This window comes from Jiella pacifica (assembly GCF_010500815.1).
Taxonomy (GTDB): domain Bacteria; phylum Pseudomonadota; class Alphaproteobacteria; order Rhizobiales; family Rhizobiaceae; genus Jiella; species Jiella pacifica.
On the sequence record NZ_JAAAMG010000018.1, the window covers coordinates 1 to 57,116 of the forward strand.

At 65.5% G+C, this 57,116-nt stretch carries 51 protein-coding genes, 1 tRNA gene and 1 pseudogene (1 of these 53 running past the window's edge); 10 read left to right on the plus strand and 43 right to left on the minus strand.

The window, feature by feature from the left end:
- Positions 1-490: 490 nt before the first annotated feature.
- Positions 491-3,085: a KAP family P-loop NTPase fold protein gene (locus GTK09_RS28045; RefSeq protein ID WP_163465021.1), complete on the minus strand. Its 2,595-nt coding sequence runs from the start codon at positions 3,083-3,085 to the stop codon at positions 491-493.
- A 723-nt stretch (positions 3,086-3,808) separates the two neighbouring features.
- Here GTK09_RS28045 and GTK09_RS19015 point away from each other — a divergent pair.
- Positions 3,809-4,321 (plus strand): hypothetical protein, encoded by a 513-nt coding sequence (locus GTK09_RS19015; RefSeq protein ID WP_163465022.1) that lies wholly within the window; start codon positions 3,809-3,811, stop codon positions 4,319-4,321.
- Positions 4,322-4,643: 322 nt separating this feature from the next.
- On the opposite strand, the gene GTK09_RS19020 is transcribed toward GTK09_RS19015, so the two are convergent.
- Together GTK09_RS19020 and GTK09_RS19025 are read right to left on the minus strand one after the other, a co-directional pair.
- A complete protein-coding gene (locus tag GTK09_RS19020; protein ID WP_163465023.1) occupies positions 4,644-6,005 on the minus strand; it encodes a PleD family two-component system response regulator in 1,362 nt (453 codons plus the stop codon).
- An 8-nt stretch (positions 6,006-6,013) separates the two neighbouring features.
- Positions 6,014-6,385 (minus strand): response regulator, encoded by a 372-nt coding sequence (locus tag GTK09_RS19025; protein ID WP_163465024.1) that lies wholly within the window; start codon positions 6,383-6,385, stop codon positions 6,014-6,016.
- Between the two features lie 89 nt (positions 6,386-6,474).
- Here GTK09_RS19025 and GTK09_RS19030 point away from each other — a divergent pair, with 89 nt between their 5' ends.
- From GTK09_RS19030 to GTK09_RS19040, 3 genes are all read left to right on the plus strand, one after another.
- Positions 6,475-6,807 (plus strand): DUF3572 domain-containing protein, encoded by a 333-nt coding sequence (locus tag GTK09_RS19030; RefSeq protein ID WP_376768015.1) that lies wholly within the window; start codon positions 6,475-6,477, stop codon positions 6,805-6,807.
- Between the two features lie 303 nt (positions 6,808-7,110).
- On the plus strand, positions 7,111-7,590 hold the full coding sequence (locus tag GTK09_RS19035) for a hypothetical protein (RefSeq protein WP_246218003.1): 480 nt from the start codon (positions 7,111-7,113) through the stop codon (positions 7,588-7,590).
- A gap of 99 nt (positions 7,591-7,689) precedes the next feature.
- Complete coding sequence (locus tag GTK09_RS19040; protein ID WP_163465026.1) at positions 7,690-9,036, plus strand: DNA polymerase IV; 1,347 nt, start codon at positions 7,690-7,692, stop codon at positions 9,034-9,036.
- Between the two features lie 183 nt (positions 9,037-9,219).
- Here the strand turns inward: GTK09_RS19040 and dnaE are convergent, their stop codons facing one another.
- The 26 genes from dnaE to GTK09_RS19170 all read right to left on the minus strand — a co-directional run bounded on the left by dnaE (position 9,220) and on the right by GTK09_RS19170 (position 37,730).
- The gene (gene dnaE, locus GTK09_RS19045) at positions 9,220-12,711 is read right to left on the minus strand and encodes a DNA polymerase III subunit alpha (RefSeq protein ID WP_163465027.1); all 3,492 of its coding nucleotides are present in this window, start codon (positions 12,709-12,711) and stop codon (positions 9,220-9,222) included.
- Between the two features lie 570 nt (positions 12,712-13,281).
- On the minus strand, positions 13,282-13,974 hold the full coding sequence (locus tag GTK09_RS19050) for an ABC transporter ATP-binding protein (protein WP_163465113.1): 693 nt from the start codon (positions 13,972-13,974) through the stop codon (positions 13,282-13,284).
- A complete protein-coding gene (locus tag GTK09_RS19055) occupies positions 13,974-15,266 on the minus strand; it encodes a lipoprotein-releasing ABC transporter permease subunit (RefSeq protein ID WP_376768018.1) in 1,293 nt (430 codons plus the stop codon). Before GTK09_RS19055 ends, GTK09_RS19050 begins: the two co-directional genes overlap by 1 nt.
- A 2-nt stretch (positions 15,267-15,268) precedes the next feature.
- Entirely contained in the window at positions 15,269-16,591 is a 1,323-nt protein-coding gene (gene proS, locus GTK09_RS19060; RefSeq protein ID WP_163465028.1) for a proline--tRNA ligase, read from the minus strand.
- A 692-nt stretch (positions 16,592-17,283) separates the two neighbouring features.
- Positions 17,284-17,550, minus strand: coding sequence for a DUF1467 family protein (locus GTK09_RS19065; protein ID WP_163465029.1), 267 nt, complete (start codon positions 17,548-17,550; stop codon positions 17,284-17,286).
- A gap of 182 nt (positions 17,551-17,732) precedes the next feature.
- Positions 17,733-18,137 carry a methylmalonyl-CoA epimerase gene (gene mce, locus GTK09_RS19070; protein WP_163465030.1) on the minus strand — a complete coding sequence of 135 codons (405 nt, stop codon included), beginning with the start codon at positions 18,135-18,137 and terminating at the stop codon, positions 17,733-17,735.
- 90 nt (positions 18,138-18,227) lie between these two features.
- The gene (locus tag GTK09_RS19075; protein WP_163465031.1) at positions 18,228-19,901 is read right to left on the minus strand and encodes a ribonuclease J; all 1,674 of its coding nucleotides are present in this window, start codon (positions 19,899-19,901) and stop codon (positions 18,228-18,230) included.
- The gene (locus GTK09_RS19080) at positions 19,901-20,746 is read right to left on the minus strand and encodes a biotin--[acetyl-CoA-carboxylase] ligase (RefSeq protein WP_163465032.1); all 846 of its coding nucleotides are present in this window, start codon (positions 20,744-20,746) and stop codon (positions 19,901-19,903) included. Before GTK09_RS19080 ends, GTK09_RS19075 begins: the two co-directional genes overlap by 1 nt.
- Positions 20,747-20,748: 2 nt before the next feature.
- Positions 20,749-22,191: an NADH-quinone oxidoreductase subunit NuoN gene (gene nuoN / locus GTK09_RS19085; protein WP_163465033.1), complete on the minus strand. Its 1,443-nt coding sequence runs from the start codon at positions 22,189-22,191 to the stop codon at positions 20,749-20,751.
- Between the two features lie 112 nt (positions 22,192-22,303).
- Positions 22,304-23,818 carry an NADH-quinone oxidoreductase subunit M gene (locus GTK09_RS19090; protein WP_163465034.1) on the minus strand — a complete coding sequence of 505 codons (1,515 nt, stop codon included), beginning with the start codon at positions 23,816-23,818 and terminating at the stop codon, positions 22,304-22,306.
- On the minus strand, positions 23,818-25,842 hold the full coding sequence (gene nuoL, locus GTK09_RS19095; protein WP_163465035.1) for an NADH-quinone oxidoreductase subunit L: 2,025 nt from the start codon (positions 25,840-25,842) through the stop codon (positions 23,818-23,820). The genes GTK09_RS19090 and nuoL overlap by 1 nt, the downstream gene beginning before the upstream one ends.
- A gap of 5 nt (positions 25,843-25,847) precedes the next feature.
- Positions 25,848-26,156 (minus strand): NADH-quinone oxidoreductase subunit NuoK, encoded by a 309-nt coding sequence (gene nuoK / locus GTK09_RS19100; RefSeq protein WP_134760481.1) that lies wholly within the window; start codon positions 26,154-26,156, stop codon positions 25,848-25,850.
- Positions 26,157-26,177: 21 nt separating this feature from the next.
- On the minus strand, positions 26,178-26,795 hold the full coding sequence (locus tag GTK09_RS19105; RefSeq protein ID WP_163465036.1) for an NADH-quinone oxidoreductase subunit J: 618 nt from the start codon (positions 26,793-26,795) through the stop codon (positions 26,178-26,180).
- Between the two features lie 98 nt (positions 26,796-26,893).
- Positions 26,894-27,385: an NADH-quinone oxidoreductase subunit NuoI gene (gene nuoI, locus GTK09_RS19110; RefSeq protein WP_163465037.1), complete on the minus strand. Its 492-nt coding sequence runs from the start codon at positions 27,383-27,385 to the stop codon at positions 26,894-26,896.
- A gap of 24 nt (positions 27,386-27,409) precedes the next feature.
- Positions 27,410-27,622 (minus strand): hypothetical protein, encoded by a 213-nt coding sequence (locus GTK09_RS19115; protein ID WP_163465038.1) that lies wholly within the window; start codon positions 27,620-27,622, stop codon positions 27,410-27,412.
- Positions 27,619-28,674, minus strand: a complete 1,056-nt coding sequence (nuoH, locus tag GTK09_RS19120; protein WP_163465039.1) for an NADH-quinone oxidoreductase subunit NuoH — start codon at positions 28,672-28,674, stop codon at positions 27,619-27,621. The genes GTK09_RS19115 and nuoH overlap by 4 nt, the downstream gene beginning before the upstream one ends.
- Positions 28,675-28,686: 12 nt before the next feature.
- The gene (gene nuoG, locus GTK09_RS19125; RefSeq protein ID WP_163465040.1) at positions 28,687-30,762 is read right to left on the minus strand and encodes an NADH-quinone oxidoreductase subunit NuoG; all 2,076 of its coding nucleotides are present in this window, start codon (positions 30,760-30,762) and stop codon (positions 28,687-28,689) included.
- 2 nt (positions 30,763-30,764) lie between these two features.
- Positions 30,765-31,016, minus strand: a complete 252-nt coding sequence (locus tag GTK09_RS19130; RefSeq protein WP_163465041.1) for a hypothetical protein — start codon at positions 31,014-31,016, stop codon at positions 30,765-30,767.
- Positions 31,017-31,028: 12 nt separating this feature from the next.
- Positions 31,029-32,333, minus strand: coding sequence for an NADH-quinone oxidoreductase subunit NuoF (gene nuoF / locus GTK09_RS19135; protein WP_163465042.1), 1,305 nt, complete (start codon positions 32,331-32,333; stop codon positions 31,029-31,031).
- Positions 32,333-33,802, minus strand: coding sequence for an NADH-quinone oxidoreductase subunit NuoE (nuoE, locus tag GTK09_RS19140; RefSeq protein ID WP_163465043.1), 1,470 nt, complete (start codon positions 33,800-33,802; stop codon positions 32,333-32,335). The genes nuoF and nuoE overlap by 1 nt, the downstream gene beginning before the upstream one ends.
- Positions 33,803-33,925: 123 nt before the next feature.
- Positions 33,926-34,486 carry a Uma2 family endonuclease gene (locus GTK09_RS19145; protein WP_163465044.1) on the minus strand — a complete coding sequence of 187 codons (561 nt, stop codon included), beginning with the start codon at positions 34,484-34,486 and terminating at the stop codon, positions 33,926-33,928.
- A gap of 37 nt (positions 34,487-34,523) precedes the next feature.
- Positions 34,524-35,714, minus strand: a complete 1,191-nt coding sequence (locus tag GTK09_RS19150) for an NADH-quinone oxidoreductase subunit D (protein ID WP_163465045.1) — start codon at positions 35,712-35,714, stop codon at positions 34,524-34,526.
- Entirely contained in the window at positions 35,707-36,144 is a 438-nt protein-coding gene (locus GTK09_RS19155) for a GFA family protein (protein WP_163465046.1), read from the minus strand. The genes GTK09_RS19150 and GTK09_RS19155 overlap by 8 nt, the downstream gene beginning before the upstream one ends.
- A 15-nt stretch (positions 36,145-36,159) precedes the next feature.
- Positions 36,160-36,744 carry an NADH-quinone oxidoreductase subunit C gene (locus GTK09_RS19160; RefSeq protein WP_376768019.1) on the minus strand — a complete coding sequence of 195 codons (585 nt, stop codon included), beginning with the start codon at positions 36,742-36,744 and terminating at the stop codon, positions 36,160-36,162.
- A 36-nt stretch (positions 36,745-36,780) separates the two neighbouring features.
- Entirely contained in the window at positions 36,781-37,374 is a 594-nt protein-coding gene (locus GTK09_RS19165; protein WP_163465048.1) for a NuoB/complex I 20 kDa subunit family protein, read from the minus strand.
- Positions 37,365-37,730: an NADH-quinone oxidoreductase subunit A gene (locus GTK09_RS19170; protein ID WP_163465049.1), complete on the minus strand. Its 366-nt coding sequence runs from the start codon at positions 37,728-37,730 to the stop codon at positions 37,365-37,367. Before GTK09_RS19170 ends, GTK09_RS19165 begins: the two co-directional genes overlap by 10 nt.
- A 309-nt stretch (positions 37,731-38,039) precedes the next feature.
- Between GTK09_RS19170 and GTK09_RS19175 the strand changes: the two genes are divergently transcribed.
- The gene (locus GTK09_RS19175; RefSeq protein ID WP_163465050.1) at positions 38,040-38,354 is read left to right on the plus strand and encodes a hypothetical protein; all 315 of its coding nucleotides are present in this window, start codon (positions 38,040-38,042) and stop codon (positions 38,352-38,354) included.
- Positions 38,355-38,518: 164 nt separating this feature from the next.
- Here GTK09_RS19175 and GTK09_RS19180 read toward each other — a convergent pair.
- Positions 38,519-38,595: transfer RNA gene (locus GTK09_RS19180), tRNA-Asp, on the minus strand.
- A gap of 537 nt (positions 38,596-39,132) precedes the next feature.
- Between GTK09_RS19180 and GTK09_RS19185 the strand changes: the two genes are divergently transcribed.
- Both GTK09_RS19185 and speB read left to right on the plus strand, forming a co-directional pair.
- Complete coding sequence (locus GTK09_RS19185) at positions 39,133-40,359, plus strand: aminotransferase (RefSeq protein ID WP_163465051.1); 1,227 nt, start codon at positions 39,133-39,135, stop codon at positions 40,357-40,359.
- Positions 40,352-41,405, plus strand: a pseudogene (gene speB, locus GTK09_RS19190) (agmatinase). The gene GTK09_RS19185 and the pseudogene speB overlap by 8 nt, the downstream one beginning before the upstream one ends.
- A 285-nt stretch (positions 41,406-41,690) precedes the next feature.
- On the opposite strand, the gene GTK09_RS19195 reads toward speB, so the two are convergent.
- The 10 genes from GTK09_RS19195 to GTK09_RS19240 form a co-directional block, all read right to left on the minus strand.
- Entirely contained in the window at positions 41,691-42,992 is a 1,302-nt protein-coding gene (locus tag GTK09_RS19195) for a M23 family metallopeptidase (RefSeq protein WP_163465052.1), read from the minus strand.
- A gap of 160 nt (positions 42,993-43,152) precedes the next feature.
- The gene (locus GTK09_RS19200; protein WP_163465053.1) at positions 43,153-43,806 is read right to left on the minus strand and encodes an rRNA adenine N-6-methyltransferase family protein; all 654 of its coding nucleotides are present in this window, start codon (positions 43,804-43,806) and stop codon (positions 43,153-43,155) included.
- Positions 43,803-44,558 carry a 5'/3'-nucleotidase SurE gene (gene surE, locus GTK09_RS19205; protein ID WP_163465054.1) on the minus strand — a complete coding sequence of 252 codons (756 nt, stop codon included), beginning with the start codon at positions 44,556-44,558 and terminating at the stop codon, positions 43,803-43,805. The genes GTK09_RS19200 and surE overlap by 4 nt, the downstream gene beginning before the upstream one ends.
- A 3-nt stretch (positions 44,559-44,561) precedes the next feature.
- Positions 44,562-45,842, minus strand: coding sequence for a serine--tRNA ligase (serS, locus tag GTK09_RS19210; protein WP_163465055.1), 1,281 nt, complete (start codon positions 45,840-45,842; stop codon positions 44,562-44,564).
- 47 nt (positions 45,843-45,889) lie between these two features.
- Complete coding sequence (gene tatC, locus GTK09_RS19215) at positions 45,890-46,708, minus strand: twin-arginine translocase subunit TatC (protein WP_163465056.1); 819 nt, start codon at positions 46,706-46,708, stop codon at positions 45,890-45,892.
- Positions 46,705-47,241, minus strand: coding sequence for a Sec-independent protein translocase protein TatB (tatB, locus tag GTK09_RS19220; protein WP_376768016.1), 537 nt, complete (start codon positions 47,239-47,241; stop codon positions 46,705-46,707). Before tatB ends, tatC begins: the two co-directional genes overlap by 4 nt.
- A gap of 100 nt (positions 47,242-47,341) precedes the next feature.
- Positions 47,342-47,575 (minus strand): twin-arginine translocase TatA/TatE family subunit, encoded by a 234-nt coding sequence (locus tag GTK09_RS19225; RefSeq protein ID WP_163465057.1) that lies wholly within the window; start codon positions 47,573-47,575, stop codon positions 47,342-47,344.
- Between the two features lie 42 nt (positions 47,576-47,617).
- Complete coding sequence (locus GTK09_RS19230) at positions 47,618-48,742, minus strand: ABC transporter ATP-binding protein (protein WP_163465058.1); 1,125 nt, start codon at positions 48,740-48,742, stop codon at positions 47,618-47,620.
- A 176-nt stretch (positions 48,743-48,918) separates the two neighbouring features.
- On the minus strand, positions 48,919-49,941 hold the full coding sequence (gene nagZ, locus GTK09_RS19235; protein ID WP_246218004.1) for a beta-N-acetylhexosaminidase: 1,023 nt from the start codon (positions 49,939-49,941) through the stop codon (positions 48,919-48,921).
- Positions 49,942-50,081: 140 nt separating this feature from the next.
- The gene (locus GTK09_RS19240; protein ID WP_163465060.1) at positions 50,082-51,311 is read right to left on the minus strand and encodes an SPOR domain-containing protein; all 1,230 of its coding nucleotides are present in this window, start codon (positions 51,309-51,311) and stop codon (positions 50,082-50,084) included.
- Positions 51,312-51,359: 48 nt separating this feature from the next.
- Here GTK09_RS19240 and GTK09_RS19245 point away from each other — a divergent pair, with 48 nt between their 5' ends.
- A complete protein-coding gene (locus GTK09_RS19245; RefSeq protein ID WP_163465061.1) occupies positions 51,360-51,650 on the plus strand; it encodes a hypothetical protein in 291 nt (96 codons plus the stop codon).
- Positions 51,651-52,593: 943 nt separating this feature from the next.
- Here the strand turns inward: GTK09_RS19245 and argS are convergent.
- Positions 52,594-54,339: an arginine--tRNA ligase gene (gene argS / locus GTK09_RS19250; protein ID WP_163465062.1), complete on the minus strand. Its 1,746-nt coding sequence runs from the start codon at positions 54,337-54,339 to the stop codon at positions 52,594-52,596.
- Between the two features lie 181 nt (positions 54,340-54,520).
- The gene (locus GTK09_RS19255) at positions 54,521-55,732 is read right to left on the minus strand and encodes a deoxyguanosinetriphosphate triphosphohydrolase (protein ID WP_163465063.1); all 1,212 of its coding nucleotides are present in this window, start codon (positions 55,730-55,732) and stop codon (positions 54,521-54,523) included.
- Between the two features lie 120 nt (positions 55,733-55,852).
- On the opposite strand from GTK09_RS19255, the gene erpA reads away from it, so the two are divergent.
- Positions 55,853-56,194, plus strand: coding sequence for an iron-sulfur cluster insertion protein ErpA (gene erpA / locus GTK09_RS19260; RefSeq protein ID WP_163465064.1), 342 nt, complete (start codon positions 55,853-55,855; stop codon positions 56,192-56,194).
- Between the two features lie 9 nt (positions 56,195-56,203).
- On the plus strand, positions 56,204-56,986 hold the full coding sequence (gene xth, locus GTK09_RS19265) for an exodeoxyribonuclease III (RefSeq protein WP_163465065.1): 783 nt from the start codon (positions 56,204-56,206) through the stop codon (positions 56,984-56,986).
- 6 nt (positions 56,987-56,992) lie between these two features.
- On the opposite strand, the gene GTK09_RS19270 is transcribed toward xth, so the two are convergent.
- A protein-coding gene (locus tag GTK09_RS19270) for a tetratricopeptide repeat protein (RefSeq protein WP_163465066.1) crosses the window boundary here: on the minus strand, positions 56,993-57,116 show its end. The gene runs 716 nt beyond the window's last position; only the last 124 of its 840 coding nucleotides appear in the window; the start codon falls outside the window, past its right edge; the stop codon is at positions 56,993-56,995.

Sequence of the window (57,116 nt, forward strand, 5' to 3'; positions counted from 1 at the left end):
TACAACTTCCGCCGCATCCTCGCTTGGCTGGAGCTTTTTGTCGCCTTCATCCAGATCGCGATCATCAGCCTATTCGGCACCCGTCAAACCGCCGACGCCGCTTGACGAGCTTTCTTCACGGACGACCAGCGAGGTCCAAACCTTGAGAATGACAAGAGAGGGGTTTCACCGCGTCGATCGCCGCGAGCATCGACCAGTGACACCGCAATGAGGTCGGCGACGTCGGCAAAACCGCACCCGGTGAAACCCCTCTCTTGCGATTTCTATCACTTGGCTTCGCCAAGACGATGAAATCGCTTTCTCTCCCACAAGGGGGAGAGAGGCGCCCACGCCCGGGGCTGCGTGCAGTCCCTCCCAGGTCGGGCACGCCCCCCTCCGCTTCGTCATCCTCGACCGGCAAGGTCGGGATCCATGCCGGAGCCGCACGACCCCCGCTCCACTTGAGTACGGCGGCACCAAGCCCTCCACCTTTCATCCTCAAGACCGCGATTCAGGTTTCGCCATGCCGTGCAATGCGCCTAATGTTCTCCGCAGTAAGACCATCTTCCTCGCCGAACCCAATGACCCGCCTCGCCGACCCGAGCGGCACAAACGGCTTCAGCTGTTCCGGCAGCTCCACGGTCTCGACCGCCTCTTCTCCGCTTGTGGCGACGGCGAAATGCCTGACCCATTCCGGCTCCTTGCGCAACAGCTCCGCCAGAACCGGATAGCGAATGTCGAGGATTGTCCAGCGCGCCAATGCCTTCCGAAATACGAAAGTGATGTCTTCGCCTTCCAGCACGGCGGTGGTCCGCCGCATATCGTAGGCGTTGATGATCCTTTTCATCAGCCGCGGGTTCGGATCGATGACATCGCTGAAGTCCGACAGCATGTGGATCGTTTCCCGTTCGACCGCCGCCGACGAGCTGAGCTCAACGGCGATGGCCGCGCGTCTGACGTCCGATGTCTCCTCGCCCAGCATAGCCTCGGCCGCTTCTGACGTCAGTTCTCCCCCGGCCTCCGCTCGAACCTCGGCTCGGAAAGCTGGCAATTGCCCCTCCAGGGTGGCTGCGACAGTCTCAGCCTCGTCGTCGCCCCGTTTCAGCAGATGCGCCCAATAGCGGCGTCGGATCTCCGGCGACATCGTCGGCACTTCCGTCGAAAGCTGGAATATCTTGTCCATGAAGAGATAGCCGAGCGGCTGGCCGGCATCGCCGATCGTCGGCTGGAAGGTCTCGTATTTCTTCTCGAAACAGGCCCGCAGCCAGTCGCGATCGGCCGCGACGACATAGGCGACATTCGGCGCCCGGAACGATGTCTGGATGCCCTCGAACAGCGTCACCACGGTATCAGGCTGACAGCGGTCGAGGTCGTCGATGAAAATGCAGACTGGCCGCCGGACCCTTCGAACCATCCGCTGAAACTCTTTTGAAACGATCTCTACCGGATCGCGCGAGAGCGCGTCGTAGTACTGATCCCCCTTGCTTGACCCGAATACGAAGCGGCGGGTTAGCGTTTGAATTGCAAAAACTGGGGTGAGGAGTCCGACAACCAAAGCAAGAAGGCCAGTCAGGCTTTTACCTAAAGTGCTCAACAAGTCAGTCGGTGGTGCGGGTGTTCGAGGTTGCGAGAGATTCAGAAGCGTCTGCCAGGGACCGAGTGTTCGATTTTGTGGGGCCTCTGAAACGGAGATTGAGAGCGAGTCCCAGGCAAACAGTGCCATAAGAAAAACTACCGCTGCAGCGAAAAGCCATAGGGCGGAGTCCACTTTCAGGCGCCATACGATCCACTGAAGCCGATGGCGCGAGGCTGGAAAAGCAGTTCGGAACCTTCGACGGAAGTCGCCTGATAGTCGTTTCTTGACCAGCAATTTGGGCGAGGCGAGAAGTTTTAGCCAACGCAAATGCAAGCGACGCTCGAGGCCACCCCGATCGAGCGAGCCGTAACGCATACGACAGCCCTGGCGGACAGCCTGCATCAACGGCCACCATGGCGGATTGCGCCGCTCATGCTGCCACGCATTAAACTCGACAACAGCCCAGCGCTGTCCTGGTCTACGGGTGTGCTCCCGCATGATCTCTGCCATCATCTTCATGACGGAAGATTTTCCCGCCCCCCAAGGCGCATAAAGGTGAACCGCAAAACCGTCGGGCGTGCCGAGCATCTGATCCATCCGCTCAACCAAAGCCCGAGCGAACGGACGGCGCTGGAGTCGATCTTCGACCGTCGGCGCATCGGCCGCCATGGAAACGCTATCGACAACATGCGGTCCCGGTTCAGCTTGAGACCGATCAGTTTTGGAAGCCGGTATGGTAGCGCCGGTTCGATGCCGCTCCACGATCTCCGCGATCGCCTGCATCACCTCGTCAGGATCGCCTTCCCAGAATTCGTTGGGCTGTGTGGCGATTTCGAAATCTGCCGCTTCTCCGAAGGCGCTACGAGAGGGAACGGCGTCAGCCAGCAGCCGCCGATACCAGCGCGCCCACAAGCCCCAGGGCGTCTGCTGAACCGAGCGTTGAGGAGCATAAGCATCGAGCGGCTCTCGAACCCAATCCGGAATGTTAATCCGGAAACGGGACTGCCCACGGACTTCGTTGAGCCAGAGGGGCTGCGATATCAGACCGGAGCTGCTCGATCCGGGAAACAATGACGCACAATCCGCGTCGATGCTTTCCCACATCGCGGCGGCGGCGTAGGCGGCAGCGTTGGCGGCGGCGGCGGCGGCGTTGGCGGCGGCGTTGGCGGCGTAGGCGGCGGCGTTGGCGGCGTAGGCGGCGGCGTTGGCGGCGGCGGCGGCGGCGTAGGCGGCGTCGGCGGAGACGTTGGCGGCGGCGGCGGCGGCGGCGGCGCCCTTGATTTCGTGGGCTGGATATTTGCGCGCAGCCCAAGAAATGAACAGACATCGACATGTTATCAGTATTAATCTCGATGCAAGAATCGGTCGTTTTTCGTCGCTGCTCCTTCTTTTGTGCAAACCTAAGACGACCGGCATGACACGCAAGGCAATGCGCACGGCCATAACCTGCGCAACCTCGTGCGGCTGCCCCTCCAGCCAGAGCTCGAAGCTTTTGCGATCGGTGATCTTTTCGCGCTCGCTCGCTGCCACGCCGTCGCTCCCTACACTTACGGAGTGTGCAACGCCTCCCAGTTGCAGAGCAAGAGTGCCAATGCTGCCAGCTTGTCGCCGCAGAACAGCACATCTCGACAGACGTCGATTTAACACCATTCCGGAAACAGGCCGCCCTCTCTCCAACAAGAGGGAGAGAGGGCGGCTCCTCCTGCCCCCGCAGATATCTCTCCCCCCATCTCCCCCCAACCCCTTGATTCCCCTCACTCCGCAAAAATTCCCATCCCCGCCCCCTCCCCACGCCCCCATACTCCCCCCATCGCCGGTCCACCCGACACCAGTCGACGGGAACCGGGCACGGGCGCTCGCCGGGAGCGTCTGCGGGCCGGCGATGCGGTCTCCGCGCCGTCCGCCCTTCCGGAGGGCGGGCGTCCCGGACGGCCTCCCGGCGCCGCTGGCCCCTCGCGTAATACGGCGCGGGTGCGGATCGGTCCGCTTGAGGTCGCCGCGCTGAAAAGGCGCGGCGGGTGAAGCGCCAGCCGCCACCGGAACCCGTCGATCTGGCGGGCGACGGTCCCTGGGAGGTCGCACAAAGCCGCGCGGTGCGCCGGAGGCGAGCCGGATTGTTGCATAAACGGAGGGCTTGCCTCCGGTGCACCGCCGCCCGAGTGCCAGTGGCACGATGGGCGGCAGAGGAGAATCGGCTTCACCCGCCCGCAAAAAAAGCGGCGCGGGAACGGGAAGCCGTCCGCGGAGGAAACCATGGCCAAGGCGAAGGACGAGGACCCGGCGGCACGGCCCGTAACGGCCGAGGAACGGGCCGAAAGCCGCGCCATTGCGCGGGCCCATATCAGCGCCTGCCGCGCCGCGCTGATTGCCGCCGGCATCCGCCGCGCGCCGCCGCGGCGAAAGCACGGCAAGGCGGAACGGGCCGAGGGCACCGGCGACGAAGCACGGGGCCCGGCCGACGGCGAAAAGGCGCTGGCGGCGATCGCGCAAGGGCTGACCCGGCATTGCCGGCGCGGCGACTGTCGGCGGGCCTTCACCTGCCGCTTCGGCACGCGGCGGGGCGAATCGGAGACCATCGCGCCGCCCTGCCTCGAACGGCTGCCGCAGGAGGCGGTGCTGGCGCTGCGGCTCGGCGCGATGCGTCTCAGAACGCCGGAGGCGTTTCGCGAGGCACGGCTTGTGAAGTTCGAAGCGGGGGTGATCCGCCAGCGCGCGGCCGAGGCGGCGGCGTTGACCGGGGCGAAGGACGGCGGTGGAATGGCATGACGGCCGGCCGGGGATCAGTGGCCGGCCGGCCTCCGCGCGGCGGTACGAGGAAACCACCCTTGCGCGGTGCCGGCCGGCCCCCCACGGGACCCAGGAGATGCGGCGGACCTGAGCATTCCATGGGGTTTTCGAAGGACCCGAAATCGTCGGTGGGCCCTGCAATTCCCTGGCCGAACACTTGCCCAGAACAGACTCGAATGCAACTTCGCCGCAGCCGGGAAGGGGAAAGTTTTAGCAACAGGGTTAAGACGGCGCCAACCGCGCCGGCCGATCGGGCGGGCTTGTCCACAAGTCCTTGCGGTCGCGGCGACGGCTCGAGGCGTCAGGCGGCCTCGGCCATGCCGATGCGGTTGCGCCCGCCGCGCTTGGCCTCGTACAGCGCCGCGTCGGCGCGCTTCAAGAGCGCCTGGCGCGGCTCGGCGACGCCCGCCGCGACCGCGACGCCGGCGCTCACCGTCACCGCCAGATGGTCGCCGGAGATCGGAAACGGCGCTTCGCAGACCGCCTGGCGGATCCGCTCGGCCACCGAAGCGGCGGTCTCGGCGTCGGCGCCGGGCATCAACACGGCGAATTCCTCGCCGCCGAACCGGCAGGCGAGATCGCTCGCCCGGATCGCCGTCTTCAGGCGCCGGCCGAATTCCTTCAGCACGGCATCGCCGGCATCGTGGCCGAAGCCGTCGTTGATCCGCTTGAAGTGGTCGATGTCGAACAGCGCCAGGGCGAAGCCGCTGGTTCCATCGGCGCCGCCGGCGGTCCGCGCCAGATGGATGTCGAGAAAGCGGCGGTTGTGCAGGCCCGTCAGCGGGTCGGTGACGGCAAGCTCGATGGTCTGCTGCAGCGACCGGCGCAGGCCCTCGTCGTAGCGCTTGCGGCGCAGCTGGGTTCGGAGCCGCGCGGCGAGCTCGTTGCGGTCGATCGGCCGGGAGACGTAGTCGTTGGCGCCGAGCTCCAGCGCCCGCGCCGCCCGCGCCTCGTCGCCGGCTTCGGCCAGCGCCAGGATCGGCAGCAGCCGCGTCGCCTCGGCCGAGCGCAGCTGCGAGATCAGCCGCAGCGGATCGTTGCGTTCGGCGGCAAGGTCGATCATGATGACGTCGGCGCCGCCCGCCGACTGGAGGAGCGCCGCCGGCTCGGTGACGACGGTCAGTTCCGTTTCGGTCCTGAGGCGCCTGGCGATCGAGCGACCCTCCGCTTCGGTCTCGATATAGGCGAGCGTCCGCGATTTGGCGGTGGTGGCGAGCTGGCGCAGCATCTCCATCTCGCCGCCGACCAGCTGCATCGCCGTCTCCGCCCGGCTCCGGAGCTCGTCGGTGATCCGCTTCAGCCGCGTCAGGCTGCGCACGCGGGACATCAGAGCTAGATCGCCGACCGGCTTGGTGAGGAAATCGTCGGCGCCCGCCTCGAGCCCGGTCAGCCGATCTTCGGGCTGGTCCAGCGCCGTGATCAGCACCACGGGCACGTGCATCAGCTGCGCCGAGGCCTTGATCCTGCGGCAGACCTCGAAGCCGTCGAGCCCCGGCATCATCACGTCGAGCAGCACCAGGTCGAAGGGCTGACGGTCCAAAAGCGCCAGCGCCGCTTCGCCGCTCTCGGCACTCGCCACCTCGTAATACTCGGCCGCAAGCCGCGCCGTCAAAAGGCGGAGATTCACCTCGATGTCGTCGACGACCAGAATGCGCGCGGTCATCGCCGTGCTCAGGCGTCGTCGAGGAAGGAGCGGATCACTTCCATGAAGCGATTCACCGAGATCGGCTTGGAGATATAGGCCTCGCAGCCGCCCTGGCGGATGCGCTCCTCGTCACCCTTCATGGCGAAGGCAGTGACGGCGATGATCGGGATCTTGAACAGTTCAGGATCGGCCTTCAGCTGCCGCGTGACGTCCAGCCCCGAGATCTCCGGCAACTGGATGTCCATCAGGATCAGATCCGGCCGCTCGGCGCGGGCGAGATCCATCGCGTCCAGACCGTTGCGGGTCTGCACCGTGTCATAGCCGTGCGCGACGAGGAGATCGCGGAACAGCTTCATGTTCAGCTCATTGTCTTCGACGATCATGACTTTCTTCGCCATCGTCGATTCTCCTTGCCTCGACCGGGCCACGAATTTCGATTACCGCTGAGTATGTAAGCGGATTTCATTAAGAATCGGGAATCGCCGCAGTGAATTTCGTTAACGATCCCCGGAGCATTCGAGAACCGGCTGCAGGCCGCGCACCGCTCGGCCGGGAAAAGGCCGAATCCATCGCCATCGAAGGCCTGACCTTCATCGCGGCGGATCCGGTGTTGTGGCCGCGTTTCCTGGCCGTTACCGGCCTCGATCAATCACAACTTCGGGATGCTGCCCGCGCCGCCGGGTTCCTGCCGGGCGTCCTCGATTTCATCCTCGCCCACCAACCGACACTCGAATCATTTTGCGAGGCACAGCAGGTCTCGCCACAGTCGGTCTCCGCCGCGCGGCATCTCTTGACCGGCCCGGAAGACCTTTCCGATTGAAACGCAGGTGCGCCGCGCGATGCGATCTGCTGCAATGACACACCCTACCGCAGTCGCGGCTCTCACGCGATCCGCTGCGAGAGGCGGCGTCGTCCTGTCCGGGTCGCACTCCAATCTTGGGTTCTTATGAGCAAGTCGTTCGAAACAAGAGGGCCGGCGATCGCGGATCTGTCGCAGCGGCATAATGCACTTCTCGTCCTCGATGTCGATGAAGTCGTCCTCCATTTCATCACGCCATTTCGTGAGCTACTCGCAGATCACGGTGCCAGACTACATCCCGAGAGCTTTCGACTGACCGGCAACGTGCGGGAGATTTCGACCGGCGCCGCCTTGTCCGGCCATCGGTTGGACGACATCACCGAGCAGCTCTATCGCGAACAGGAGGTGCGGCAGCGCCCGGTCGATCGCGTCCACGAAGCACTCGACGGGCTTTCGGGCCGCGCCGACATCGTTTTTCTCACGGCGATGACGCCGAGCCATTACGACAGCCGGCGTCGGACGCTCGACCGGAGCGGTCTGGCCTATCCGATGATCGCGACGGAGCGGTCGAAGGGCGCCGTCGTTGCCGAGTTGTGCAGCCGCTGGAGCGGTCCCGTGATCTTCGTCGACGATCTGCCGCCCAACCTCACTGCCGTGCAACGCAGCGCCCCTCACGTGCGGCTTCTGCACTTCATGGCGAACGACGTGTTCCGCCCGCATCTGCCGGCTCTGCCGCAGGGAGCCGAAAGCGCTACGGACTGGCCGGCCGCGGCGGCACTGATCGGAACGTGGCTCGAAGACTGACGCACCGGCCGAGGACGATCGGCTGCGAGCATTCGACGCCAGCCACTCGCCGCCTTGCCGCAAGCGGGCTATGATCGTCAGGGTTTACGGACGGCGCGGATGACGGCTCTTTCTGTCAGATCGATCTTTTGTCGCGACTGCTTCACGCCGGTCAGATCCGGAGGACGGCGCTGTCCCGGATGCGGCAGCCCTCGCCTTCTCGACCATCCCGAAGCCGCCCTTCTTTCTATCGCCCACATCGACTGCGACGCCTTCTACGCCAGCATCGAGAAGCGGGATCGGCCGGAGCTCGCCGACAAACCCCTGATCATCGGTGGCGGCCGACGCGGCGTCGTCTCGACCGCCTGCTACATCGCCCGCACCCGAGGCGTGAGGTCGGCCATGCCGATGTTCAAGGCGCTCAAGCTTTGCCCGGACGCGGTCGTGCTGCGGCCGGACATGGCGAAATATGTCGGTGTCGCCCGATCCATCCGGGTGCTGATGGGCGAAATCACCCCCCTCGTCGAGCCGCTGTCGATCGACGAAGCCTTTCTCGATCTTTCCGGCACCGAGGCACTGCATCGCGAGCCGAGCTCGATGACGCTCGCGCGGCTCGCAAAACGCATCGAGACGGAGCTCGGCATCACCGTTTCGATCGGCCTGTCCCACAACAAGTTCCTCGCCAAGATCGCCAGCGACCTCGGCAAGCCGCGCGGCTTCTCGGTGATCGGCAGGTCCGAGACGACGACGTTTCTCGAGGCAAGGCCGATCAGCCTGATCTGGGGGGTCGGACAGGCGATGGAACAGAAGCTCGCGCGCGACGGCCTTCGACGAATCGGTCAGCTGCAAAGCATGGAAGAGACCGACCTGATGAAGCGCTACGGCGATACCGGCCGCCGTCTCTGGCGCCTGTCGCGCGGCATCGACGACCGCCCGGTCAACCCCCGTTCCGAAGCAAAGAGCATCTCTGCCGAAACGACGTTCAACACCGACATCGCCTCGCTCGACGAGCTGACGCCCATCCTGCGCGACCTGTCGGAGAAGGTCGCGACGAGGCTGAAGAAGACCGACCTCGCCGCTTCGACCATCGTCCTCAAACTCAAGACCGCGGATTTTCGTCTGAGAACCCGAAACCGCAAGCTCTCCGATCCGACGCGGCTCGCCGACCGGATCTTCGCGGCGGGACGTGCGCTGCTGAAGAAGGAAACCGACGGAACACGCTTCCGGCTGATCGGCATCGGCTGCGCGGACTTTTCCGCCGCAGCGAGCGCCGACCCGATCGACCTCGTCGATCAGGGTGCCCTGAAACGCGCCAAGGCGGAAGCTGCTCTCGACAGGCTCCGGGGCAAGTTCGGCGACTCTGCCATCGAGACCGGCATCACGTTCAAAAATCTGGAACGCAGGCGGGGAAGCAAGACGCCAGTGGACGGCGATCCCAAGTCACCCAGCAACATCAAGCCAAACTGACGGCGGTATGTCTCACGTCACCGGATGAGGAGCCGCGGTAAGCATCACCTGCTCGGTATTCGCATCGCGAGCCCAACGGACAGCCACCGCGTGCCAGGTGGCGTTGAACCATCGGGCCCTTTGCCGGACATGCGCAAGGGACGCGGGCAACCTTGCAAACCCATCGCCAATCGGCCTTCGCCGCTACAGCAATTCCACCTCGATGACCCCCGGTGCGGCCTTGACCGCGCTCGCCATCTGCGGCGACACGCGGTAGCGGCCGGGCAAGGTGATTTCCACCTCGCGCTCGCCTCCGTCCCGGACAAGCACGAACGAGACCTCGCTGTCGCCCTCGCTCGACAGCTGGCTGCGAAAGGCAGCCAGGGGCTTGGCGTCGCGCATGAAAACGCGCAGTGCCTTTTGCGTACGCACCGCTTCGTCCTCGAGCGACTGGACCTGCTGCGCCCGCAGAGAGATTCCCTCCGGACGCTCTTCGGCGGAGACCGTCACGATCACCGAGGCGCCCGGTTCGAGCGTGTCGCGGAAAGCCACCAACGCCTCCGAAAACAGAACGACCTCGTACTGGCCGCTGGCGTCCGACAGCTGGACGATGCCGATCTTGCCACCGTTGCGCGTCTTGCGTTCCTGGCGCGACGTCACCGTTCCTGCCAGTCGTCCCGCCGTCGCCCCCCGCTTCACGGCGGCCACAACCTCGGTGTGCGACTGGACCCTCAGCCGCTTCAGGACATCCCGATATTCGTCGAGCGGATGGGCCGAGAGATAGAAGCCGACCGCCTGAAACTCCTTCATCAGCTTCTCGGATGCCGTCCACAGCGGCGCGGCATTGAGGGCCAACGGCTCGGGCGCGCCGCCGAGGGCGGCACCGAACATGTCGTCCTGGCCGAGGGCGCGCCCCTGGGACATCCTCAGCGCGTAGCCCATCATCCGTTCGACATTGGCGTAGAGGAGCGCGCGGTCCTGGCCGAAGCAGTCGAACGCCCCCGCCGCGACGAGAAATTCGAGCGTCCGCTTGTTGACGATCTTCGGGTCGATCCTGGCGCAGAAATCCTCGAGCGAGGCGAACGGCCTGTCGCCGCGGCGCTCGACGATGTGCACGACGGCATGTTCGCCGACGCCCTTGATCGCCGCAAGCGCGTAGAAGATCTTGTTCTCGCCGACCTCGAACGCCTTGTGGGACGTCTGCACCGACGGCGGCACGACCTCGATGCCGAGGCGCCGCGCATCGGAGCGGAAATCGTTGAGCTTGTCGGTATTGCCGGTATCGAGGGTCATCGAGGCGGCGAGAAACTCGACCGGATGGTTCGCCTTCAGATAGGCGGTCTGATAGGCGACGAGCGCGTAGCAGGCGGCGTGCGACTTGTTGAAGCCGTAGTCCGCGAACTTGGCGAGAAGATCGAAGATCGTGTTCGCCTGACCCTTTGCGATGCCGTTCTTCACCGCCCCGTCGACGAAGCGAACGCGCTGCTTGTCCATCTCGGCGCGGATCTTCTTGCCCATGGCGCGGCGCAGAAGATCGGCCTCGCCGAGGGAATATCCGGACAGGACCTGGGCGATCTGCATCACCTGCTCCTGATAGATGATGACGCCTTGCGTCTCCTTCAGGATCGGCTCGATCATCGGATGGAGGAAGTCGGCTTCCTCCTCGCCGTGCTTGCGAGCGTTGTAGGTCGGAATGTTCTCCATCGGGCCGGGGCGATAGAGGGCGACGAGCGCGATGATGTCTTCCAGACAGTCGGGCCGCATGCCGATCAGCGCCTTGCGCATGCCGACCGATTCGACCTGGAACACCCCGACCGTTTCGCCCCGCGTCAGCATCTCGTAGGTGGGCTTGTCTTCCAGCGGCAGCGCCGACAGATCGATCTCGATGCCCTTGCGGGCGATCAGATCGACGGCGGTCTTCAGCGTCGTCAGCGTCTTCAGGCCGAGGAAGTCGAACTTCACCAGCCCTGCCGGCTCGACCCATTTCATGTTGTACTGGGTGACCGGCATGTCGGATCGCGGATCGCGATACATCGGCACGAGCTTCGACAGCGGGCGATCGCCGATGACGATACCCGCCGCATGGGTCGAGGCGTGGCGATAGAGGCCTTCGAGCTTCAATGCGATCGAGATCAGCCGGTCGACGACGTCCTCGGCCCTGCGCGCCTCGGCGAGCCGCGGCTCCTCCTCCAGCGCCTGGGCGAGCGTCACCGGATTGGCCGGGTTCTGCGGCACCAGCTTGCACAGCTTGTCGACCTGGCCATAGGACATTTCGAGCACCCGGCCGACGTCGCGCAGAACGGCGCGGGCCTGCAGCGTACCGAAGGTGATGATCTGCCCGACCTGCTCGCGGCCGTATTTCTCCTGGACGTAGCGGATCACCTCCTCGCGCCGATCCTGGCAGAAGTCGATGTCGAAATCCGGCATCGAGACACGCTCAGGATTGAGGAAGCGCTCGAACAGCAGGGAGAAGCGCAACGGGTCGAGGTCAGTGATCGTCAGGGAATAGGCGACGAGGGAGCCTGCGCCCGAGCCGCGGCCCGGCCCGACCGGAATGTCCTGAGCCTTCGCCCATTTGATGAAGTCCGAGACGATCAGGAAGTAGCCCGGGAACTTCATCCGCTCGATGATGCCGAGCTCGAACTCCAGCCGTTCGCGATAGGCCTCCGGCGAGACGCCCGGCGCGCAGCCGAGCTTGGTCAGCCGTTGTTCGAGCCCCTCGAAGGCCTGCCGCCTGAGCTCGGCCGTCTCGGCGGCCTCGGCCTCGGCCGGATCGGAATCGGCGCCGGCAAAGCGCGGCAGGATCGGCGCCCGGGTCCGCGGCCGATAGGAGCAGCGCCGGGCAATCTCGACGGTACTCTCCAGCGCCTCGGGCAGATCGGCGAACAGCGCCGCCATTTCCGCCTTGCTCTTCAGGCAGTGATCGCGCGACAGCCGGCGTCTGTCCTCCTGGCTGACCAACCGGTTGCCGGCGACGGCAAGCAAGGCGTCATGTGCTTCGAAATCGTCGGGGCACGCAAAATACGGCTCGTTGGTGGCGACCAGCGGCAGGTCGAGCTCGTAGGCGAGCGCCACGGTCTCGGCTTCGATCCGACGATTGAAATTGCCCTGGCGTTGCAGCTCGACATAGAGGCGATCCCCGAACGCCGCCGCGAGCCGTTCCAGTCGGCTGCGCGCCACGGTTCCGCGGTCCGCGGCCAAGGCTGCGCCGATGGCGCCGAGCGGGCCGCCCGAAAGCGTCACGATGCCCGGCGCCCGGGCCTCTACCCATTCCCATTTGACCAGTGGGCGGTCATTCTCCGGATCGCCGAGATAGGCCAGGGAGACGATCTCGACGAGATTGGCATAGCCTTGCTCACTCGTCGCGATCAGGGCCAGCTGGCCGACCGGCGACAGTCCGCGCTCGCTCCGCCCCGGACGGGTGTCGACCTCGCAATCGGCGAAGTCGACGTCGAGCTGGCAGCCGACGATCGGCTGAATGCCGGCCTTCGACGCCTTTTCGGAAAACTCGAGGGCACCGAAGAGATTGTTGGTGTCGGCGATGCCGATCGCCGGCGCTCCGTCGGCGACGGCGAACTTGATGATCTGGTCGAGCTTCAGCGCCCCTTCGAGCAGCGAATAGGAACTGTGCACCCGCAGGTGAACGAAGGGCAAGGTGGCCGTTGCCGACCCTGGAACGCTGGGTGCTTGCGTCATGGCGAGACCTCGATCTGCATCATCCACCGAGCCACGCGCGCCGCTGCTTTTGGCGGACGGGGGCATCGGCATAGTCGGCCCGGAACCGGCCGCCCCCTAGGGGTAGGACGGCGCTCCGCCCGAAGAAAGGACCGCGCTTTCCCGATCCCCAGGAAAGCGCCCTCCTCCACCGCATAATCCGCCTGTCCGGCGGGAGTGTCAGGAGGAACCGCTCCCGTCACACGGCGTGAACGATCAGGCTGAGCGCGAAGAGAAAGCTGGATATGGCGAGCAGGGACAGGACATCCTTGGCGACGGTGAGCATGGCAGGGCCTTCGTTTTTGTTTGCGTCCCTATTTGTTCCTTTTTTGTTCTATTGGTCAAGCGAACTTCGCCACGCCGAGAACACGCGTAACGTAGCTGGCTATCGAACTCCGCGTAACCGATTGATCACCCACTGTTTCGATGAGGCGTGAGAGGGCGTGGCCGTATGGCCGCACGAATGCGCCCGCCCCGCATGTCGGGGGGCCGGCGATCCATGGCAGATCCTCGGCTTTGAAAACGTCGTCGGGAGACTGTCGCCGCGGGCGGTCAGTGCATCGCGAGCGGCACGATCCTGCCCTCTTCCAGGGTGATCGCATGATCCATCCGCCGGGCGAGGTCGTGATTGTGGGTGGCGATGAGCGCGGCGACGCCGGACTGGCGCACCAGGGCCGTCAGCGCGTCGAAGACGTAGCCGGCGGTGGTCGGGTCGAGATTGCCGGTCGGCTCGTCGGCGAGGAGGACGTGCGGCGAGTTGGCCACGGCGCGGGCGATGGCGACGCGCTGCTGTTCGCCGCCGGAGAGTTCGGCCGGGCGATGCTCGGCACGCGCGCCGATGCGCATGTAGTCGAGCAGCTCCTGCGCCCGCGCCGCGGCTGCCTTGCGCGGCAGCCCGTCGATCATCTGCGGCAGCATGACGTTCTCCAGGGCGGAGAATTCCGGCAGGAGATGGTGGAACTGGTAGACGAAGCCGATCGCCTGCCGGCGCATGGCCGTGCGGGCTTCGTCGCCGAGCGTGCCGCAGGCGACGCCGCCGACATAGACCTCGCCCGAGCCCGGCCGGTCGAGCAGCCCGGCGATGTGGAGCAGCGTCGACTTGCCGGCGCCGGAGGGGGCGACGAGGGCCACCATCTCACCGGGAGCGATGGTCATCTCGGCATCCTTCAGGATGACCAGCCGGTTCTCGCCCTGCCGATATTCCTTGCCGACGGCGTCGAGCCGCAGCGCGTGATTTTCTGCCATCATTCGTAACGCAACGCATCGACGGGATCGAGCCGCGAGGCTCGCCAGGAGGGAAGGAGCGTCGCCAGGAAGGACAGGCCGATCGCCATGGCGACGACGAGGACCACTTCGCTCGGATCGACCTCGGCGGGAAGCTGGCTGAGGAAATAGAATTCCGGATTGAACAGGACGACGCCGGTCACCCAGGAGAAGAACTGTCGGATGTTCTCGATGTTGATGCAGAACAGCAGCCCGAGAACGAAGCCAGCCAGCGTGCCGGAGAAGCCGATCGACGCGCCGGTGATCAGGAAGACGCGCATCACCGCGCCCTTGGTGGCGCCCATGGTACGCAGGATGGCGATATCGCGCCCCTTGTCCTTCACCAGCATGAACAGGCCGGAGATGATGTTGAGCGCGGCGACGAGGACGATCAACGTCAGGATGATGAACATGACGTTGCGCTCGACGTTGAGGGCCGAGAAGAAGCTCTGGTTCTGGGTCTCCCAGGTGACGGAGTAGACCGGCCGCCCGGCGGCCGCCTCGATCGCCGGCTGCAGGGCCTTCACCTGATCCGGCCGGTCGACGAAGATTTCAATCGACTGAACCTGGTTCTCCTGGTTGAAGTAGAGCTGCGCCTCGGGCAGCGGCATGTAGACATAGGCCGCGTCGTATTCCGACATGCCGATCTCGAAGATCGCCTTGACCGGATAGGCCTTCACCCGCGGGCTGGTGCCGAAGGCCGTGACGTCGCCATCGGGCGAGATCAGCGTGATCATGTCACCGAGCCCGATGCCGAGCGAGGAAGCGAGCCGGCTGCCGACGGCGACCCCGTCGCCGGTGTCGAAGCCTTCGAGGCTGCCGAGCTTGACGTTCTCGGAGACCGGCGCGAGCTTCGTCAGGTCCTGCAGGCGGACACCGCGAACGAGTGCGCCGGTCGAGCCGGAATTGGGACCCTGGGCGAGCACCTGCCCCTGCACCATCGGCATGACGAACTCGACGCCGTTAACCTGCCCGATGCGGTCGGCGACCTGTTCGTAGTCGGTCAGCGGACGATCGATCGGATAGAGGATGACATGGCCGTTGACGCCGAGGATCCGCATCAGGAGTTCGCCGCGAAAGCCGTTCATCACCGACATGACGATGATCAGGGCGGCGACGCCGAGCATGATCCCGACGAAGGAGAAGCCGGCGATGACCGAGACGCCGGCATCGCGGCGGCGCGAGCGCAGATAGCGCCCGGCGATCATCCACTCGAAACGCGAAAACGGCCGGCTGCCGCGGGAGGCCTTTGCGGCCGCCGGGCTTTCCGGCAGGCTCACGCCGACACCCTGGCGACGACCGAGGCGAGCGGGATCGTCTCCCGCTCCCCGGTGGCGCGGACCTTGATCTCGGCCTCGCCGGCCTTGGCGCCGCGCGGACCGACGATCACCTGCATCGGCAGGCCGATGAGATCCATGCTGGCGAACTTGGCGCCGGCCCTTGTGTCCTGGTCGTCATAAAGAACATCGAAGCCGGCCGCTTCGAGTTCCCGGTAGATCGTCTCGCAGGCGGCGTCACAGTCGGCGTCGCCGGGCTTCATGCTGACGAGACCGACGTCGAAGGGCGCGACCGACTTCGGCCAGACAATGCCGTTCTCGTCGTGCGATGCTTCGATGATGGCGGCGATCAGCCGGCTCGGTCCGATGCCGTAGGAGCCGCCGTGGACCGGGGTCTCCTTGCCGTCGGGCCCCGTGACAAGCGCCTTCAGCGGCTCGGAATATTTGGTGCCGAAATAAAAGATGTGGCCGACCTCGATGCCCCGCGCCGCGACCTTGTCCTCGGCCGGAACCGCGCTCCATGTCGCCTCATCGTGCATTTCGTCGGTCGCCGCGTAGGGCGTCGTCCAGGTCTTGACGACCTCGGCCAAGCCCGCCGCATCGGAAAAGTCGACCGATGCATCCGGCACCTTCAGCCCGAGGAAGTCGCGATGGCAGAACACCTCGCTCTCGCCGGTCGAGGCCAGGATGATGAATTCGTGGGAGAGATCACCGCCGATCGGACCGGTATCGGCGCGCATCGGGATGGCCTGCAATCCGCAACGCTGGAACGTCCTGAGATAGGCGACGAACATGCGGTGATAGGCCGTCTCGGCCGAGGCCTGATCGATGTCGAAGGAATAGGCGTCTTTCATCAGGAATTCGCGGCTGCGCATGACCCCGAAGCGCGGCCGCACCTCGTCGCGGAACTTCCACTGGATGTGGTAGAGATTGAGCGGCAGATCCTTGTAGGAGCGCACATAGGACCGGAAGATGTCGGTCACCACCTCTTCGTTGGTGGGGCCGTAAAGCATGTCGCGGCCGTGGCGATCCTCGATCCGCAGCATCTCTTTGCCGTAGCTGTCGTAGCGCCCGCTCTCGCGCCAGAGATCGGCCGACTGGATCGTCGGCATCAGGATCTCGTTGGCACCGGCACGGTTCTGCTCTTCGCGAATGATCGCGCAGACCTTGTCCAGAACGCGCTTGCCGAGCGGCAGGAAGGTGTAAGATCCTGCCGCCTGCTGGCGGATCATGCCGGCCCGCAGCATCAGCCGATGAGAGACGATCTCCGCCTCTTTCGGATTTTCCTTGAGGATTGGCAGAAAGAACCGCGACAGACGCATGCGTGATCCGATCAGATCGAGAGTTTATGACGCGCAACACGCGCCGAACCGGCTCTTAACCGGTCGTAACGGCAATGAAAAGGCGGGAATTCGGCGCAACGGCGCATCCGTCGCCAAGCTCTCGTCAAAGCAGCGCCGGGCTCGGACCGCGCGCGATCATCGCAGCCATCGACGTAACGTCGTTTCCGGCAAAGCGGCCCGGGCAATCTCCGGGACAGGAGATGAGCACCACGTCATCGAGTCGTCGTGCCCACCCTCGCCGGAAGACGTGCGAGACGCGCGCGGAGAGTCTTCCGACGAAGCACCGGGGCGGCAGTCGCCTCGGCGGAGACGACCCGTCGAGGCCAGATCACGATTGCCTTCCGATTCGATCCCACAGGAAAAATTTACGTGACAAGTGGGATGGTCGCAGGTAACGTCCTGTTGCATAAAAACGCGCCGTCAACGGCGCGAAATCAAGCGGTCTAGTCTCGGGAGGACGTGATTTCCGGCGCGGCTTTTCAGTCGCAGCCCCGGCAAAGCCCGGTGCGAAATCCAGGCGCGCGAATTGAAATGCAAGGTGAAAGCCTTGCATTTTTTTTGTGCAAAAGTCGCCGGTGAGGCCGTTTCCGCCAGACGATCAGCGGCGGGCATTTTTCTGATTGGACCGCGGAGTTTCCTGCCGGTCCCGAACGGCGACAGACCCAGCGCGATCAGGTTCCCGGAATGAGATGCGGCAGGTCGTCGGGACCAAAACCCCAGACCTGCGTCACCAGATAAAAGACGGCGAAGACGATCGTCGCGAGGATGGTGGTCAGGATGACCTTGTATCCCATCCGGGCGTTGATGGGCGCGCTGTCGGCGGTGCCGAGTGCCCTCTCCCCCACCTCGTGCTGCGACTGATTACCGATCGGCAGGACCGCGAAGAGCGTCGTCCACCAGATGATGAAATAGACTGCCAGACCCGATATGATTCCCATCGCTGCCTCCCCCGCCGACAGCCGCTCCTCTCAGTGGAGCGCGCCGGGTGCTTTTCCTTGTCCGTCCGTCGTAACGACGGGATGCGGAGATTTGAAGATGGCGAAGGCGAGATGATCACCACATGCCGGGGATTGTTCGACCCTCGCGGCGTCGATCGCCGTCCACGGCAAGACGGGCGACCTCACACCTGTTCGAGCTCCGTCAGGGTGCCGTGAACGTCACCGGGATGGAGGAAGAGCACGGGCTTGCCGTGGGCGCCGACTCTCGGCTCGCCGTCGCCCAGCACCCTCGCCCCGGACGCAACCAGACGATCGCGCGCGGCGACGATGTCGGCAACCTCGTAGCAAAGATGATGCATGCCGCCTTTCGGGTTCTTGGCCAGAAAGGCGGCGATCGGCGAATTTTCCCCGAGCGGCTCGAGGAGCTCAATCTTGGTGTTTTCCAGTTCGACGAAGACGACGGTCACCCCGTGCTCGGGGAGCGACTGAGGCGCGGAAACGCTCGCCCCCAGCATCGAGCGATAGGTCGCGACGGCGGCTTGGAGATCCGGCACCGCCAGGGCGACGTGGTTGAGACGCTGCAGCATCGAAGAACCTCCCACCTCTCGGGCGCCGCCGACGAGCGACGCACCGTCGATTGTCTCATCACTTCCGCAGCCTGGCGTCCGGGACCCGACTCACGGCTTCGAGACGAACACAGTGACGATCGGCTTCTTGCCCCATGCATCGGCCGCCGCGAAACGGACCGCGCGGCGAACCGCCTCACGCACCGTTTCGACGTTGCCCCGGCGCTTCGGCGGGATGCTCTCGAAGGCGTCGACCGCGGCGTCGATGAGGATGTCCTCCATCGTGTCGCCCTCCTCGTCCTCCTTCGGCAAGCCAAGGACGACGACGTCGGGATCATCGCGCAGGACGAGCTTGGACGTCATCTCGACATGCACCGCGACATGGCCGACGAAGGAGAGCCGCCGACGCTCGACGATACCCATTTCCTCGGGCGTTCCAATCAGGCGCCCGTCCTTGTAGAGCCGCCCGACCGGAACCTCGTCGATCACCATGGCCGGCCCAGGCGCGAGCTGCACCATGGCCCCGTTGCGGACGGACAGGACCGTCTTAACACCCGCCTCGCGGGCGAGCGCCGCGTGGGCGACGAGATGGGCCGCCTCGCCGTGGGCGGGAATGGCGATCTGCGGCCGCACCCACTCATACATCTGCTTCATCTCGTGGCGCCGCGGATGGCCGGAGACGTGAACGAGGGTTGCGCCGTCCTCCAGGACGGTGATGCCACGGTCGATCAGCGCGTTCTTGATCTCGATGATGCCTTTTTCGTTGCCCGGGATCGAGCGCGACGAAAAGATCACCATGTCGCCCTTCGACAGGCTGACGGATGGATGTTCGTCGCGCGACAAGCGGGCCAAGGCTGCGCGCGGCTCGCCCTGGCTGCCGGTGAGGATGATCACGGCCTTCTCGCGAGGGATGTAGCCGAAGTCCTGCTCGGTGAGAAACGGCGGCAGGCCCTCCAGATATCCGAGCTCGTCTGAGACGTCGACGACGCGGCGCATCGACCGGCCCATCAGCAGCGCCTGGCGGCCCGCATCGCGCGCCGCCTCCGCCACCGCCCGGATGCGCCCGACATTGGAGGAAAAGGTGGTGATGGCGACACGGCCCGGCGCCTCGGCGATCACCTTGGCGAGCGAGGCCGACACCTCCCGCTCCGACGGGCTGATGCCCTCGCGCATGGCGTTGGTGGAATCGGCGATCATGGCGAGGACGCCCTCATCGCCGATGGCTCTCAAGCGGGCCTCGTCGGTGGGTGCGCCAAGCACCGGCGTCGCGTCGATCTTCCAGTCGCCGGTGTGGAGCACCGTGCCCGCTGGCGTGCGGATGGCCAAAGCGACCGGCTCGGGAATCGAGTGGGTGACGTTGATCGCCTCGATCTCGAACGCACCGACCCTGAAACGATCGCCCGCCTTGAACAGCGTCACCGGGATGTCAGGTGCACCAGGCTCACCCTCGCGCTTCGCCGCCAGAAGTGCGGCGGAGAACGCCGTGGCGTAGACGGGCGCCTTCAGCCGCGGCCAGAGATCCAGAAGCGCGCCGTAGTGATCCTCGTGGGCGTGGGTGATCACGATGCCCTTCAGAGCGAGACGCTGCTCCTTGATGAAACGGATGTCCGGCAATACGAGGTCGACGCCCGGCATGTCCGGACCGGCAAAGGAAACGCCGCAATCGACGACGATCCACTCGCGCGCCTCTTCCGGACCGAAGCCGTAGAGCGCGAAATTCATGCCGATCTCACCGACGCCGCCCAGGGGGCAAAACACCAGTTCGCCGCTTTTATCGTTGTTCATCAAACGTTTGCCTTCAAATTCTTCACCGACGCGACAGCGCCGAAATGTACGTCTCCCGCCGCAACCCTCGTCATATGTCCATTCGCCTCGCGGATGACGAGATGGCACTCGGCGTCGATGGTCTCGAACACCCCGCGCACGATCCTGCCGCCCGTGTCGACGGCGATCTCGGCGCCGAGGCCGGCGGCCGATCCGAGCCACTTGTCGCGCACCGCCGCAAGTCCGGCGCCTCCCCGCCAGAGGCGGAGATTGTCGACGAATGCGTCGGACAGGGCATAGAAGACGTCCGCCGCCGTACACGCCACCCCAAGCGCGGAAAGATCCGTCGCCGGATAGGGCGTTTCATGCGGATGATCAACGACATTGACGCCGATGCCGATCGCCACCGCGATAGCGTCCGTCCCGGCTCCCATGGTCTCGAGCAGGATCCCTGAGAGTTTCGCTCCGTCGCCGAGGACGTCGTTCGGCCACTTCAGGGCAAAGCGCCCGCCGCTCGCCAGATCGCCGCCATCGGGCGCGATGGCGAAGCGGCTGCGCGGCATCACCGCCTCGAGTGCATCATGGAGCGCCAGCGCCGCGACGAAACCGAGCGAAGCCGCGGTTGCGAGGTCGACCTTCGGCCTGAGCAGCAGGGTCGCGGCGAGATTGCCCCGCCGCCCCTCCCAAGGCCTGCCGCGCCGCCCGCGCCCGCCGGTCTGATGATCGGTGACGAGCCAGAGTCGCCCGGGATCGCCCTCCACTGCGCGTTGGAGCGCCAGCGCGTTGGTCGAGCCGATCTCGGTGAAGGACTCGTACCGGAAACCGTCGCCAAATGCCGTTGGTGAGAGGTTGAAACCCGGTGCCACCGTCAGAAGAAGGTCTTGGCCGCGGCTTCGGCAGCCGCGAAGATCGGCCCGCCGACGAAGATGTAGAGCGGGAAGACGATAAGCCCGGTCACCCACAAAACGGCGCGCAGTTCGATGGCCATCGGCACGAATGCCTCGGCCGGCTCGTCGAACCACATCACCTTCACGAGGCGTAGATAGTAATAAAGGCCGACGACGGAGGCGAGGACGCCGATGATCGCCAGCGGCCAGAGCCCCGCCTGCACCGCCGCCATGAACACGAAGTACTTGGCGATGAAGCCGGCGAGCGGCGGCAGACCAGCGAGCGAAAGCATCATCACCGACAGGAACACCGCCATCACCGGATTGGTCTGCGACAGGCCGGCGAGGTCGTCGATCTCCTCGACCATGCCGTCGCGCCGACGCATGGCGAGGATGACCGCGAAGGTCCCGAGCGTCATCACCAGATAGATCGTCATGTAGAGGATGACGCCGCGGACGCCCTCCACGCTCGCGGGAGCAAGACCGACGAGCGCGTAGCCCATGTGGGCGATCGAGGAATAGGCCATCAGCCGCTTGATGTTGTGTTGGCCGATCGCGGCGAATGCGCCGAAGACCATGGAGGCAATCGAGATGAAGACGATCACCTGCTGCCACTGATCCGACAACGGTTCGAAGCCCTGCACCGTGAAGCGGGTGAGCAGCGCCATCGCCGCGACTTTCGGCGCGCCGGCGAGGAAGGCGGTGATCGGCGTCGGCGCGCCTTCGTAGACGTCCGGCGTCCACATGTGGAACGGCACGGCGGAAATCTTGAAGGCAAGGCCGGCGAGGACGAAGACGATGCCGACGACGAGGCCGAGCGAACTGCCGCTCTCCGCCGCGACGCGGGCAATTGCAGTGAACTCGATGTGGCCGGTGAAGCCGTAGACCATCGACGCGCCGTAGAGCAGCATGCCGGAGGACAGAGCGCCGAGGACGAAATATTTCAGGCCAGCCTCGGTCGAACGGACGCTGTCGCGGTTGATGGCGGCGAGGACGTAGATCGCCAGCGACTGCAATTCGAGGCCGAGATAAAGCGCGATCATGTCGCCGGCGGAGACCATCATCATCATGCCGGTGGTCGACAGAAGCACGAGCACCGGGAACTCGAAGCGGTTGAAGCGCTCGCTCTCGGCGAAGCCGACCGACATCACCACCGCCGCGGCGGAGCCGACGAGGACGAGGATCTTCATGAAGCGAGCGAAGGGATCGAGCACAAAGGAACCGCCGAAGCCGGTGCCGAGCGGTGTGATCAGGATCAGCCAGAGCGCCGCGATGATGATCACCGCGACGGACAGGCCGGTCACCGTCTGCGAGCTCTTTTCGCCCATGAAGACGCCGATCATCAAAAGGATCATCGCACCGACCGACAGGATCAGTTCCGGCGCGGCGATCGAAAGGCTGCTCGTCAGCATATCGGGCATCATGGGCGGTTGGCCTCAAAGCTTGGACTTGGCACGCCCGGCGGGCAGTCTGGCCCGCCCGCCGGCGTCGGTCGTAAGTATGTCCGGCGGGGCGAGCGAGCCGCCCCGCCGCCGATCAATGCAGCGCCGCGACGCTGCCGGACGCGGCGGCGTCGAGCGCCGCGGTGTAGCTGTTGACGAGGCTCTCGACCGAGGCGGCCGTCACGTCGAAGACCGGCATCGGATAGACGCCGAAGAAGATCACCAGCGCCACCAACGGATAGAGCAGCAACTTCTCGCGGCCGGACAGATCGAGGATCGAGCGCAGGCTCTCCTTCTCCAACGCGCCGAAGATGACCCGGCGATAGAGCCACAGCGCGTAGCCGGCGGAGAGGATGACGCCCGTCGTGGCGAAGATCGCCACCCAGCTGTTCACCTGGAAGACGCCGAGGAGCGTCAGGAACTCGCCGACGAAGCCCGAGGTGCCGGGCAGGCCGACATTGGCCATGGTGAAGATCAGCATCACCACCGCGTAGTGGGGCATCCGGTTGACGAGACCGCCATAGGCCGAGATCTCGCGGGTATGCATGCGGTCGTAGACGACGCCGACACAGAGGAACAGCGCGCCGGAGACGAGGCCGTGGGAGAGCATCTGGAAGATCGCCCCCTGAACACCCTGCTCGTTGGCGGCGAAGATGCCCATGGTCACGAAGCCCATATGTGCGACGGAAGAATAGGCGATCAGCTTCTTGATGTCCTCCTGCATCAGCGCGACCAGCGAGGTGTAGATGATCGCGACGACCGACAGGGTGAAGACGAAGGGCGCGAAGTCCGCGGAGGCGAGCGGGAACATCGGCAGCGAGAAGCGCAGGAAGCCGTAGCCGCCGAGCTTCAGGAGGATGCCCGCAAGGATCACCGAGCCTGCCGTCGGCGCCTCGACGTGGGCGTCCGGCAGCCAGGTGTGGACCGGCCACATCGGCATCTTCACCGCGAAGGAGGCGAAGAAGGCGAGCCACAGCCAGGTCTGCATCTCGGCCGGGAACTTGTGCTGCAAGAGGTCCGGGATCGAAGTCGTGCCGGCGTTCCAGTACATCGCCATGATGGCGATCAGCATCAGCACCGAACCGAGAAAGGTGTAGAGGAAGAACTTGTAGCTCGCATAGATGCGGCGCTTGCCGCCCCACACCCCGATGATCAGGAACATCGGAATGAGGCCACCCTCGAAGAAGATGTAGAAGAGGACCAGATCGAGCGCGCAGAAGACGCCGATCACCAGCGTCTCCAGCACGAGGAAGGCGATCATGTAGTCCTTCACCCGCACCTTGACGCTCTCAAAGCTCGCCAGGATGCAGAGAGGCATCAGGAATGTCGTCAGGATGACGAACAGCATCGAGATGCCGTCGACGCCCATGTGATAGGTGATCGAGCCACCGATCCACTCGGAGCGCTCGACCATCTGGAAGCCGGGATCTGACGCATCGAAGTTGATCCAGACCCACAACGAGACGATGAAGGTGAACACCGTCGTGAGCAGCGCGACGTTGCGCACGTTGCGCCGGGCGAGCTCGTTGTCGTCCTTGATGAACAGGATGAGGAGAGCCCCGACCAGCGGCAGGAAGGTGACGGTCGAAAGGATCGGCCAGTCGGTCATCAGCTTGCTCCCCCGAGCATCATCCAAGTGACCAGCGCGGCAACGCCGATCAGCATCGCGAAGGCGTAGTGATAGAGATAGCCGCTCTGCAGCTTCACCACCCGGCCGGTGACGTCCATGACGCGCGCCGATACGCCGTCCGGTCCGAACCCGTCGATCACCTTGCCGTCGCCGGTCCTCCAGAGGAAGCGACCGACGCGCTGCGCCGGCTGGACGAACAGGAAGTCGTAGAGCTCGTCGAAGTACCACTTGTTGAGCAGGAACTGGTAGAGGCCGCGATTGCGATCCGCCGTCTGCTTCGCGAGGCTCGGCCTGGCGATGTAGAAGAAGTACGCGGTGACGAACCCGACGACCATGCAAAGGGTCGGCAGGAAGGCGATCCAGAACGAGATCTCGTGCATGTCGTGGAGCACGTGGTTGTCGCTGCCGGTGAACAAGGCGGCGTGCCAGAACTCGCCGTAGCCCTCGCCGATGAAGGCGCCTTCGAACAGGATGCCCGCGAACAACGCACCGGCAGCGAGGACGAACAGCGGCACCAGCATGACCCACGGCGACTCGTGGATGTGATGCATCACGTCGGCGGAAGCGCGCGGCTTGCCGTGGAAGGTCAGGAAAATCAGCCGCCAGGAGTAGAAGCTGGTCAGCGCGGCGGCGATCACCGTCATTCCCCAGCCATAGAGGGCGAAGGAATTGTGGCCGACGAAGGCCGCCTCGATGATCGCGTCCTTGGAGTAGTAGCCGGCGGTGAAGGGAAAGCCGGTCAGCGCCAGCGTGCCGATCACCATCATCCAGTAGGTCTTCGGGATGTGCTTTCTCAGGCCGCCCATCCGGCGCATGTCCTGCTCGTCCGAGACGGCATGGATCACCGAGCCGGCCCCGAGGAACAACAGCGCCTTGAAGAAGGCGTGGGTGAACAGGTGGAATATCGCGGGGCCATAGGCGCCGACGCCGAGCGCGACGAACATGTAGCCGAGCTGCGAGCAGGTCGAATAGGCGATGACGCGCTTGATGTCATTCTGGACGAGACCGATCGTCGCCGCGAAGAAGGCGGTGGTCGCGCCGATGAAGGTGACGAAGGTCAGCGCCGTGGAGCTCAGCTCGAAGAGCGGCGACATGCGGGCCAGCATGAAGACGCCGGCGGTGACCATGGTCGCGGCGTGAATGAGCGCCGACACCGGGGTCGGGCCTTCCATCGCGTCCGGCAGCCAAGTGTGGAGGCCGATCTGGGCCGACTTGCCCATGGCGCCCATGAACAGGAGCAGGCAGACGACGGTCAGCGCGCTGCCCATGGTGAGGGCGTAGCCGGCGAAGTTCATGACGACGTCACCGGTGGCCGCAGCCGCGCCGTGGGACGCTGCTTCGGCACCAGCCGCAGCGGCGTCGTGCCCTGCCCCGCCGAGCGAACCGGCGACGTCGGCCGCACCGGCGAAGATGGTGTCGAGGTTCACCGAGCCGAACAGCGCGAAGACGCCGAAGATGCCGAGGGCGAAGCCGAAGTCGCCGACGCGGTTGACGACGAAGGCCTTCATCGCCGCGGCGTTGGCCGAGGGCTTCTTGTACCAGAAACCGATGAGCAGGTACGAGGCGAGGCCGACGCCCTCCCAGCCGAAGAACATCTGGACGAGATTGTTCGACGTCACCAGCATCAGCATGGCGAAGGTGAACAGCGACAGATAGGCGAAGAAGCGTGCACGATGCGGATCGTGGTGCATGTAGCCGATCGAATAGACGTGCACGAGACTGGAAACGGTGTTGACGACCACCAGCATCACCAGCGTCAGCCGATCGATCCGCAGCGACCAGGCGACGTCGAGCGTACCCGATTGCATCCACTGGAGGAGCGGGACCCTGAGCGTCTCGCCCTCGCCGAACCCGAAGGAGATGAAGGCGATCCAGGACAGGATCGCGGCCACCACCATGAAGCCCGACAGCGTGTATTCACAGGCCTTGGCGCCGATCGACTTGCCGAACAGCCCGGCGATCAGGAAGCCCGCGAGCGGCAGGAGGACGATGATCGTGTACACCGCGATCAGCCTTTCATCGTGTTGACGTCGTCGACGGCGATCGAGCCGCGATTGCGGAAGAAGACGACCAGGATGGCGAGGCCGATGGCGGCCTCTGCCGCCGCGACGGTCAGGATGAAGAGCGCGAAGACCTGGCCGACGAGATCGCCGAGGAAGGCCGAGAAGGCCACCATGTTGATGTTGACCGCGAGCAGGATCAACTCCACCGACATCAGGATGGTGATGATGTTCTTGCGGTTCATGAAGATGCCGAAGACCCCCGTGACGAAGAGGATCGCGGCGACTGTCAGGTAATGGCCGAGACCGATTTCCATGGCTTTACGGTTCCTTGTCCCTCAGATGCCCCGGCCGCTCTCGACCTTGCGGATCTCGATGGCGGTGGCGGGCGTGCGGCCCACCTGAGCGGGGATGGACTGGCGCTTGAGGCCTTGCTTGTGGCGGAGCGTCAGGACGATCGCCCCGACCATGGCGACGAAGAGGATGAGGCCAGCGAGCTGGAAGAACAGAATGTAGCGGGTGTAGAGCACGCTTCCGAGCGCCCGGATGTTCGACATCTCGTAGAGCGGCGGCATCGGCAGCGCCGTCGATTTGGCGAGTTCGGGCTGGTAGACGCTGCCCGTCCCCGCGACCACCAGCTCGGCCAGGAGGACGAGGCCGATGATCAGGCCGAAGGGGGCATATTTCAGCGCACCCTTCTTTGCCTGGGCGAGATCCAGATCGAGCATCATGACGACGAAGAGGAAGAGGATCGCCACGGCGCCGACATAAACGACGATGAGGATCAGCGCCAGGAACTCGGCGCCCGCCAAGAGGAACAGCCCCGCCGCGGCGACGAAGGTGAGAATGAGGAACAGCACCGAATGGACCGGGTTTCGCGCGAAGACGACCATCAGCGCGCCACCGACGGCGATGAAGGCGAAGATATAGAAAAAGAATGCCTGAAGGCCGAGCATTCTCGGGCTCCCCTCATGTTCCGGTCCGCGGCGGATGCCGCGTCGTTCAATCTATCTGCCCGACTCTCGGACGGCTCGTCACGCGATCGGCCGACCGATTAGCGGTAGGGCGCGTCGAGCGCAATGTTGCGTGCGAGCTCCCGCTCCCAGCGATCGCCGTTCGCCAGGAGTTTCGCCTTGTCGTAATAGAGCTCTTCCCGGGTCTCGGTGGCGAACTCGAAGTTCGGTCCCTCGACGATGGCATCCACCGGACAGGCTTCCTGGCAGAAGCCGCAATAGATGCACTTCACCATGTCGATGTCGTAGCGGATCGTCCGGCGGGTCCCATCGTTGCGGCGCGGCCCGGCCTCGATGGTGATCGCCTGGGCCGGGCAGATCGCCTCGCAAAGCTTGCAGGCGATGCACCGCTCCTGGCCGTTAGGATAGCGCCGCAGGGCATGCTCGCCGCGGAAACGTGGCGACACCGGGCCCTTTTCGAACGGATAGTTCAATGTCGCCTTGGACTTGAAGAAATAGCGCATGGACAGCGCGAACGCCTTCGCGAACTCGATCAGAAACAGCGAGCGGACGGTCTGGGCAATCTGGGACATGAGCTCTGCCCTTCCTTTTTCTTCTCAGGCGGCGAAGGTCTGGCCGACGAACCAGCCCAACACCGGAAACAGTACCAGTTGCGAGATCCGAGCGACGTTCAGGGCGGTCTTCGCCCCGAGCCGTTCCGACGGCCGCTCCCGCGTCATGCGCTCCATCACGGCGCCGATGACGAAGTAGTCGGCGACGCAGATGACGAGACCGAGGAGAGCCCCGACGATCGCCGGATCGATCGTCATGCGGCTGCGCCGGCCCAGCCGGTCAGCTGCAGGACGAAGGCGACGATCACGACCATCGCCAGCGACAGCGGCAGGAACACCTTCCAGCCGAGACGCATCAGCTGGTCGTAGCGGTAGCGCGGCACGAACGCCTTCACCATGGCGAACATGAAGAACACCAGCGCGACCTTCGCCAGGAACCAGACGACGCCCGGCACCCAGGTGAACGGCGGCAAGTCGACCGGCGGAAGCCAGCCGCCGAGAAAGAGGATCGTCGTCAGGCAGCACATCAGCGTGATGGCGGCATATTCGCCGAGCATGAACATCATGTACGGGGTCGAGCCATACTCGACCATGAAGCCGGCGACGAGTTCGGATTCGGCTTCCGGCAGGTCGAAAGGCGGCCGGTTCGTCTCGGCGAGCGCCGAGATGAAGAACACGATGAACATCGGGAACAGGCTCAGCCAATGCCAGTCGAGGAACGAGCCCGGCAGGCCGACCATGGTGCCGAGTCCGACCGACTGCGCGATGACGATGTCGGTCAGGTTGAGCGAACCGACGCAGAGCAGCACGGTAACGATGACGAAGCCGATCGAGACCTCGTAGGAAACCATCTGTGCCGCCGAGCGGAGCGCGCCGAGGAACGCATACTTCGAGTTCGACGCCCAACCGCCCATGATCACGCCATAGACCTCGAGGGAGGAGATGGCGAAGACGTAGAGAATGCCGATGTTGATGTCGGCGATCACCCAGCCGTTGGCGACGGGCACCACGGCGAAGGTGGCGAGCGCGAGCGTCACTGCGACCAGCGGCGCCAGCAGGAACACCACCTTGTCCGAGCTCGCCGGGACGACCGGCTCCTTGAGCATGAACTTCAACAGGTCGGCGAAGGACTGGAACAGGCCGAAGGGCCCCACCACGTTCGGCCCGCGCCTCAGCTGCACCGCCGCCCAGATCTTGCGATCGGCCAGAAGGATGTAGGCGATCAGGACCAAGAGAACGACGAGGAACAGGACGCTCTGGGCGAGGATGATCAGCCCCGGGACGACATAGATGGAGAAGAAGTCGGTCACGATCGCCCGTCCCTATTCCGCTGCTTGAAGTTTTTCACCGGCGGCGAGCCGCGAGCATTCGGCCATCACCTTGGAGGCCCGGGCGATCGGGTTGGTCAGATAGAAATCGCCGAGCTTCGAGCCGAGATGGGCCGCGCCAAGAGAGCCGGCCCGGTCCGCCAGCGCCAGGATGGCATCGTGACCGGCAGGCTCGACGCGGTCACTGCGCATCCATGGAAGTGCCTGATACAACTCACGCTGCAGCGCGGCAAGCGAGTCGAAGGGCAGCGTTTTTCCGAGCACGGCGGACAGGGCACGGACGATCGCCCAGTCCTCGCGCGCATCCCCCGGAGGGAAGGCGGCGCGGGACGAGACCTGCGCCCGGCCTTCCAGATTGACGAAGGTGCCGTCCTTCTCGGTATAGGCCGCGCCCGGCAGGATGACGTCGGCGCGGTGGGCGCCGCGATCACCGTGGGTGCCGATATAGACGACGAACGGCCCTGGCGCGATCTCTACCTCGTCGGCGCCGAGATTGAACAGCACGTTGACGCCGCCGGAGGCCATTTCGCCGAAGGTCTTGCCGCCCTCACCCGGGACGAAACCGACGTCGAGGCCGCCGACGCGGGACGCCGCCGTGTGGAGGACGTTGAAGCCGTTCCAGCCGTCCGCGAAGGCGCCGACCTCACGGGCCAACGCCGCGGCCGCCGCGAGCACACCCGGACCATCGTCCCCCGTGAGCGCGCCTGAGCCGACGATGATCATCGGCCGCGCAGCGTTCTTCAGGGCGTCGAAGAAGCCCTGGCTCGCCTTCGCGACGTCGGAAAGTGTCTCGGTGCCGGCACCCAGATAGGTGGTGTCGTAGCGCAGATTGGCATTCTCACCGATGACGCCGATCGGGAAGCCGCCGAGCCGCCAGCGCTTGCGGATGCGGGCATTGAGGACCGCCGCCTCGAAGCGCGGATTGGCGCCGATGATGAGAAGCGCGTCGGCATCCTCGATGCCGGCGATGGTGGTGTTGAAGAGATAGCTGCCGCGGCCATTCGCGGGATCGAGCATGGCGCCGTCCTGGCGGCAATCGATCGAGGTCGCGCCGAGGCCCGCCATCAGTTGCTTCAGCGCATACATTTCCTCGACGGCGGCAAGATCGCCGGCGACGGCGCCGATCTTTTCCGGCGCGGTCTGGTCGACCTTCGCCTTGATCGCGGCGAAGGCCTCCTGCCAGCTCGCCGGCTGCAGCTTGCCGTCGCGGCGCACATATGGGCGGTCGAGGCGCTGGGTGCGCAGCCCGTCCCAGACGAAGCGGGTCTTGTCGGAGATCCACTCCTCGTTCACCGCCTCGTTGACCCGCGGCAGGATGCGCAGCACCTCGCGGCCGCGGGTGTCGACGCGGATTGCCGAGCCGACGGCATCCATGACGTCGATCGTCTGCGTCTTGGTCAGCTCCCAAGGCCGCGCCTGAAAGGCATAGGGGCGCGAGGTGAGCGCGCCGACCGGGCAGAGGTCGATGACGTTGCCCTGCAGCTCGGAGGTCATCGCCTGTTCGAGGAAGGTGGTGATCTCGGCGTCCTCGCCGCGGCCGACGAGGCCGAGCTCGGAAATGCCGGCGATTTCGGTGGTGAAGCGGACGCAGCGCGTGCAGTGGATGCAGCGCGTCATGATCGTCTTGACCAGCGGGCCGATGTATTTGTCCTCGACGGCGCGCTTGTTCTCCCGGTAGCGGGAGGAATCGACGCCGTAGGCCATCGCCTGGTCCTGCAGATCGCACTCGCCGCCCTGGTCGCAGATCGGGCAGTCGAGCGGATGGTTGATCAGCAGGAATTCCATCACGCCCTCGCGAGCCTTCTTGACCATCGGCGTGGTGGTGAAGACCTCCGGCAGCTGGCCCTCCGGCCCGGGGCGCAGGTCGCGCACGCCCATGGCGCAGGAGGCAGCGGGCTTCGGCGGCCCACCCTTCACCTCGACCAGGCACATGCGGCAGTTGCCGGCGATCGACAGCCGCTCATGGAAACAGAAACGCGGAATCTCGGCGCCGGCCTCCTCGCACGCCTGCAGCAGCGTGTAGTGATCCGGGACCTCGATCTCGTTGCCGTCGACTTTCAGCTTCGTCATGATCAGGCTTTCTCTTCCAGACGGGAGACGCGCTCTTCCAGCGTCTTCAACCGTTCCGCCACGGTGGCGTGGCGGACGTTTGCATGCACGGCAGCGCCGGCGACCGTGTAGAGCGTCTCACGGAATTCTTCGAGCCGCTGGTCGATGTGATCCAGGCGGTTGCCGACGAGCATGAACTGCTCCGTGTGCTCACCTTGCGTCTCCCGGATCTCCCGCAAGAGCTGAAGCACCAGATTGTCCGGCTCGTCCGCCATCGTCCCTGCTCCCTACTCCGCCGCTTCGAGCACGGGGCGAACCTCATGCGCGTTGTGCGAGTACTCGTCGATGCGCCGTTCGATCTCCGCGCGGAAATGCCGCACCAGGCCCTGGATCGGCCAGGCCGCCGCGTCACCGAGGGCGCAGATCGTGTGGCCCTCGACCTGCTTGGTCACGTCGAGCAGCATGTCGATCTCGCGCTTCTGGGCGTGGCCGGTGGCCATGCGCTCCATCACCCGCCACATCCAGCCGGTGCCTTCGCGGCACGGCGTACACTGGCCGCAGCTCTCATGCTTGTAGAAGTAAGAGATGCGGGCGATCGCCTTCACGATGTCGGTGGACTTGTCCATGACGATCACCGCCGCGGTGCCGAGCGAGGTCTTGATCTCGCGCAGTCCGTCGAAGTCCATCGGCGCGTCGATGATGTCGGCGCCCGGTACCAGCGGCACCGAGGAGCCGCCTGGGATCACCGCGAGGAGATTGTCCCAGCCGCCGCGCACGCCGCCGCAATGCTTCTCGATCAGTTCGCGGAACGAGATGCCCATTGCCTCTTCGACAGTGCAGGGCCGCTCGACATGACCGGAAACGCAGAACAGCTTGGTGCCGGTGTTGTTCTGGCGGCCGATGCCGGCGAACCAGGAGCCGCCGCGGCGCAGGATGGTCGGGGCAACGGCGATCGACTCGACATTGTTGACCGTCGTCGGGCAGCCATAGAGGCCGACATTCGCCGGGAACGGCGGCTTCAGCCGCGGCTGGCCCTTCTTGCCCTCGAGGCTTTCGAGCAGCGCCGTCTCCTCACCGCAGATGTAGGCGCCGGCGCCGTGATGGACGATGATGTCATAGTCCCAGCCGCACTTGTTGTCCTTGCCGAGATAGCCCTGTTCATAGCACTCGTCGATCGCCCGCTGCAGCGCCTGCCGCTCGCGAACATACTCACCGCGCACATAGATGTAGCAGGTGTGCGCCAGCATGGAGAAGCCGGCGATGATGCAGCCCTCGATCAGCGTGAACGGGTCGTTGCGCATGATCTCCCGGTCCTTGCAGGTCCCGGGTTCGGATTCGTCGGCATTGATGACGAGGTAATGCGGCCGCTCGCCCACTTCCTTCGGCATGAACGACCATTTCAGGCCGGTCGGAAAGCCAGCGCCGCCGCGACCGCGAAGGCCGGAGGCCTTCATCTCATTGATGATCCAGTCGCGGCCCTTGCCGATGATGTCGGCAGTGCCGTCGAAATGCCCGCGCTTCAGCGCCGCCGTCAGGCTCTTGTCGCGCAGGCCGTAGATGTTGGTGAAGATCCGGTCCTTGTCCTGAAGCATCACGCCTCTCCTTCACCCTTGCCGGGGCTGGCGTCCGACCCAGCGCGCAAATCCTTTGCCTGCTGAATCCACTGTTCGCGGACGGCCCGGCCCCGGAAGTTCAGATAGTCGTCGATCCAGATCAGCTCGGTCTCACGCCACTCGGCGATCTGCCAGAAATGATAGACGCCGAGATCGTTGAGCTTGCTCTCGATCACCCGCCCGATTCCTCGGATCTTCTGCAGATCGTCCTTTTCGCCTCTCGGGCTCGAAAGCAGATCTGCAGGCTTGTCGCCCGGCCGGGAGTCCGGCTTCGGCTCCTGGGCCTCGCTTTCGAAATGATCGGCATGCGCGGGGCCTGGCGTGACATCGGAGGTTTCGGTGCGCTCGCCCTCAGTGAGGTCGCCGCCCCGCCGACCGGTCAGCACCTCGACGGCGGCCTCGCCCTCGCGAAGTCGCGGCGGTTGCCGACCGGCGGCGTCGTCGAGCCGACTGCGATCGGGAATCACCGCGTCTTCGGCTGCCGCCTCGGCGCGGCGCAGATCCCCGCCCGTCTTCGCGTCGACTTCGTCCGGAACATTGCCTTCCTCGGCGTCGGTCGCGCCCTGGCGCGTGCCGCCTTCCCGGCCGGCTCCGGGCTTGTGGCCCTCGGCGGCGAGTTCGTCGCTCTCGCGATCCTCGACGCTTTGGTCGACCTTGGCATCGGTGGCGGCGCCGGGCGTCGGCAGCGTGGGATCGGTCTGCTCCGATGCGGTATCCGGGCGGCCAGCCTCCGATGGCGGCGTCGACACGGCCTGACCGGCGCCCTCGCCCTGCGGCGTCGAACCGTTCGCCGGACCGTGACCGGCTTCCTGCTTATGCTCGGCGATCAGGTCGTCATAGTCCTCGGTCAGCGACGTCAAGCCACCAAGCGGCGCCGATAGATGCCGTCCGTTCTGCGGCCCTGGCTTCACTTCGCCGCGCCGGCCCGCCTCGAAGAGATCGATGAGCTCTTCCAGACGCTCGGGCGTGAGGTCTTCGTACGTATCCTCGAAGATCATCACCATCGGCGCATTGACGCAGGCACCCAGGCACTCGACCTCTTCCCAGGACAGCGTTCCGGCGTCGTTGCGGTGGAACTGCTCGGCATGGATCTTCTTGCGGCAGACTGCCTTCAGATCCTCGGCGCCACGCAGCATGCAGGGCGTCGTGCCGCAGACCTGGACATGGGCCCTGGTGCCGACCGGGTTGAGCTGGAACTGCGTATAGAAGGTCGCCACTTCCAGGACGCGGATCAGCGGCATGTCGAGCATCTCGGCGACATGCTCAATCGCAGCCTTGGTCACCCAACCGTCCTGATCCTGCGCTCGCATGAGCAGCGGGATGACGGCGGACTGCTGCCGACCTTCGGGATACTTCTTGATCGTCGCTTCAGCCCAAGCGGCGTTCTCTTGGCTAAACGCGAAGCCGGCTGGTTGCACGGCCTCTTCCGCGAGACGTCTGACAGACATCGGACCTCGATCTTAGAGCGATTCAACACGCGATGTTGCGGCGCGTTCTATCACAAGACGGACAAAAGGCCAGTGGCCGATGACCGCAGTTGAAGATTGGCTCCCATGCCGGAAAGGCGGGGTTCAGCCGGCGAAAAGCGCCTCGACGGCGATGGTGATCCCGGGCGGCGTCAGTTCGATCGTCGCGTCCCTGCCGAGGATGCGGCTGACGATCTCGCCCGGCGTCTGCGAGCGAAACTGGTGGAGCACCCTCCCCTCGGCGGGAAACAGGACGAGGTAGTGTTCGACCGATGCCAGCGAGAAGTAGTCGAGCGTCTTCTTGCTCTCCGGGCTTTGCGGCGAAGCCACCTCGACCACCACGACGGGGTTCTCCGCGATCAAGGCGTTCGGATCGTAGGGCCCACAGTGGATGAGCGCGTCCGGTTCGCGCAGGGTCGTTTCGTCAATGCGGACACTGACGCCGTCGATGAAGGCGTGGCAGTCGCTCCTGCCGGCCCTTTTGAGTGCCGACTTGAGAGCCACCACGGCCGAAAACTTGGTCTCGGCGTGGATGATCCTCTCGGACTCCATCCGCGCCAACCTGCCGCCGACCAGTTCATAGCGCTCGCCCGCCGGCAGGTCCTGCGACCAGGCCAGAAACTCGTCCACACTCATCGGTGCCGTCGGCAGGGCTCGGGTGTTCATCCTTTCAATTTCGCATTCCGTAACGTCGGCCGCAACGTCAGCGATCGACCTCGCCGAACACGATGTCGAGCGTACCGAGAATGGCCGAGACGTCCGCCAGGAGATGCCCCTTGCACAAGCCGTCCATCGCCTGCAGATGGGCGAAGCCGGGCGCCCGCACCTTGCATCGATAGGGCTTGTTGGTTCCGTCCGAGACCAGATAGACGCCGAACTCGCCCTTCGGCGCCTCGACTGCGGCGTAGACTTCGCCCTCCGGCAGGTGGAAGCCCTCGGTATAGAGCTTGAAGTGATGGATCAGCGCTTCCATCGAGCGCTTCATCTGGCCCCGCTTCGGCGGCACCAGCTTGCCGTCGGTCGCCGCGACGGGGCCCTGCCCGTCGGCGCTCGACAGCTTCTCCACGCACTGCTTCATGATCCTGGCGGCTTCGCGCATCTCGACCATCCGGATCAGGTAGCGGTCGTAGCAGTCGCCGTTCTTGCCGACGGGAATGTCGAATTCCATTTCGTCGTAGCACTCGTAGGGCTGCGACTTGCGCAGGTCCCATGCCGCGCCCGATCCGCGCACCATGACGCCGGAAAAGCCCATGGCCCAGGCGTCTTCGAGGTTGACGACGCCGATGTCGACGTTGCGCTGCTTGAAGATGCGGTTGTCGGTCAGAAGCTCCTCGAGGTCGTCGCAGACCTTCAGGAAGGGATCGCACCACGCCCCGATATCGTCGATGAGCGCCTGCGGAATGTCCTGATGGACACCGCCCGGCCGGAAATAGGCCGCATGCAGCCGCGAGCCCGACGCGCGTTCGTAGAACACCATCAGCTTCTCGCGCTCTTCGAACCCCCAGAGCGGCGGTGTCAGAGCGCCGACGTCCATCGCCTGCGTGGTGACGTTGAGCAGATGCGACAGGATCCGGCCGATCTCGCTATAGAGCACTCGGATCAACTGGGCGCGCCGCGGCACGGTCACACCTGCCAACCGCTCGATGGCGAGGCAGAAGGCATGCTCCTGGTTCATCGGCGCGACGTAGTCGAGGCGGTCGAAATAGGGGATCGCCTGGAGATAGGTCTTGTGCTCGATCAGCTTCTCGGTGCCGCGATGGAGCAGCCCGATATGCGGATCCACCCGCTCGACGATCTCGCCGTCGAGCTCGAGCACGAGGCGCAGAACGCCATGGGCAGCGGGATGCTGCGGACCGAAGTTGATGTTGAAGTTGCGGACGTCGATCTCAGCCATTCGGCTTGTCCTCTGCGGAGGCGAACTGGGCCAGGAACTCGGCCCCGGTCATCGACTCCGTCTCGTTGGCGAAGGCATACCAGTCCGGCTTGGAGTCGATGAAGATCTGCTTCGTCAGCACCGCCTCCGTCAGATCATCGAAAGCCATGGCCGAAATGGCGTAGTGGGCGGCATCCTTGGAGCGCCAGAACAGCGTCGAGCCGCAGCGGTTGCAGAAGCCGCGCTCGCCCCAGCCCGAGGATTCGTAGATGCCGAGAAGATCGGTCCCCGCGACGACGACGTTTTTCGACGCCTCGACCGCCAAAAAAGGTCCGCCCGCCCAGCGCCGGCAGATATCGCAATGGCAGGCGCCGACCTCCTGGTTGTCGAGATCGGCGTCGATGCGGACGCCGCCGCAAAGGCACTTGGCCTGGAGTTGCTTGGCAGCCATGGCTTCCTCCGCTCTTTATTGTCGCTTCGCCTTCTCGTCGCCCGGCAGCACGTATTCGGTGCCTTCCCAGGGCGACAGGAAGTCGAAGTTGCGGAACTCCTGTCTGAGCTCCACGGGTTCGTAGACCACCTGCTTCTTCTCTTCGTCGTAATGCACTTCGACGAAGCCGGTGAGCGGGAAGTCCTTGCGCATCGGATGGCCTTCGAAGCCGTAGTCCGTCAGGATGCGGCGAAGGTCCGGGTGGCCGGTGAAGAGGATCCCGTAAAGGTCGTAGGCCTCCCGCTCGAACCAGTCGGCGGCGGGAAAGACGTCGGAGATCGACGGCACCGGATCGTCCTCGGCGGTACGGACCTTGACGCGTACCCGCTGGTTCTGGCGCGGCGACAAAAGGTGATAGACCACCTCGAAGCGCCTCTCCCGGCCCGGATAGTCGACGCCGCAGAGATCGATGAAATTGACGAACTGGGTCTGCGGGTCGTCGCGCAGGAGCGTCATCACCCGGACGATGTCCTGCGGGGCGACGACGAGGGTCAACTCGCCGAAGCGATGCTCGCTCGAATCGAGCTTCTCGCCGAGCGTCTCGGCCAGATAGTCGGCCATGTCGGTGGTGGCGAATTCACGCATGACGCGGCCTTCTTACCGTTCGATGGTGCCGGTGCGGCGGATCTTCTTCTGCAGGAGCAGGACGCCGTAGAGCAACGCCTCGGCGCTCGGCGGACAGCCCGGCACATAGATGTCGACGGGCACGACCCGGTCGCAGCCACGGACCACGGAATAGGAGTAGTGGTAGTAGCCGCCGCCATTGGCGCAGGAACCCATCGAAATGACGTAGCGCGGCTCCGGCATCTGGTCGTAGACCTTGCGCAGCGCCGGCGCCATCTTGTTGGTCAAGGTGCCGGCGACGATCATCACGTCGGACTGGCGGGGCGAAGCGCGCGGTGCGAAGCCGAACCGCTCGGCGTCGTAGCGCGGCATCGACATCTGCATCATCTCGACTGCGCAGCAGGCAAGGCCGAAGGTCATCCACATGAGCGAGCCGGTGCGCGCCCACTGGATCAGTTCGTCCGTCGAGGTGACGAGGAAGCCCTTGTCGGCCAGTTCCTCGTTGACTTCGGTGACGAACGGATCCTGCCGCTGGGCGATGGGCAGGCCCGGCGCGGCGGCGGCCGCACCCGTCCCCGCCTCGGGGGCGAGCGAAGCGAAGGGCTTGTCGCCGATGATCAATCCCATTCCAGTGCGCCTTTCTTCCATTCGTAGACGAAGCCGACCGTCAGGACGCCGAGAAACACCATCATCGACCAGAAACCGAACCAGCCGAGGGTCCCGAAGCTCGCCGCCCAGGGAAACAGGAAGGCGACCTCGAGATCGAAGATGATGAACAGGATCGACACCAGATAGAAGCGGACGTCGAACTTCATGCGCGAGTCGTCGAAGGCGTCGAAGCCGCACTCGTAGGCCGAGAGCTTCTCGTCGTCCGGCGCCTTGAAGGCGACCAGGAACGGCGTGACCAGCAACGCCAGGCCGATGACCAGAGCGACGCCGACGAAGATCACGATCGGCAGATAGGAGGCGAGGAGTGCGCTCATCGGACCATTTTCATCCTCGGTGACGGTCGAGGCTGCGGACGAGACGTCCGCGCCACAAGGATCGGCGGCCGGAGGACGAACCGCCATGCCGCATTGCGGCGAGGGTTATCCCCTTCTTAGAATGTGTGCAAGGCGTCTCTGGCGCAAGGATCTGAGGGCAATCGGTTTTATCGTGTCCGGGAGATGATTTGCGATGGCCGCCAGACGTTTATGCGACCTCCGGCGGAAGGCTTGCCAGGCGCGGTCGATCGCCGCAAGGATAAGCCCGTCCCGGTGACGGGTGCCGGGCAACGCACAGGAGGCGATCCGATGACGGATTCGGCGAAGGGCGGCTGGTTGCCGATGGCGACGGCGAGACGGGACGGCGAGCGCATCCTGGTGACGGTGCGCGGCGGCGAGCAAGGGGCGGCGGAGGTCGACACGGTGCGCTACCAGACGATCCGCGGATCGGACGAGCGCGGCTGGGTGGCGACGGATACCGGCCCGGATGCGCTGGTCACCTATGACGAGGACGAGCTCATCGCCTGGATGCGCTGGCCGCAGCCGACGGCGCATTCGCCCGCTCTCGATCTCCCCGCACCAGCCGACGCGGCTGACTTCGAGGATGCCGGGTCGGGCATCTGAGCCGCGGGTGTCCGGGCGACACCGTTCCGGCCAAGCCGGCAAGGCGCTCTGGCAGCCGTTCGGATGACGGACGGGATGCTTGCCGCGCGCGACCGGCCGCCTTCGCACAGAGCGAATTACGGTTGATGGCACTTGACCTGATTTCGAGGAGGCAGAAGAAGAAATGGCGCGAGTGACGGGGCTCGAACCCGCGACCTCCGGCGTGACAGGCCGGCACTCTAACCGACTGAGCTACACCCGCGCTTCGCCGCCCGGAGGCGGCTTGTGAGGCGGTCGTTTACGGAGAAGCGGGGGCGCTGTCAAGCGACATGGCGCAAACGTTTCACGACGACCGCACAAGCCGACATGAAACCTTCATGCAAGGCCTCTTCAGGCGGTTTTGGAAGACTTCGGAGAGACACGAGCAAACGAATCGGGCCGGGCGGGCGGGCGCGAATCGCTTCTCGATTCCCGGCACACGACCGATGCCAACCGATTCTCTCATCGGCAAGGCGACGGCGTCGTCGTTTGGCCCGAGCATTGTGCGAGGAAGGGCACGATCGGACGGGGGCTGACCGGTCTCGCCTCGCCCGGTCGCGCGCCATTCTGTTTTCCGGCCACATCGTCTATGAGGGCCCGCTGATCGAGCGCAGCGAACATGCAGATGTCGCCGGTGACCTCGCCTCGAAGAGCAGCTGCCGAAGTGAGCCGGCAGTCGTTGACGGCGGCTGTTTCGACGACGCCGGCAACGGGCGCCACCAGGAGAACATCCGGGCCCACTGGAAGCAAAGGAGCGTACATGACCCCGCCTCGGCCGAATCCGCTGCTGACGGCCGTCTCCGCGCCGCCCATCGCCCAGGCCGTCAAATGGGCGGGCGCTTATGACGGCCGTCTCGGAGCCCTGATCAACTGCAGCCAGGCCGTACCGAACCATGCGCCACCAGCGGCGTTTTCCGACCGCCTCGCGGAGGCCGCGGCCAGCCCGGCTACGGCTCGCTACGGCGACATCCTCGGCGACACGCCGCTGCGGACGGCCTATGCCGAACATGTCTCCGGCATTTACGGCACACCGATCGGCGCCTGCCAGATCGCCATCACAGCGGGCTGCAACCAGGCCTTCTTCGCGGCGATGATCGCCGTTGCCGGGGCAGGCGACGCGGTCGTCCTGCCGACGCCCTGGTACTTCAACCACCAGATGACGCTGGACATGCTCGGGATCGAGAAGCGCGCGCTGTCGACGCAGGCCGAGAACGGCTTTCTGCCCAATCCGGAGGACTTCGAGACGCTGATCGACGGCCGAACCCGGGCGCTGGTTCTCGTCAGCCCGAACAATCCGACCGGCGCGGTCTATCCGCCGGCGCTCATCGCCGAACTCTTCCGGATCTGCGTGCGCCGCGGGCTCTATCTCGTCCTTGACGAGACCTATCGCGACTTCTTGCCGCCCGAGGCAGGCGCACCGCACGCGCTGTTTGCCGATCCGCGCGCCGAAACCAACCTCGTCGGGCTCTATTCCTTCTCGAAGGCCTATGCGATTCCCGGTCACCGGATCGGCGCACTGATTGGCGGCGGCACGATCGTCGGCGAGATCGAGAAGGTCGTCGACAGCTTGCAGATCTGCGCGCCGCGGCCGGCGCAGGCGGCACTGCCATGGGCGATCGAGGAACTGGCGGACTGGCGGATCGCGAACGCTGCAGTGATCGCCGCGCGGGCGCGCCTGTTCGAAGCCATGATCGCCGATGTTCCCGGCTGGACGCTCGACCAGATCGGCGCCTATTTCGCCTATGTCCGCCATCCTTTCCCCGGTCGTCCGGCCGCGACGGTGGCTGCCGAACTCGCCCACAATTGCGGCATCCTCGCCTTGCCCGGCTCGTTCTTCGGTCCTGATCAGGAAGGGCATCTGCGGATCGCCTTCGCCAACGTATCGGAGGACGGTATTGGCGAGATCATGCGGCGGCTTGCGCTCGGCGGTCTCGGCGGCGCGACCGGGCAGACAGACCCCACCAAGGAGGTTTCGGCCCATGGATGACGACAAGCTCGCGACACTCCGCCAGCGCTTTGCCGGCGACAACGAGCGAAAGATCTACGACGCGGGCTTTGCCGCCGTCGCCGACCGCCTGTTCGATCCCGAAGGGCACCCGCGTCGCACCCTATGCAGGCCTGCCGACGCTGCTCGACGTCGCTTACCGGGCGATCGACTGGAATGCGCCCGACTTCGGCGATCTCGCCGTGGCGATGATCGGCGTGCCGATGGATCTCGGCGTCACCAACCGCAACGGCTCGCGCTTCGGGCCGAGGGCGCTGCGGACCATCGAGCGCGTCGGGCCTTATAACCGCGTCCTGAAGACCATGCCGACCCACGAGATCCCCGTGGCCGATATCGGCGACGTGCCGTTCCGCTCGCGGTTCGATCTGGCGACGTCGCACGAGGACATCGAAAGGACGGCAGCAGCGATCGCCGAGGCCGGCGTCCTGCCGCTCTTCGTCGGCGGCGATCACTCGATCTCCCTGCCGATCCTGCGGGCGCTCGGCGCCCGGCGACCGGTCGGGATGATCCACATCGATGCCCATTGCGACACCTCCGGCCCGTTCGACGGCTGCAAGTTCCACCATGGCGGCCCGTTCCGCCAGGCCGTTCTCGACGGCGTGCTCGATCCCGAGCGGACGATCCAGATCGGCATCCGGGGCTCGTCGGAATATCTCTGGGAGTTCTCCTACGAGACCGGGATGACGGTGATCCACGCCGAAGAGATCGGCGATCTCGGCATCGCCGCCATCGTCGAAAAGGCCAAGGCGGTTGCAGGCGACGGCCCGGTGTACCTGTCCTTCGACATCGACAGCCTCGACCCCGCCTTCGCACCCGGCACCGGCACGCCCGAGATCGGCGGACTGACGAGCCGTGAGGCGCAGGCCATCCTCCGCGGGCTCGCGGGCGTCAATCTGATCGGTGGCGACGTGGTCGAGGTGGCCCCGCAATACGACGCGACGACTAACACCGCCCATGCCGGGGCGCAGATGCTGTTCGAGCTTTTGAGCCTTGCCCGGCTGTCCCCTGCCCTTTCCGGGCGGGGATGAAGTTCCGCACGGTATGACGAGCATCGGCCGCGCCGTCGACGCCGCGACCGAAAATCCCGGAAGGATGGCCCGAAATTCCTCCCTTCTCCGCGCTTGCCGGCAGTCCAGATTGCCGCCGAAAAGGGCCGGGATGCGGGTGCCGAAACGAGCAACCCGACCGCGAGGATTTCTCTCGCGATCGGGTTCCGTCACGCCTGGAGGTCGGCGAGCGACGCTGGATCGGACGCGTGTCCGAGAAGCGATCTGGAGCCGGCGGCGATGGGTCGCCGCCGGAAGGTTCGGTGCCTATTGCAGATATTTGGTCGGATCGACCGGGGAGGAGTTCTTGCGCACCTCGAAGTGCAGCATCGGCACGTCGGCATCACCGCTCATGCCCGACTGGGCGATGACCTCGCCGCGCCGAACGTCCGCGCCCTTCTTCACCTTCAGGTCGTCGGCGTGGCCGTAGACGGTGATGAGGCCGTTGTCGTGCTTGACGAGAACCGTGTTGCCGAATTCCTTGAGCCCGTCGCCGGCATAGATGACGACGCCGTTCTCGGCGGCCTTGATCGGCGTTCCCCGCGGCACGGAGATGTTGACGCCGTCATTGCGGCGACCGTCGACCTTTTCGCCGAAGCGATTGATGACGCGGCCCTGCACCGGCCAGCGGAACTGCGAGATGCCTGTGGAGTTCGGCGCCACCGCCGCGACTTCGCGCTCGGCTGCCTTCTGAACGGAACCGGTGGGCGCCGGATCGACGCTCGGCGCGGGAGACGCGATCCGGCTGCTCTTCTCCGCAACTTCCGGCTTCGACTGGGTGCGGACTTCGGCGACCTTCGTCGTCGTCTCGCTGGGCGTCGCGGCGGCAGCCGGCGAGGCCTTCGCTGCGGCGACGTCCTGCGTCCTTGCAGCCGGCATCTTGCCGCCAGCCGGGATCATCAGGGTCTGGCCGAGGCGGACCATGTCGGAATCGAGATTGTTGGCGCGGCGGATCGCATCGGCCGAGACGCCGGAACGGCGGGCGATGCCGCTCAGCGTGTCGCCCGAGGCGACCGTCACCGTGCCGGCAGCGGCACGCGATTGTTCGCTGCGCGTGGCGGCGGCGCCGCTGCGCTCATCCATCGGGCGCGGCTTCGGAGTGGCGAGGTTGCCCGCCTGCTGCTGGAGGGTCGTCGGCGGGGCGCCGCGGGTCGCCGGAACCTGCGAGGGAGCGGCGGCGGGCTCCAGGCGGCCGGCACTCGCCTGCGCCGAGCGAACCGGCTGCGGCGCGTTGACGGCATAGCCCGGCTCGCTACGGACCGGCGCCGGCTGGCCGCGGTAGGACGGCTCGGTCGGCGGCGGCAACTGGCCGCGCTGCATCGACTGGTTGCCGGCGGGATAGGCCGACGGCTGCGGGCCGGAGAGATAGCCGCCGCCGGAGGCCGGAGCGATCGCGCCGGTCGCCATGCCGTCCACCTGCCCTGGATAGGGCTGGGCGGCCGGGATCTGCTGCGACGGGACGGATTGGGGAACGGAACCGGTGTAGAAGCCGTCGTCGAAGCGAACGACATCGCCACTGCAGCCAGCGAACAGGCCAGCCATCGCGATGGCGGCAACGGAACCGAACATGCGTCGGCGCGAACGACTCAACACAGGTAAGCGCATTACAGTCCCTTTATCGAAAGCGTATTCCTTGGGGATCATTGAAGCGCGTTAATCTTACTGCCCGGTTAAGTCCGTTGACCAAAAGGTGAAATAAAAACAGCCGGCGGCCATCGAGGCCCCTCGTTCACAAGACGTCGGCCTTGCCGAAGGCGATCGCCTGATAACGCACGGGGCCGATATCCTCTCGCTCGAAGCGGCTGCCGATCTTCTTCAGCCGGACCAGCATTTGTTCGCCATCACCCGGCCCGATCGCGCAGATCAGCGACCCGTGCGGCGCCAGCTGGTCGAGAAACTGCTTGGGCGGCGCCGGAAAGGCGCTGTGGGTCACGATCCGGTGGTAGGGGCTGCCGCTGGCGAAGCCGTCGCGTCCGTCCTCGAAGATCGGCGTGACGTTGGCGATCCCGATGTCACGAAAGCGCTGGGAGGCGGCCTTGAGCAGTCGGCGATAGCGCTCGAAGGTAGTGACGTGGCCGACGATGCGCGCCAAAAGGGCGGTTACGTAGCCGCTGCCGGTGCCGATCTCCAGGATACGCTGCTCCGCCTCCGGCTCCATCGCGGCGACGATTCGGACGGCCGCGAGAGCGCCGGGCATGGTCTCACCGCAGGCGATCGGAGCCGTGCGGTCCTCGAAGGGATCGTCGATTCCAGACGGCAGGAACATCCGCCGGGGCACGGTCTCGACCGCCTTCAGAAGCGCCGGAGAGACGCCCGGCTCTCCCCTGAGGCGCACAAGGAACTCGGCAAGCCTTTCGCGGTCCACCCCCTCTGCCGGCGTCATTTCAGCGCTTCGGCCAGCCTGCCCCGCAGCGCCTCGGCCGTCAGGTCGAGCTGCAGCGGCGTCACCGAGATCATCCCGGCACTGAGGGCGGCAATGTCCGATTCGGCCACGTCCGGCCCGGCCTGTCGGCCGAATTTCAGCCAGAAATACGGAAAGCCGCGGCCGTCGTTCCGCTCTTCGATGCCGAGCGAATAGTCGAGCTTGCCCTGGCGGGTTACCGCAATGCCCTCGACGGCGTCGGCTGCGACGGCAGGGAAGTTGACGTTGAGTAGATGGCCGGGCGGCAGGTCGAAGGCCGCCAGTCTGTCGATGACGCCGGCGGCGTGGGTTTCCGCCGTATTCCACAGCGCGTCGCGGCCGGTTCCGGGCCGGAATGCCTGGCTGAGGGCCATGGAGCGGATGCCCAGCATCATGCCTTCCATGGCGCCCGCCACTGTGCCGGAATAGCTGATGTCCTCGCAGATGTTCTGGCCGGCATTGACGCCGGACAGGACGAGATCGGGCATCCCGTCCATCACCTTGCGCACCGCCATGATGACGCAGTCCGTCGGCGTGCCGCGCACCGCAAAGCGCCGTTCGCCGACCTTGCGCAGGCGCAGCGGCGAGGACAGCGTCAGGGAGTGCGACAGGCCGCTCTGGTCGGTTTCGGGGGCCACCGTCCAAACGTCGTCCGACAGGCTGCGGGCCACGCGTTCAAGAACGGCGAGACCCTCGGCCTCGATGCCGTCGTCATTGGTCAGGAGAATCCGCATGTCTCAGACCACCGCGAGCTTTTCGATACCGCCCATATAGGGCCTCAGAGCCTCGGGGACGGTGATCGATCCATCCTCGTTCTGATAATTCTCCATGACGGCGATCAGCGCCCGGCCGACGGCGACGCCGGAGCCGTTCAGCGTGTGGACGAAGCGCTGCGCCTTTTCGCCGGCGACCTTGTAACGGGCGTTCATCCGCCGGGCCTGGAAGTCGCCGCAGACGGAGCAGCTGGAGATCTCGCGATAAGTGCCCTGCCCCGGCAGCCAGACCTCGATGTCGTAGGTCATGCGGGCGCCGAAACCCATGTCGCCGGTGCAGAGCGTGACGACCCGGTAGGCGAGGCCGAGGCGCTTCAGGACCTCTTCGGCGCAGGCGGTCATCCGCTCGTGCTCCTCGACCGAGGAGTCCTCATCGGTGATCGACACCAGCTCGACCTTGTAGAACTGGTGCTGGCGCAGCATGCCGCGTTGGTCGCGCCCGGCCGCCCCCGCCTCGGAACGGAAGCAGGGCGTCAGCGCGGTGACGCGGAGCGGCAGTTCGGCCGCATCGAGGGTGCGCTCGCGCACCAGATTGGTGAGCGGCACCTCGGCGGTCGGGATCAGCCAGCGGCCCTCGGTGGTGTGGAAGAGATCCTCGGCGAATTTCGGCAGCTGGTTGGTGCCGAACAGCGCCTCGTCGCGCACCAGGAGCGGCACCGCGGTCTCGGCATAGCCGTGCTCGCCGGTATGGAGGTCGAGCATGAACTGGCCGAGAGCCCGCTCCAGCCGCGCCAGTTGGCCCTTGAGGATGGTGAAGCGCGAGCCGGAGATCTTCGCCGCCTGCTCGAATTCCATCATGCCGAGGGCTTCCCCGAGCTCGAAATGCTCCTTCGCCTCGAAGGCGAAGCGTGGCGGCTCGCCGACCCGCCGGATCTCGACGTTGTCCGCCTCGTCCCGGCCGACCGGGACGTCGTCGAAGGGAATGTTGGGGATCCGGGCCAGGACGTCCTCGAGGTCGGCGTCGATGCGCCGTTCGATCTCCTCGCCGTCCTGGATCTCGGCCTTGAGCTTGCCGACCTCTTCGATCAGCACGTCCGCCCGGGCGTTGTCGCCGGAACCCTTGGCCTTGCCGATTTCCTTGGACGCCTCGTTGCGTCGCCCCTGCAGATCTTGAAGGATCTTCAGGTGGTCACGGCGGCGTTCATCGAGCTTGATGAGATCGATCGCCGCCGGCGGCGCTCCGCGCTTTGCCAGCGCTTCGTCCAGCTTGGCCGGATTGTCCCTGATCCACTTGATATCGAGCATGTTTCCCTCGTCAAAGGCGGCGAGGGAGAGCGCCCGACAAAGCCAGATCAGGCTTGCGTCTGGGCCTCGCGCTGGGCGGCTTCTTCCGCCCGCTTCTTCTCGATCATCCGCGCCGCCAGGATGGAAATCTCGTAGAGAATGATCGTCGGCAGGGCAAGGCCGATCTGGGACAGGGGATCGGGCGGCGTGAGGATCGCCGCCGCAATGAAGGCGAGCACGATCGCATATTTGCGCTTCGACGCGAGCCCCGTCGACGAGGTCATGCCGGCCCTGACCATCAGCGTCGCGACGACGGGCAACTGGAAGACCAGACCGAAGGCGAAGATCAGCGTCATGATCAGCGAGAGATATTCGGAGACCTTCGGCAAAAGCTGAATGGTCGCTTCGCCGCCGGTGCCCGCCTGCTGCATCGACAGGAAGAACCACATCACCATCGGGGTGAAGAAGAAATACACGAGCGCCGCGCCCAGCCCGAACAGCACGGGCGTCGCCACGAGATAGGGCAGAAAGGCGCCCCGCTCGTTGCGATACAGCCCCGGCGCGACGAACTTGTAGATCTGCGTCGCGATGATGGGGAAGGCGAGAAAGAAACCGCCGAACGCGGCGATCTTCACCTGGGTGAAGAAGAACTCCTGCGGCGCAGTGTAGATCAGCCTGACGTCGTCGCCGTCGAGGCCCGCCCAGTTCGTCGCGATCTGATAGGGAATCACCAAAAGGTTGAAGATCGGCTTGGCGAAGTAGAAGCAGATCAGGAACGCCACGAAGAACCCGACGATCGACCAGATCAGCCGCTTCCTCAATTCGATGAGATGCTCGATCAGCGGCGCCGAAGACGCTTCGATCTCGCTGTCGTCGCGGGTACTCACGCCACGTCCCTCGCCTTCGCGACGCCATTCGCCTTGGCATCATGGGCGGGCTCGCCGCCGTTGTCCGACAATTTGGAATCAGATGCTGCGGACTCTGCCGAAGCGGGACCAGCCGGCGCAGGCTTGGCTTCGCCCTTTGCCGGTTCGGCCCCGGTCGCGCCATTCTTGACCGGGTCGCCCTCGGTCTTCGGCCTGTCCGACGCGCTAGGCACCTTCGGCTCCGGTGACGCGGTCGCGCTGTTGAGAGACGAGCGGATCTCGTCGCCGATCGCCTTCATCGGGTTCATCGCCTCGCGGATCGAATGACGGGGATCGAGCGAGCGAACGTCGTCGATGCCCTTGCGAACGTCATCGAGCTCGGCTTCCTTCAGGGCGTCGTCGAACTGACGACGAAAATCGCCGGCCATCGACCGGAACTGCTTCATCACGCGCCCGAAAGTGCGCAACATCCCCGGCAGGTCTTTAGGGCCGACGACGACCACGAGGACCACCGCGATTACCAGAATTTCGGACCAGCCGAGATCGAACAGCACTACTGAACTGCCTAGGACGTCGCGACGGCCCGGCCGCCACGACTTCGAGGAAAGACCCGCCGGAGCCTTCAGACCCCGGCGCTACCCGCGCGGAGCGTGATCAGCCCGCCGTCTTTTCGGTGTTCACGTCGCGAGCGACGACATCGCCCTCGCGCTGGTCGAGCGAGCGACGCTCGGCCGCCTTGGGCTCGGCGTCCTCGTCGGACATGCCCTTCTTGAAGCTCTTGATGCCCTTTGCGACATCACCCATCAGTTCCGGGATCTTGCCGCGCCCGAACAGGAGCAGCACCACGGCCAGAACGATCAGCCAATGCCAAATGCTGAAGCTACCCATACTCTTATCTCCCTCGAACGCGTTGATCGCCGTTCTTCGTAGCTAGCGATCCTCGGGTGTCTTTTCAAACACGATAACGTCCCGAGGATCAATGGAAACGACGACGTCGCGCCGATTTTCCGAAACGAGCCCCGCGCGCATTCGTGAGCGCAGCGGCTGGTCGAGCCCTTCGACGGCGACGGTGAACAGCTCGACACCGCCGAGAAACCGGCGCGCGACGATCCGGCCCTCGACCCCTCGGTCGGTTTCGTCGAGCCGCAAGCCCGTCAACCTCAGGGCCACAGTGACGCATGTACCGTCAGATGATGGCGAATCGGCGACGGGTCCGATCGGCGTGACGACACGGCCCGACCGGACCTCGCCGTCGAGGACGTTGAGTTCGGAAAAGAACCCGGCGGCAAAAAGACTGGCCGGCCTGCCGTACAGTTCCGCAGCGGTCCCGATCTGTACCAGGCGGCCGTCCTTGATCAGCGCGATCCTATCACCCAGGCGCATCGCCTCTTCGGCATCGTGGGTGACGATGATCGCCGTGGCGCGGCTTTCCCGGAGGATCTGCAACGTGTCGGTCCGGACGACGTCCTTGAGGCGGCTGTCGAGCCCCGAGAAGGGCTCGTCCATCAACAGCACCGACGGCCGCGGCGAAAGAGCCCGCGCCAGGGCGACGCGCTGCTGTTCGCCGCCGGACAGCATGTGTGGATAATTGCGCGCGGCATGATCGAGCCCGACCCGCTCCAGCGCCGCCATCGCCTCGCGCTTTGCCGCCGTGACCGAGAGGGCGTTGAGGCCGAAGCGGACATTGTCGAGAATGTTCATGTGCGGGAACAGGGCGAAGTCCTGGAACATCAACCCGACGCCGCGCTTTTCGGGCGTCACGAAGACGTTCGGACCGGCAATCTCACGCCCGTTCAGAAGCAGCCTTCCGGCCATCTGACGCTCGATGCCGGCAGCGATCCTCAGCATCGTCGTCTTGCCGGAGCCGGACGGCCCCAGCAGGCAAAGGATCTCGCCGGGCTTCGCCGCGAGGCTTATGCCGGAGAGAATCTCCGTCGAGCCGAAGCGATGACTGACGTCCTCGAAGGCAAGACTTGCGGCAAAGCTGACGCCGGCGCTGGTGCGCGGCCGCGCATGATCGCCGGTCTGTGCCTCGGATAAGGATTCTGCGCCCACGTCTCGCCCAACGGCTCCTGGAAGTCCGGCTGCCTGATTTCGCCCTGCGACCCGGACTGGAGCGCGGTGAGACGACGAAGTGCAAACCCGACGCGACCGGCTGGCCAGGCCGTATCTTGCCGATCCCCGTCCGTGCTGCCTAGCGACTCGGCCGACCCGGCGCAAGCCGGCCCGCGCTAGCCGACTTTGGCCATCAGCGATGTGTATTCGCCGCGGAGCGCTTCGAGGTCGGCCGTACCGGCCCCTCGCGCAATCACCGCCTCGCAGGCGTCGGCCCGGCGCTTCGCGTCGCCGGCCAGCGGCTGAGCGGCCCGGGCGACCCGACGCATCTCGTCCATCTCGCCGTTGCAGTGGAGAACCACGTCGCAGCCCGCCGTGAGCGCCGCTGCCGACAGATCGTAGAGATCGCCCGAAAGCGCCTTCATCGACATGTCGTCGCTCATCAACAACCCGTCGAAGCCGATCTCCGTACGGATGACCGAATCGATGACGATCGGCGACAGCGTCGCGGGAAAGGTCGGGTCGATGTCCGTGTAGAGGATGTGCGCCGTCATCGCCGCCGGCAGGGTGGCGAGCGCCCGGAACGGCGCGAAGTCGCTTTTTGCCAGATCGTTGCGTGCGGTGGCGACGCGGGGGAGTTCGAGATGGCTGTCGGCATTGCCGCGACCGTGGCCAGGAATATGCTTCATCACCGGCAGGACGCCGCCGGCCATCGCGCCGTCGGCAATCGCCCGTCCGAGCGTCGCGACGGCATCGGGATCATGGCCATAGGCACGGTCGCCAATCACCGAATGGGCGCCGGGCACGGGGACGTCGAGGCAGGGCACGCAGTCGGCGTTGATTCCATAGGCCATGACGTCGGCGGCAAGGAGCCGCCCCTGCAGCCAGGCGGCGCGCTCGCCCGCCTTCGGATCGGTGGCGAACAGCCGTCCGATATCGGCCGGCGTCGGATAGGCCGGCGCCATCGGCGGGCGGAGCCGGTTGATTCGTCCACCCTCCTGATCGATGAAGATCGGGGTGGTCTTTCTGCCACCGACGTCCTTCAGGGATCCGACGAGATCCGAGAGCTGTTTTTGCGAACCGATGTTTCGGCCAAAGAGGATGAAGCCCCAGGGTCGCTCGGCCTCGAAGAAGCGCCGCTCGTCGGCGGACAGCGTTTGGCCCAGCGGCGCGGCAATGAAGGCTTTGGAACCAGTCATCCTCTGTCTCGTCCTGAGGGAATCGGCAGACGGGGCCGGAGTGTTCCCTCCGTCCGCGCCGTCATTCGTTGCAATGGAATCGTCATCACCGCCGGCAAGGCGGGCGAGAAGTGCCGCCCCGCTGAGGCCGGCACTGACGCCTAACGCGACACGAAGCAGCTGCCGCCGGCGGATTTCAGGTCTTCGCAAAGCCGGGCGCCCTCGGTCTTGGAATCCACCGGAACCCGGACCCGGTAATAGGTACCCTTGCCCGGAATGTCGGCCGACTGGATGACGACGCTGCGGCCGGCGATGACGCTGCTGTAGCGCTGGCTGAGATTGCGCGAAGAGGCCTGCGCCGCGTCCTGCGAAGGCTGAGACGAGATCTGCACGTAAAAGCCGTCGTGAGACGAGGCGGCCGAAACGCTCGGCGCCGCCGGCTGGGGCTGCAGCGATGCCGTCTGCATCGGCTCAGGCTGCGGGGCGGCTGCGACGGGCTGTGCGGAGGCGACCGGAGCCGGCGCCGCGGCTGAGACCCGCGGCGCGTCACCGCCGCCGTTTCTCGGCCGAAGGGTCGGCACCGGCACGTTCGGCGCCGGAACGCCGGCTTCGGCCGCCGGGGTTGCCGTCTCCGTGCCTTCGCCTGCCGCAGTATCTTCACTGCTGGCGGCTATCGCGCTGACCGTCTCGTTGGCGACGCCCTGGTCGCTCTGCGACGCGCCGATCGTCTGCGCCACGTCGACCGGACGCGCGGCCGCCTGGATCAATGGGCCGCGATCTTCCTGGGCGGCTTCGCCGACCACCAACGTTCCATCGGGTCGCACCGAATAGGTCTTGGCGCGCCGGGGTGAAAGGACCGAGATGGCCGAGGCCTCGCTGTAGGAGTCGGCACCGCGGGCCGAAGCATCCGCGCCTTCGGTCTGCTCCGCCGCGTTCGCTGCGCCGACGCCGATCTCGACCCCGGGGAGATCGGAGATCGCCGCTTCCTCGCGCGGCAGGTCGATCGGCGTTTCCTCGGCGCTGACGAGCTGCTTCTGCTGGGGCGTGATGATCGCATCGCCGTCTTCGACGCGGTTGTAGACCATCTTGTTCTGGTTGGGGATCTCGCGACCGCCGGGGTTCTCAGGCTTGACCTTGACCGGATCCTGGTCGGCGCGAACGATCAGCACCGAACCATCTCCCGCCGTCCCCTGACTACCGCCAAGGAAATAGTACGCCCCGCTCGCCGCAAGCATCAGGGCGACGGCGCCGATGCCGGCGCCGACGAAGCTGCTCCGTGCCGCCGAACCACGCCCGGCGATGGCTGCCGCGCGCCGCGTCTCCCGCATCTCCTCCTCGTCGGAGAAGTCGCCGGCTTCCGGGTCTTCGGCGCCTTGAGACGGCGTCTCCAACCTCGATGCCCATTCGGGTGATTCCTTCGGCTCGGCCGCATCGACGGCATGGACGAAGGCGCTTTCGCGCGGCGCTTCCTGCTTGATGGCAGCAAGCTCGCTGGCGATGAGCTCGTCGAAATCGTCGAAGATCCGCGCATCCGCATTGTCTTCGGCGACGCTCGGCACGCGCTCGGGTGCGAAGGCTTCGGCATGATGAAACGTCGCCTGCCGAGGATTGGCCGGCTCAGAAAGGCCGAACAAGGCCTGCTCGAAATCGCGGTCGATCTCGCCAACCTGCTGCCCCGTCTTCGCGGCTGCGGCGGCTGCAGCGACGGGAACTGCAGCGACGGGGGCTGACGCCCTGGTTCGGGGAAGCGGAGGCTTTGCAGCGTCCGGCTGGCCGGCAACAGAGGCTGACGGCTGCTTCGGCGCGGCCGGCTGAGCGACGGGTTGCACTTCGGGCTTGGCGGCGGATGCGGCCGCGGCCGGTACGGCCTTCGGCGCAGCCGGCTGTTGAGAGGCAGCCGATTGAGCAGCAGGCTGAGCTGCGGGCTTTGCGACCGGTGCGGCCGCTGCAGGGGCAGGCTTCGGCGCGACCGGCTGCTGGGCTGGCGCCTGCGGAGCGGCTGTCGCGGCGGCCTTTTCGGCGTCTGGACGGGCCGCAGGTTGAGCAACAGGCTTCACGGCAGGTGCCGCCGCTGCCGGGGTTGGCGTCGTTGCTGCGGGCTGCCCGGCAGACGCGGGCTGAGCGACGGGCGCTGCCGCCTTCGCCGCATTGGCACCGGCAGGCGCGAGAATTCCGTTGGCGGTGTTGAGATCGCTCGTCGGCGCCTCGGCGCCTCGATCGTTTGATCCGACGCCATCTGTCGGGAGCGTCTCCATGTCGGAGACGGCGAGCTCGAGAGCGTCGGACAATTCCTGCGTCAGCGCCGCATTCATCGCGCTTTCGTCGAAGGCGTCGGCCTCGTCGCTCGACGGGGCTTCGTCAGGCTGAGACGGGGCGGGCGGCGCCGCCGTGCTTCCCGCAGCAGCTGGCCTCGCAGGAAGCTGAGCCGGCGCCACGACCATGGGCTCGACACGGCCGGAACCCGTTGTGCCCGGCGTCGCAGCCGATCCTTCGAGAATGCGCGCGAGCTCTTCGAACGGGTCGGCGAGTTCGGCGTCGAACGACTGCCCGCCCTGACGGGCGGAACCGTTGTGGTCCCCCAGCGACATGTATATCCCCGCTCTTCCCCTCATGGAGGTCCCTACCCCCACGGATTCGATGGCTAGGCGAGGAAATTGGCCAAAGCGTGATGATCTAGCGCATTTCGTTCGGCGCATCGGCGCCGATCAGATCGAGACCGACGGACAGAACGGTCGCGACCGCTTTGACGAGTCCAAGCCTCGCTACCGACAGTTCTTGCTCATTCTGGTTAACAAACCGTAACTCAGGCATATCCTTTCCACGGTTGTACTGGGCGTGGAATGCGGCCGCGAGGTCGTTGAGATAGAAGGCCAGGCGATGCGGCTCCTTGGCGTCGGCCGCCTGGCGGACGAGCCGGGGGAACTCCGCGAGCTTGCGCAGAAGGCCGATCTCGCCGACGTCGGTGAGACCCTCAAGCGTCGCCAAATCGACCTTGTCCCAGGCCGGCAAAGCGATTTTGCTCTCGGCCGCCTGGCGGAAGATCGCCGCGGTCCGCGCATGGGCATACTGGACGTAGAAAACCGGATTGTCTTTCGACTGTTCAGTAACTTTCCTGAAGTCGAAATCGAGCGGCGCGTCGCTCTTGCGATAGAGCATCATGAAGCGGACGGGATCGCGGCCGACCTCCTCGACCACCTCGGCGAGCGTGACGAAGTCGCCGGAGCGCTTCGACATCTTCACCGGCTCGCCGTCGCGATAGAGCTTCACCAGGTTGCACAGGACGCAATCGGCGACGGCCGAGCCGCCGGAGATCGCCCGCGCCACCGCCTCCAGCCGCTTGACGTAGCCGCCATGGTCGGCACCGAGGACATAGATCATCTCGGAAAAGCCGCGCTCGAACTTGTCGCGGAAATAGGCGACGTCGGCGGCGAAATAGGTGTAGGCGCCGCTCGACTTCACCAGCGGCCGGTCCTGGTCGTCGCCTACTTCGGTGGAACGCAGCAGCGTCTGCTCACGGTCCTCCCAATCCTCCGGCAGCTGACCCTTCGGCGGCGGTAGCGTGCCCTGATAGATGAAGCCCTTGGCCCGCAGGTCGGCGATCGTCGCGGCGATCTTGCCGCCATTGCCTTCATGCAGCGTCCGCTCGGAGAAGAACACGTCGTGCTCGACGCCGAGAAGCTTCAGGTCGGCGCGGATCATCGCCATCATCGCATCGATCGCCCGGTCGCGGACGATGGGCAACCACTCGGCCTCGTCCATCTTCACCAGCGTTTCGCCGTATTCCTCGGCGAGCGCCTTGCCGACCGGCACGAGATAGTCGCCGGGATAAAGGCCGGCGGGGATGTCGCCGATCTCTTCGCCCAACGCCTCGCGGTAGCGCAGGAAGGCGGAGCGGGCGAGGACGGAAACCTGCTCGCCGGCGTCGTTGATGTAGTATTCCTTGGTCACCGCGTCGCCGGCGAAGTCGAGCAGCCGGGCGATCACGTCGCCGACGACGGCGCCGCGACAATGACCGACATGCATCGGCCCGGTGGGGTTGGCCGAAACGTATTCGACATTGACCTTGCGGCCGGTCGGGGCGCCGCGACCGTAGCTCCGGTCCGCCGCGAGCAGCAGCCTCAGATGGGCCGTCCAGAAGGCCTGCTTCAGCGTCATGTTGATGAACCCAGGCCCGGCGATGGCGACGCTCTCGACGTCAGAATCAGCGCGCAGGCCTTCGGCGATCTTCTCGGCCAGATCGCGCGGCTTCATGGCAAGCCCCTTGGCCAGCACCATCGCCGCGTTGGTGGCGAGATCGCCATGGGCGGCATCGCGCGGTGGTTCGACCGCCAGCTTGGAGAGATCGATCTCTTCGCCAGCGGGAACAATCGCTTTCACCGCGTTCTTCACCCGGTCTTCGAAGTCGGCAAAGATGTTCATCGATCGATTTCTCCGTGAGGCGGGTGGCGGTCATTTCGGATGGCGGGAGACATCGGATATAGGCCTCTTCGGTGCCGGGGATGCGACCGCCGCCGCATTCGGCAGGCCGTAGCGTCGCGCCGCCCCCTCGCGCCCCGAAGGCCCGTCTGCGTCCATCCGTCGACCTGCCGCGGTCCGGCGGCTAGCGCAATTGCGGCACCGCGTCAAACAGGCGCCTGTACTCGTTGATCGCGTAGGTATCGGTCATGCCGGAGAGATAGTCGGCGATACGCCGCGTCAGCCGCTCCTGGGAAAGCGCCCCGACGCCGACCGCCCAATCCCGCGGCATGAGATCAGGCCGTTCGTGGAACCGGTCGAACAGCGCTTCGACCACGCCTTCGGCCTCGCGCATCACCCGCATGACGCTCTCGCAGCGATAGACCCGCTCGAACAGGAAGCGCCGCGTCTGATCGACGGCCATCACCATCGCCGGCGAAAACCGGACGATCTGCCGCCCGGCATCGCGGACGTCGTCGGCACTTCGGGGATCGATCTCGGCGAGCCCCTTCGCCGTCTCCGAGATGACGTCCTCGACGAGGCGGGTGATATGGCGGCGCATGATCTCGTGGATCGTTCGGGACGGGTCGAGGGCCGGATATTTGCCGCGCACCTCGCGAAGGATCGAGCCGGCCAGATCGAGGCCCTCGATGTCGGCAAGCTCGATCAGCCCCGCCCTCAGCCCATCGTCGAGGTCGTGGGTGTTGTAGGCGATGTCGTCGGAAATCGCCGCCGCCTGGGCTTCGAGATCGGCGAAGCGATCGAGGCCGAGCGGCAGGAGGGCGTCGAAGTCGAGGATCGGCCGGGGAACGGGATGGGGGACCCGGGCATGCGGGCCGGTCAACGGGCCGTTATGCTTGACGAGCCCCTCCAGGGTCTCGAAGGCGAGGTTCAGCCCGTCGAAATCGGCATAGCGGCGCTCCAGCGTCGTCACGATCCGCAGCGACTGGGCGTTGTGGTCGAAGCCGCCGAAGGCCTTCATCTTCCGGTCGAGCGCCCGCTCGCCGGCATGGCCGAAAGGTGTGTGGCCGAAATCGTGGACGAGCGCCACCGCCTCGGTCAGGTCCTCGTCGAGCCCGAAGGCCCGCGCCAGGGCTCGGGCGACCTGCGAAACCTCGATCGTATGGGTCAGGCGCGTGCGGTAGGTGTCGCCCTCATAGGGCACGAAGACCTGGGTCTTGTGCTTCAACCGGCGAAAGGCGGCGGAGTGGACGATGCGGTCGCGGTCGCGCTGGAAGGGTGTGCGGGTCGGGCTGGCATGCTCGGCGACGAGCCGCCCGCGCGACGCGGCAGGGTCCTCGCCATAGATCGACCGGCCGAGCGGCAGGTCCGGTCGTATGATCGAACGCTCCGTCATGACCCTGTTTCGCTTCCCTGCCCCGTCGTGGCGATTGACCGGCCATGCCGGCATCCATAACTAATGGGTCTGTAGCAAACAAGGAGCGGCGCGAGGCGGAAACGCGGCGTCGTCGATCAGATGAGCGAGACACTTTCCCAGCCGGTGGTCCTGTCGGACAGCGCGATCCGGCGGATTTCCTCGATCCTTTCGAAGTCCGAGAGCGGTCGGAGCCTGCGCATCTCCGTCGAGGGCGGCGGCTGCTCGGGCTTTTCCTACAAATACGACCTGACCGACGAGCGGGAGGCCGACGACCTGATGATCGAGCGCGATGGCGCCCGCGTCGTCGTCGATCCGGTGTCGCTGGTCTATCTGGAAGGCTCGGTGGTCGATTTCGTCGACGACCTGATGGGCCAGTCCTTCCAGATCCGCAATCCGAACGCCGTCGCCTCCTGCGGCTGCGGCACCTCCTTCTCGATCTGACCGCGCCGGATGCTGATCGCCACCTGGAACATCAATGGCGTCAAGGCGCGTCTCGACGCCCTTCTCGCCTGGCTCGAAGCCGCCTCGCCCGACATTGCCTGCCTGCAGGAGATCAAGTCCGTCGACGAGACTTTCCCGAGAGCTGCGATCGAGGCACTCGGCTATCACGTCGAGACCCATGGACAGAAGGGCTTCAACGGCGTCGCCCTGCTCTCCAAGACGAAGCCGGCCTCGGTGCTGCGCGGCCTGCCGGGCGACGAGGCCGACGAGCAGTCCCGCTACATCGAAGGGCTTTGGATCCTGGGCGGACGGCGGCTGCGCGTCGCCTCGATCTACCTGCCTAACGGCAATCCGCTCGGCACGGAGAAATTCGCCTACAAGCTCGCCTGGATGGACCGGCTGATCGCCCATGCGAAGTCGCTCATGGACGGTGAGGAGGATCTCGTCCTGGCAGGCGACTACAACGTCATCCCGATGCCGATCGACGTGGCGAACCCGCAGGCCTGGCTCGGCGACGCGCTGTTCCAGCCGGAAAGCCGCGCGGCGCTGCGCCGGTTGGTCAATCTCGGCCTCGCCGATGCCGTCCGCCTGACGACCGACGAAGCCAAGATCTATACGTTCTGGGACTATCAGGCCGGCGCCTGGCAGAAGAACAACGGCATCCGCATCGACCATCTCCTGGTCTCGCCCGAGGTGCAGGACCGGCTGGTCTCCGCCGGCATCGACAAGCATGTCCGCGGCTGGGAGAAGCCATCCGACCACGTGCCGGTGATGATCCAGCTCGGGGCTTGAGGCCCGTCAGTTGTTGGCGCTCACCACCGCGCCCGCCGTCGGCCCCACCTGCCGGTCGACATAGGCCTGAGCCTGCCGCCGCACGTCTTCGCTGGCCACCGAGAACGTCTCTTCCTGCAGCGGGCGGATC

Excerpts from the sequence above, each read along its gene's own strand:
- GTK09_RS19065 (WP_163465029.1), bottom strand. The coding sequence starts at position 17,550 with ATGGGAATCATATCGGGTCTGGCAGTCTATTTCATCATCTGGTGGACG.
- nuoG (WP_163465040.1), bottom strand. The coding sequence starts at position 30,762 with ATGACGAAGCTGAAAGTCGACGGCAACGAGATCGAGGTCCCGGATCAC.
- serS (WP_163465055.1), bottom strand. The coding sequence starts at position 45,842 with ATGCTCGATATCAAGTGGATCAGGGACAATCCGGCCAAGCTGGACGAA.
- GTK09_RS19175 (WP_163465050.1), top strand. The coding sequence starts at position 38,040 with ATGACGGATTCGGCGAAGGGCGGCTGGTTGCCGATGGCGACGGCGAGA.
- GTK09_RS19105 (WP_163465036.1), bottom strand. The coding sequence starts at position 26,795 with ATGCTCGGCCTTCAGGCATTCTTTTTCTATATCTTCGCCTTCATCGCC.
- GTK09_RS19170 (WP_163465049.1), bottom strand. The coding sequence starts at position 37,730 with ATGAGCGCACTCCTCGCCTCCTATCTGCCGATCGTGATCTTCGTCGGC.
- GTK09_RS19155 (WP_163465046.1), bottom strand. The coding sequence starts at position 36,144 with ATGGCTGCCAAGCAACTCCAGGCCAAGTGCCTTTGCGGCGGCGTCCGC.
- GTK09_RS19165 (WP_163465048.1), bottom strand. The coding sequence starts at position 37,374 with ATGGGATTGATCATCGGCGACAAGCCCTTCGCTTCGCTCGCCCCCGAG.
- nuoN (WP_163465033.1), bottom strand. The coding sequence starts at position 22,191 with ATGATGCCCGATATGCTGACGAGCAGCCTTTCGATCGCCGCGCCGGAA.
- surE (WP_163465054.1), bottom strand. The coding sequence starts at position 44,558 with ATGCGGATTCTCCTGACCAATGACGACGGCATCGAGGCCGAGGGTCTC.
- GTK09_RS19200 (WP_163465053.1), bottom strand. The coding sequence starts at position 43,806 with ATGACGCCGGCAGAGGGGGTGGACCGCGAAAGGCTTGCCGAGTTCCTT.
- nuoI (WP_163465037.1), bottom strand. The coding sequence starts at position 27,385 with ATGTCCCAGATTGCCCAGACCGTCCGCTCGCTGTTTCTGATCGAGTTC.
- erpA (WP_163465064.1), top strand. The coding sequence starts at position 55,853 with ATGAGCGAGACACTTTCCCAGCCGGTGGTCCTGTCGGACAGCGCGATC.
- GTK09_RS19075 (WP_163465031.1), bottom strand. The coding sequence starts at position 19,901 with ATGAACAACGATAAAAGCGGCGAACTGGTGTTTTGCCCCCTGGGCGGC.
- GTK09_RS19040 (WP_163465026.1), top strand. The coding sequence starts at position 7,690 with ATGACGGCTCTTTCTGTCAGATCGATCTTTTGTCGCGACTGCTTCACG.
- argS (WP_163465062.1), bottom strand. The coding sequence starts at position 54,339 with ATGAACATCTTTGCCGACTTCGAAGACCGGGTGAAGAACGCGGTGAAA.
- GTK09_RS19145 (WP_163465044.1), bottom strand. The coding sequence starts at position 34,486 with ATGAACACCCGAGCCCTGCCGACGGCACCGATGAGTGTGGACGAGTTT.
- GTK09_RS19160 (WP_376768019.1), bottom strand. The coding sequence starts at position 36,744 with ATGGCCGACTATCTGGCCGAGACGCTCGGCGAGAAGCTCGATTCGAGC.
- GTK09_RS19185 (WP_163465051.1), top strand. The coding sequence starts at position 39,133 with ATGACCCCGCCTCGGCCGAATCCGCTGCTGACGGCCGTCTCCGCGCCG.
- GTK09_RS19025 (WP_163465024.1), bottom strand. The coding sequence starts at position 6,385 with ATGGCGAAGAAAGTCATGATCGTCGAAGACAATGAGCTGAACATGAAG.
- nuoF (WP_163465042.1), bottom strand. The coding sequence starts at position 32,333 with ATGCTTCAGGACAAGGACCGGATCTTCACCAACATCTACGGCCTGCGC.
- mce (WP_163465030.1), bottom strand. The coding sequence starts at position 18,137 with ATGCTGCAGCGTCTCAACCACGTCGCCCTGGCGGTGCCGGATCTCCAA.
- nuoK (WP_134760481.1), bottom strand. The coding sequence starts at position 26,156 with ATGGAAATCGGTCTCGGCCATTACCTGACAGTCGCCGCGATCCTCTTC.
- dnaE (WP_163465027.1), bottom strand. The coding sequence starts at position 12,711 with ATGACGCAAGCACCCAGCGTTCCAGGGTCGGCAACGGCCACCTTGCCC.
- GTK09_RS19195 (WP_163465052.1), bottom strand. The coding sequence starts at position 42,992 with ATGTTCGGTTCCGTTGCCGCCATCGCGATGGCTGGCCTGTTCGCTGGC.
- GTK09_RS19255 (WP_163465063.1), bottom strand. The coding sequence starts at position 55,732 with ATGACGGAGCGTTCGATCATACGACCGGACCTGCCGCTCGGCCGGTCG.
- nagZ (WP_246218004.1), bottom strand. The coding sequence starts at position 49,941 with ATGACTGGTTCCAAAGCCTTCATTGCCGCGCCGCTGGGCCAAACGCTG.
- GTK09_RS19015 (WP_163465022.1), top strand. The coding sequence starts at position 3,809 with ATGGCCAAGGCGAAGGACGAGGACCCGGCGGCACGGCCCGTAACGGCC.
- GTK09_RS19090 (WP_163465034.1), bottom strand. The coding sequence starts at position 23,818 with ATGACCGACTGGCCGATCCTTTCGACCGTCACCTTCCTGCCGCTGGTC.
- GTK09_RS19150 (WP_163465045.1), bottom strand. The coding sequence starts at position 35,714 with ATGGCTGAGATCGACGTCCGCAACTTCAACATCAACTTCGGTCCGCAG.
- GTK09_RS19245 (WP_163465061.1), top strand. The coding sequence starts at position 51,360 with ATGGACGAAGGCGCTTTCGCGCGGCGCTTCCTGCTTGATGGCAGCAAG.
- GTK09_RS19130 (WP_163465041.1), bottom strand. The coding sequence starts at position 31,016 with ATGGCGGACGAGCCGGACAATCTGGTGCTTCAGCTCTTGCGGGAGATC.
- GTK09_RS19050 (WP_163465113.1), bottom strand. The coding sequence starts at position 13,974 with ATGGCAGAAAATCACGCGCTGCGGCTCGACGCCGTCGGCAAGGAATAT.
- xth (WP_163465065.1), top strand. The coding sequence starts at position 56,204 with ATGCTGATCGCCACCTGGAACATCAATGGCGTCAAGGCGCGTCTCGAC.
- proS (WP_163465028.1), bottom strand. The coding sequence starts at position 16,591 with ATGCGTCTGTCGCGGTTCTTTCTGCCAATCCTCAAGGAAAATCCGAAA.
- GTK09_RS19225 (WP_163465057.1), bottom strand. The coding sequence starts at position 47,575 with ATGGGTAGCTTCAGCATTTGGCATTGGCTGATCGTTCTGGCCGTGGTG.
- GTK09_RS19115 (WP_163465038.1), bottom strand. The coding sequence starts at position 27,622 with ATGACGATCGATCCGGCGATCGTCGGGGCTCTCCTCGGTCTCGTCATC.
- GTK09_RS19020 (WP_163465023.1), bottom strand. The coding sequence starts at position 6,005 with ATGACCGCGCGCATTCTGGTCGTCGACGACATCGAGGTGAATCTCCGC.
- nuoE (WP_163465043.1), bottom strand. The coding sequence starts at position 33,802 with ATGTCTGTCAGACGTCTCGCGGAAGAGGCCGTGCAACCAGCCGGCTTC.